Source organism: Synechococcus sp. RC10B2 (assembly GCF_047502635.1).
Map to the genome: position 1 here is coordinate 1 of NZ_JANSHO010000061.1, position 57671 is coordinate 57671.

Genomic DNA, 57671 nt, shown 5'->3' on the forward strand with positions numbered 1-57671 from the left:
TGGTTGGAACAAAGAATGCGGTTTAGGGAAGGTCAATAACCAAAACTTTGTTTTCGTCCCAACAGGTCGGTTCAAGGAGCGTATTGCGCAATTATGTCGGCATTATGGCATGGAGTTTATTGAGGTAGAGGAGGCGTACAGCTCGCAGGCAAGCTTCCTAGATGGAGATGAGCTACCTAATTATGGTGAAAAACCCGACGGGTGGAGACCCTCTGGGCTGAGGCGAATGCTGCCGCCAACCTGCTTAAGAAAGTCAGCAGAACCTTGGGGCTTTGCCTTCAGGAACTGTCTAGAGGCGCTTTGACAACGCCTTTGCGACGACCGTGTAAGAATCCCCCGCCTTCAGGCCGGGGAGGATGTCAATTGGTTAAGTCGTCAACCCAGGGATCCCATTGCCCCAAGGTGGTTGGCCAGCGCCCCCAGGCTGGCATAGACACCCTGGAGAGAGGCAAGGGCTTGATCCCAAAGGGTGTGGGTCAGCGACCACCTGTCCAACCCCATGGCACCGCACAACAGCAGCAAGTAGAGGTTGGCAAAGGTGAAGAGGGAGGCTGCCCGCTCCCGGCTGTGCGGCTCCTGGAGCAACTGCACCGCCTTCCAAATTAGAAGGGATCCCAGCAGGGTCGCCGCGCTCAAGTAAAAGGATCCCAGCACGTGCAAAGGGTAAACCAGCAGTAGACTGACCGGCACCAGCAACAGGGCGTAGAGAAGAATCTGGGCGGCAGTCGGCCTTTCTCCGGCCACCACCGGCAGCATCGGCACCCCGGCGCGGGCATAGTCTTCTCGCTTTAAAATCGCTAGGGCCCAGAAGTGGGGCGGGGTCCACAAAAAGATGAGGGCAAACATCACCCAAGCAGCCCAGCTCAGCTCGCCCGTAGCCGCTGCCCAGCCCACTAAAGGGGGGATCGCCCCCGCTGCTCCGCCGATGACGATGTTCTGGGGGCTGGAACGCTTCAGCCAGTGGGTATAGACCCCTACATACACCAGGATCCCCGCCATGGCCAAGCTGGCAGCCAGCAAATTGGTAAAACAGGCCAGCAAGCCAAAGGACATCACAGCCAGGATCCCGGCAAACCTCAGGGCATGGCGTGCCCGAATGCGGCCAGAAGGCAAAGGACGATGGCGGGTTCGCTCCATCATCCGATCAATATCGGCGTCGTACACCATGTTGATGACATTGGCTGCTGCCGCCGCCATCCCCCCCCCCAAGAGGGTGACGCCAAACTTGAAAGGATCCGTATTGCCCGCCATCCACATGGCTCCAGCCGTGGTCATCAGCAAGAGGGCGATGATCTTCGGCTTCACCAACTGGCTATAGCTGCGCAAAACCTGCGCAAGACTTTGGTGATGGCCAAAAGGGATCCCTGTCACCGTGTTCTGACAAGGATCTGGACGGTAGGTTTGAAGGATATCTGCCATGGAACTACTTGCCGTTGATCTCTGCGGCCGCGGCTACCCTCCGAGGGCTCCGGGGAGAGCTTCCTTCCTCCTGGCTTTCAAGGCTGTTGCTCGTACGCCAGGCCAGCACCGTAAAGCCCAGCAAGCACCCCAGCAAAGCTGCCCCAATCATCTGGTGGGCTACCGTCAAGGGCTCCACCTGCAGCCGGTAGCGATAGGTAAGAACGCCAACCCCTACTTGCGCCAGCAAAAGGCCCACCGAACCATGGCCCAGCAGCTTGAGAATCCGCGGGAGCTGCCGGCGTCGCCAACTTGTGGCCACCGCCACCACCAACACCGCCAGTGTGGCCGGAGCCACCCCCAGCAAGTGACCGTTCATCACCCCGCACAGCTCGCCAGCAGCTAAGCACTGGTGCAACGCCCATTGGGAAGCCACCAAAGCTCCGAGAAGGCTCTGGACGTACACCAGCAGCACTGCCCCCAAGCCGAGCCAGGGCAAGTAGCCAACAGAAGCTCTTCCCTCCTCCGAAGGAGCGACGCTTGGCAGGGCCAGCAATCCCAAGGTGAGCAGCGTGGCAAAAAACAGCAGGCCCGTGCCCAGGTGAGCCGTCACAATGTCAAAGCGCAACAGCTCCGTTACCGTCAGCCCGCCCAGGATCCCTTGGGCCACGACCAAGACAAAAGCCCAGCTCAGGCCCCAGGGCAGCCAAGCGGGCAAGGCCTTGCGCTTCAGCCAGGCAAACCCCGTTAGCAGCAGGGTGGCCAAGCCCACCCCAGCAGCCACCAGGCGGTGAAACCACTCCAGAAACACCTGCAGGTTCATCTGCTCAGTGGGGACAAGCTCTCCATAGCAGAGGGGCCAATCTGGACAGGATAAGCCAGCATTCATGACTCGAGTGGCACTGCCCAGTCCCATCAACAGCCAAGTGGCCGCTGCTAAACCCAGCAAGGCTTGCCCCATGCGCAGGGAAAGCTCCCTAGACGGCAAGGGATGAGCGTGAGATTGGGAAATCGAAGAGTCCATCGCCGTTGAAAAAGTTATTGCAAGTCAATCCAAGCTCGGAATAATCTGCATAAAAAATAATCGAGATCGATACTTAAGCTATCCATTTCAGTTAGCGAACTTAATTCAATAGGTCTTTGAGGTCTAACTGGCTCAGCATCTAGCTATAGGCAGACAAGGAGACTGACTCCCCTGTAACGGATCCTAAATGCAGACTTGCGGCTGGCGAAGGCTTTTTAAGAATTTCTTTGTGCTGAGCCACGCCTCCTCTGCATGCATCGTTCATCTTCCAGAAGCTCTGTCGATCCTGCCAATCAAGCCGCTCCCCTCTACCAATTCCCAGCGATGAAGATTCTGAAGAGATCCCTAAGCCTGGGCAATCCTCTCCAGCTCCCGTGACCTAAATGGATATGAAGGATGGGTGTGGCCCGCTTCGGCTCTGTTCGCAGAACAGATTTTGTCTAGGGCGGGCGTGCCTTGCATTTGCAGTGGGGAAGAGCAGTCGTGAGTGCGCTCAGTAACATCATTTTGGTGGGTATTGGGGTTCTGCTGACCCTGGCCAGCCTCTGGTATGGCCAGAATCACCATCTGCTTCCCGAAGCAGCGGCCAACTCGGCTCCTCTGTTCGATAGCCTCTTCAACAGCACGATCACCATCGCCACGGGGATCTTTTTGGTGGTGGAGGGGGTGCTTCTCTACTGTGCCATCCGTTACCGCAAGCGGCGGGGCGACCGTGGGGATGGGGATCCCAACCACGGCAACGTGCTGCTGGAGATCGTCTGGACAGCGGTGCCAGCAGTGATCATCCTCTGGCTGGGCCTGGCCAGCCTCGATGTCTATCAGGCGGTGTATGGGGGCGCCGATGTGGGCGGTCACATCCACACGGCCATGGCGATGGAGCCCTCCCAAGACTCAGCAGCAGGGGATCCGGACTATGCCTACACTCCCGCGCTGCTGCCCGGAAAGGAGATGGGCCAGCCGGAGCTGGTTGTCCAAGTTCAGGGCATGCAATATGCTTGGGTATTCACTTATCCGGAGTCGGGTTTGGTGGCTGGCGAGCTGCACCTTCCTCTTAACAAGCGGGTGCGCCTTAATATGACGGCTCTGGATGTCAACCACGCCTTCTGGGTGCCGCAATTTCGCCTCAAGCAAGATCTCATTCCGGGCCGAGAAACCCACTTGGAGTTTGTGCCCACGCAGTTGGGAACTTACCCCATCGTCTGCGCCGAGTTGTGTGGCCCTTACCATGGGGTGATGGCCGGGCAACTAATTGTGGAGACGCCGGAAGAGTTCGAGCGCTGGCAGCAGGAGCAAGTTTTGGCCGCCGGTGGAGAGGGTGGCGCCCTTGCCCTGGCGGCGGACTCGCCGTCACTGCCTCTCCAGCACGGGCATCGTCTGGAATTTTCTCCGTCGGAGTCTGCCTTTGTCCAAGTTCACCGGCAACGTTTGGGCCTCTCGCCGGCTGAGCTGGCCTCTCTCCAACTCCCCCTTGACGCACATTCTGGTGACGCCAGTAGGAGCTTCTTGCCATGACCCAGCTACAGGACAATCCCACCCTTGCCGCTGCCCCCAAAGCCAGCCTGGATCCTCCCGCCGAGCCTTGGTGGCGCTTTTTTACCTTCTCCACCGATCACAAGGTCATTGGGATCCAGTATTTGGTGACCACCTTTTTCTTCTACTTGGTGGGGGGAGCGCTGGCCACAGCGGTACGGGCGGAGCTGGCTACCCCAGAGGCGGACTTTCTCGGCTTTGAGCGCTACAACGGGGCCTTTACCCTGCACGCCACGATCATGATCTTTTTGTGGATCGTGCCGGCTTTGATGGGGGGCTTTGGCAACTACCTGGTGCCGCTGATGATCGGGGCGCGGGACATGGCCTTTCCCAAGCTGAACGCCGTCGCCTTTTGGCTGGTTCCACCCAGTGGCCTTTTGCTGCTGGCCAGCTTGTTTATCGAGGCCCCCTCAGCTGGCTGGACCTCGTATCCGCCGCTGAGCCTCATCAGTGGCAAGGTGGGAGAAGAGCTCTGGATCTTGAGCATTTTGCTGGCCGGAACCTCTTCGATCCTGGGGGCCGTGAACTTCATCACCACCATCCTCAAGATGCGCCTGCCCGGCATGAAGATGGAGGATATGCCCTTGTTCTGCTGGGCGATGCTGGCCGCTTCCATCATCACGCTCATTGCAACGCCGGTTCTGGCGGGGGCGCTGATCCTGCTCAGCTTTGACCTGTTGGCGGGCACGGCTTTCTTCAACCCCAGCGGCGGCGGGGATCCGGTGGTGTACCAGCACATGTTCTGGTTTTACTCCCACCCGGCGGTGTACATCATGGTTTTGCCGGTGTTCGGCATGATCTCGGAGATCTTGCCGGTGCACGCCCGCAAGCCCATCTTTGCCTACAAAGCCATTGCCTACTCCAGCTTGGCCATCTGTTTTTTGGGCTTGATTGTCTGGGTTCACCACATGTTTACCAGCGGCACTCCCGACTGGATGCGGGTGTTTTTCATGATCGCCACCATGGCCATTGCCGTTCCCACCGGGATCAAGGTGTTTAGCTGGCTGGCGACTCTCTGGGGCGGCAAGATCCACTTCCGCTCGGCCATGTTGTTTGGCATGGGCTTTATCTCCATGTTCGTCATCGGCGGCTTGAGCGGGATCATCCTTGCTTCGGTGCCGTTGGATATCCACGTCCACGACACCTACTTTGTGGTGGCCCACCTACACTACGTGTTGTTTGGCGGCAGCGTCTTTGGCATCTATGCCGGCCTCTACCACTGGTTCCCCAAGATGACCGGGCGGCTGCTGAACGAGTTCTGGGGGCGGGTGCATTTTGTGTTGACCTTTGTCGGCTTCAACATGTGCTTTTTGCCGATGCACAAGCTGGGCCTGATGGGCATGCCCCGCCGCGTGGCCCAGTACGACCCGCAATTTGCCGACCTCAACTGGATTAGCTCCGTGGGGGCTTTTGTTCTAGCCATTTCCACGCTGCCCTTCTTGGTGAACGCCATCTACTCCTGGGTGGCCGGGCCCAAGGCCGGCGACAACCCCTGGCAGGCTCTAACCCTGGAGTGGGCGACTTCTTCCCCGCCGCCTGCCCACAACTTCTACGGGGATCCCATTCTGCTGACCGGCCCCTACGACTACGGCCTGCACAGCAAGGAGACTTTGGATTACTTTGCCGCCCAGTTGCAGAGCTTGCGGGAGCTGGCGTTGGCGGAAGCAGAGCCTACGACTTCTTCTTAGCAGGGGGTCTCCATCTTCTACTCACCGGGCATTCCAGTCTTGATCCCGGCTGGGCTGGCCACACGGTCTCAGGAATTCTAAGGTTCGATTGGTTTATTTTTTGAGTGGAGAAGAATATGCAAGGATCCCTTGCTGCTGATGCCTTGATAGCCGGCCACACTCAGGCCCACACCGCTCACGCTGAGCACCCAGATCATCGCATTTTTGGTCTGCTGATGTTCTTGGTGGCGGAAGGCTGCTTATTCTTGGGCCTGTTCATGGCCTACTTGGCTTACAGCCTCACGGCCCCCGTCTGGCCGCCGGAAGGGACGCCGGAGCGGGAATTGCTCTTGCCTGGGATCAACACGGCGATTTTGCTCGCCAGCAGCTTGGTTATCCACCAGGCCAAGCCCGCCATCCAGGCCAATAACGTCAAGGGGCTACGGCTGTGGTTTGCCCTCACTGCCCTGATGGGTGCGATTTTCTTGGCCGGGCAGCTCTACGAGTACAGCCACCTGGAGTTTGGCCTTACCACCAACTTGTTTGCCAGCACCTTCTATGTCTTGACCGGGTTTCACGGGCTACATGTGGCGGCGGGGCTGCTGTTTATTTTGGCGGTGCTTTGGCGATCCCTGAAGCCGGGTCACTACAGCGCCCAACACTACTTTGGCGTCGAGGCTGCTGAGATCTACTGGCACTTTGTGGATGGGGTTTGGATTGTGCTGTTTATCCTGCTCTACCTACTCTGAGTTCCGAAGAGGGATCCTCCCTGGTGAAGGATCTGATCCCGGTGGGTAGGCTGCCCGTTGCTAGAACTGTCCCTGAACGAAAAGGCTCAGGATTTCTGGAGAATGGCCACAATCTGGATCAGAGCCTCTTGAAACACTTCTCGCTCCGGTTGACCTTGCTTGAGCTGATACTCCAGTTGTAAAAGTTGCTGCATCACCTGCAGCAGCGCCGAGCTTTTTAGGGATCCCACCTCTTTTTGGAGAAAATAAACCCGGTTGGGATTGGCAATCTCTGCTTTTTGGGCGATGACTTTGGGATCCCGTTCTCCCTCCTCCAGCAATAGCTTTACCCACAGCCAGGTGCGAAATTGCCCCACCAACACCGCCAGGATCTTCAGGGCCGGCTCGTTGTGATCCAAAAGATGGGCCAGGATGCGCAGGGCCTGATCCAAGTTGCCCTGGCGCAGGGAGGCGGCCAGTTGAAAGCTGTTGTAGGCGCTGGCGGGCACCAAAGCCTCGATTTGCTCAGGGGAGATGGGATCCCGTTGGTTGACCGTAAACAAAGCCAGCTTTTCCAGTTCCATCGCCAAGCGGCGGGAGTCGTTGCCCACGGCTTCCGCCAACTTCTGGGCTGCCTCTGGGCTGAGCTTGAGATCCCGCTGCCGGGCCTCGCTGTATACCTGCCTCAGGATACCCTCTTCATCCCAGGGGGCCAGTTGGGGAAACTCGCGGGCAAGGGCCACTTGCTTGAGGAGCTTGGTGGATTTGAGCCGTCCATCGGGCTTGTTGCGGGTGGTCAACAACAAATGGGTGGTGGGGGGTAAAGAGGCTAACGTCCGCTCCAGTTCCCTTACCCACTCTTCCGGACAATCCTGGGTGAGCGTCGTCTCTTCCAGCCAAACCAGGCGAGCGTTGGATCCCAGGGGCGGGGTCATGGCCAGGTTAAGTCCGGCCAGTGTGGACTCCGGCGGCAGGCGATCGTAGTTAAAAGCGGCCCAGTCGGGATCCAGCACTTGCTCCCGCAACTGGTGCACCGCCTGCATCAGCCGATAGGTGTCATCTCCCCAGTAAAGGTAGACAGGCATACTCCCCCAAGTCCCCTCAGCTTGGTCTCCAGCTTTTTTCCGTAGTTTCTCTAGGCGTTATTTTGCTTACGTTAATCAGCGGCAGGTTCCGGGTCTTTATCCGGGATCTTCCGGAGAAAGCCTGGCCAAGTTTCAGCTTCTTTTCTCTCTAAAAAAACGCCAGCTTTGCATGATCTAGCTTGGCAAATTCTGTATTCCCACTGAAGAACTATCATCAATCTTCTCCTAAGCTGGGCTTAGAGACGGGGTTGGAGGGAGGGCTGCAAGCGTATGGACACCATTGGCGAACTGGAGTTCAAGGTGCAGGTTTTAGCCCGCTGCCTGGGATCTGCTCTGGGTTTAGGCCGGCTTATTCGTGTGCAAATTCATTATTGTAATCCCCAAGTCTTCAATGCAGGGCAGTTGGGAGCAGGGGTTTCCCCTTTCAACTCTGAAGAGGTTGGGAAATCCCAGCCCCACCCGCTAGCCTCGTTTGCCTAAAGGGCGCTTCGAGGTCGGCGAGGCAGCTAACTCTAGCAATGAGTCTGCGAGTTCTAGAAGGGGGATCCCGCTTGCCTTCCCGCCCTTGCCCCTGTTCGCTGGGGAGATAAACTCGGAAGATAGGCCTGAAGCACAAGTGCCCAGGGCGCTGGAAGGAGCCATGGAACGAGCAACGCGACTGTGGCGCGGCCTGCTGCTGCGGGATTTTCCTATCGAGTCCTGGTGGCAGGGCAGCCTTTTAAGCCGAGTGTCGGGATCCCTGCGGAGTTGGGGCAAAAGCAGCCTACTGGTGCAAACCTCTGACTGGATCGGTTTGGGCCTGGTGCTGCTGTATTGGGTCTTTTCGGCGCAAAGCTCCACCGGCATCCTAGGTCTGATTTTGCTGGCCATGGCGGCGCTTGTGGTCTTGGGCTGGCTGGTGGAAACCCCAACTTGGCTGCCCGTCCATCTGCCCCTAGGCCTGTTTTGGGGAATTGCCACCCTGGCCACGATCCTTTCGCCGGTTCCCTATGCAGCGCGGGAGGGCTGGCTGAAGTTGACGCTCTACCTGGCCGGCTATCTGCTGCTGCAGCGTCTGCTTCGCCAACTGCAGTTTCGGGATTGGATCGTCGGATCCCTGCTTTTGGTCAGCTTGGCGATGGGGGTCTATGGCCTGCGGCAATACTTTTACGGGGCTGCCGAGCTGGCCACCTGGGTGGATCCGGAATCGGGCTTGGCAGGCCTGACGCGGGTGTACAGCTATCTGCGCAACCCCAATTTGTATGGGGGCTACCTGGTTCCGCTCCTCCCCCTGGGGCTGGCTGCCATCTTCCTCTGGCCGGGCTGGGGGATCAAGCTCCTGGTGGGGTTTACAACCGCCGTCAACTTCATCTGCCTGGTGCTGACCTACAGCCGCGGCGCCTGGATTGGCGGCCTAGCAGCGCTGGGAATGATGGCGGTGCTGCTGGCGCAATGGCACACCCCCCACTTGCCGGCCCGTTGGCGGCGTTGGACGCTGCCGGCTCTGTTGGGAGGGGGAGCAGCCGCGCTGTTGCTTGCCATCCTAACAGTACGTCCCCTGCGGCTGCGGGCTCAGAGTCTCTTTTGGGGACGGCTAGATACCAGCAACAATTTTCGCCTCAACGTCTGGGCCGCCGTGCTGGAGATGATCCGCGACTTTCCCATCTTGGGGATCGGCCCCGGCAATGTCGCCTTTAACCGCGTCTATCCCCTCTACCAGCGAGGCAACTTCAGCGCCCTCGGGGCCTATTCCGTGCCGCTGCAACTTACCGTGGAGACTGGCTTTCTTGGATCCCTGGCTTTTGCCTGGTTTTTGCTGGTGCTCTGGGATCACGGCTGGAGAGGCTGGAACACTTTGCTCAGCTCCCGGGATCCCCAGGGCCTGTGGGTAGCAGCCGGCTTAGCGGCTTGCACTGGCATGATGGCCCACGGCCTGGTGGATACCATCTGGTACCGTCCCCAGGTGCAAATGCTGTGGTGGCTGGCGGTGGCTCTTATCACCGCCAGCTCGGCTGCTGGCAGCCCCTAGCCAAGCGACCAAACTCCTGAGGCGCTGCCGGAGACTTCCTCCCCCTAGCCTGCCCCTATTCCGAGCTTTTGCCTTGACGAGAGCAAATCCAAAGTGTTAAACATCCTGCAAGAGATAAAAAATGTATTTGGATTTACAATTTGCAGGTGCTAGCAGTGTTAGAAATTAGCGGAATTGTTGGGGATATGGGAGGCCAATGAAAAAGATCGAGGCTGTAATCCGGCCCTTCAAGCTGGATGAGGTGAAGGTAGCCCTGGTTAATGCCGGAATTGTCGGCATGACCGTAACCGAGGTGCGGGGCTTTGGTCGGCAGAAGGGACAAACCGAGCGCTATCGGGGATCCGAGTACACCGTCGAGTTCCTGCAGAAGCTAAAGGTAGAGATCGTGGTCGAAGACGACCTGGTGGATACGGTGGTCGAGAAGCTGATCGCAGCAGCTCGCACCGGCGAAATCGGGGACGGCAAGATTTTCATCAGCCCCGTCGAGAAAACCATCCGCATCCGCACCGGTGAAATGAACCAAGACGCCCTGTGAAGGAGCTGTTTTTGCAGTCTCTCACCTCAGCCTCATCTTGGCTTGGGAGGTGGCAGGGCGTATCTTTTTGTTGTAATGGCGTTGCCAAAAGTACCGTCTTGCTAGGTGAGTCGAAAAACATGTCTACAATGATGATCCAAAGGCTCAAAGGCCAAGTAGTGCAGCGGCTCTGGCGACCAGCCCAGTGGGGCTTAGCTGCTGCGCTGACGATTTCCCTGGTTTTTCTACTTGGTCAGGAGAGCGCCTTCGCTCAGGATGCCGAAGCTGTCCAGGAAAACGCCAACACCATCTGGACACTGGTGGCGGCAGCCTTAGTGTTCTTCATGCAAGCTGGCTTTGCCATGGTGGAGACGGGCTTTACCCGCTCCAAAAATGCTGCCAACATCATGATGAAAAACCTAATGGACTTCTGCATGGGCTGCTGCGCCTTCTGGGTCATTGGGTTTGGCCTGATGTTTGGCCAGAATGGCGGCTTCTCCGGCAGGAGCTGGTTTGCTTTTAGCTGGCAGCAAGCCCACGAAGCAGGGGACTGGCCTTTTACGTTCTTCGTCTTTCAGATGGTCTTTGCCGCCACCGCTGCCACCATTGTTTCCGGCGCCATGGCGGAGCGCACCAAGTTCTTGGCCTACCTCATCTACTCTGTCGTCATCTCTGGGCTGATCTACCCCATCTCGGGGAGCTGGGCCTGGAATGGCCTGTTCGGCGACTACAACGGCGGCAGCAGCGGCTGGCTGGAAAATCTGGGCTTCATCGACTTTGCCGGGTCAGGGGTGGTGCACCTGGTGGGAGGTGCTTCTGCCTTGGCCGGGGCGATGGTGGTTGGCCCTCGCATTGGCAAGTATGGCCCTGACGGGGAGCCGCGGGCAATTCCTGGGCACAACCTGCCCCTGGGGATGCTGGGAGTGTTTATCCTCGCCTTTGGCTGGATTGGGTTCAACGCTGGCTCGACCACTGCTGCCAGCCCTGATGTTGGCTGGATTGCTATGAACACGCTGCTGGCAGCTTCGGCGGGAGCCATTGGGGCGATGATCACCTGCTGGGCGCATTTTGGCAAGCCGGATATGACCTTTGCGGCCAACGGGGTGCTGGCCGGCTTGGTGGGCATCACCGCCCCGTGCAATACCGTCCATCCTGTAGGGGCTCTGATCATCGGCTCGGTGGCCGGGATCCTGGTGGTGATCTCGGTGGTGATTTTGGATACGGTGCTGAAGGTTGACGACCCGGTGGGGGCCATCTCGGTACACGGTACCTGCGGCATTTGGGGACTCTTGGCAGCCGGGATCCCTTGGTTTGCCCACGCCGATTCAGGGGTGACCTGGGCGCAATTTGGGGTGCAGGTGGTGGGGGCTCTGGCCTATTTCTTCTGGCCCTTTATCACCTGCTTGATCCTGTTTTTGATCCTCAAGGCAACCGTTGGCCTGCGCACCAGTGCCGAAGAGGAGCTGGCCGGCTTGGATGTGGGCGAGCACGGTAACGTGGCCTACCCGGATTTTGTCAGCGCTGCCGCCAATTTGGAGCAACCTTGAGGCAGCCCTGCGGCTCTAGGGAGGATCCACGTTCGAGCGGCAGCGGCAGCAATCGCCCCTGTCAACGATGCGGAGGGCCAGGTTTGGCCCTCCCTAACTGTAAACTGGGATCCGGTTGGATGCGCTTTTGGATCCCATGCACCTGTTGATCCCGGCGGCTGGCAGCGGCAAGCGGATGGGGGCGGCGGTCAACAAGCTGTTGCTGCCCCTTTTGGGCCAGCCTATCTTGACTTGGACGTTGCAGGCGGCGGATCGGGCCCGTTCCATCGAGTGGATCGGCATTCTCTCTCAGCCCGGCGACTGGCCGGCCATAGAGCAGATCCTGGCGTCCATCGAGCTGGCCACGCCGGTGCAGCTTCTGCAAGGGGGGGCGACGCGGCAGGAGTCGGTTTACAGGGGGGTGGAGTATCTCTATGGGCGGGGAACGGTGGAGCGGGTATTGATTCACGATGGGGCCCGCTGCTTGGCCACCCCTGAATTGTTCGATCGCTGCAGCGCTGCCTTGGAGCAGGTGGACGGCTTGATTGCGGCGATCCCCGTCAAGGACACGATCAAGGTCACCGAGACCGGCCCCAAGGGGATCCAAATCCAATCGACACCGGAGCGCAGCCGGCTGTGGGCAGCCCAAACGCCGCAGGGGTTTCGCCTGTCGCTGTTGTGGCAAGCCCATCGGGAGGCGCTGGCCCAGGGGTGGCAGGTAACCGATGACGCAGCCCTATTCGAGAAGCTGGGTTGGCCGGTTTACATCGTGGAAGGGGAGGAGTCTAACCTGAAGTTAACCACCCCCTGGGATCTGGTGCTGGCCGAGCAAATTCTCCAGCAGCGCCTTGAGCTGGCGCGCTAGCTCAACTCACTATGGCGATGGCCCTGACGCAGAGCCGCCTTTTGCCACACCCGACTGCGCCAGCGGCTGAGCAACAGGCCGGCCAAGCCGGCGACATAGATCAGCATGGCCAACCAGCCCCCCACAGCCCCCCATCCCAACCCCGGCAGGAAGGGGATCCAACTGTGGGAAAAGATCAGCATCTGCGCCAAAGGCAAGAAAAAGAGCCAGCTCATCCCGAGCATGATCGCCATGGGGGCCCGCACGTCTCCCGCGCCGCGCAGGGATCCCGCGGCAGAGAAGTTGATGCCATCGAAGAGAAACGAAACCGCGATGATCTGCAAAAGCCTCCCCCCCAACTCCACAATCGCCGCGGCGTTGGCATCTGTCCCGGCCACGAACAGGCCGAGCAAGGCTTCTCTAAAAAGCGCCAGCCCGCCGCCGATCACGGCCATGTAGCCGACCGTCCAGGCTATCACCGCATTCCCCAAGCGCATCGCCCAAGCCGGCTGCCCGGCGCCAACGGCCTGGCCCACCAGGACGGTTGCCGCCTGTTCCAAGCCGAGGGCCGGCAAATAGGCAAAGCGAGACAACATCAGACACAGGTGGGCCGTTGCCCCCTCCACAGCCCCCAACTGGCCCAGCAGCAACTGAAACACCGTGAAAGAGCTCATGTCCGCCAAAGCGTAGATCCCCATCGGCAGGCCCAGCCGCAGCAAGGGCCGCAGGGACTTGTGAGCCAAAAGCCAGGTTTGCCGCGTAGCGTAGTCGCGCTGGATCCAGGCCGAGAGAAACAGCAGCAGGTAAAGGGCCAGCTCCCCGTATTCCGACAGGATCGTGCCCCAGGCGGCTCCGGCAATCCCCCAGCCCAGGCCGAAAATGAACAGGGCATTGAGGATGCCGTTGAACAGCACGCTCCAGCCACTCACAGGGTGATCCAGGTGCAACCAATGCCGTTAAAAAAACCCGCCAAGGCAAAGCTGCCCAAGAGAGCGGATCCCCCCCAAACGCGAACTTGCCAATAATCTGCCGCTTGCTCCGCCACCCCCGCCGGCAGGGGCAGCCCTGAATACAGCAAGCTCCCCAACAGCGACAAGAGGCCACAAAGGGGCAATAGGCCCAACCCCAGCTCAACTCCCGACCAGGCATAGCGAGAGGCCCCCTTCGGATCTCCGCCGGCGTAGGTTTGCGCCACCAAGGTTTGCACTGCTCGCCCCAGACTCATGAAAGGGGTCAAGGCCACTTGGGTGGGCAACCAAGCGGCGTTCATCCCGGCCAAGGCTTGGCTGGAGATCTGGCCGATAAACCAGGTGTCGGTTATGCCCATCAGCGCCTGAATGCCAGCGCTGAGCGCCAAGGGCATCGCCAACCTCAGCACAACCCCATGATCCACCCCTGGGATCCCGCGGGCATCCAGCCGCTGCGCTACAACTCCCATGTCCTCCCTGCTCGCCCGTGGCACGCAAAAGCGCGCAACCCTCTGCCCAGGCAGCCTGTATTCTATTGTACTACACATAATACAGGCCAGGTCAAGGGACAGAGCCTGCAGGGGATCCCATCCTCGGGGGTAGCCCTCTGCTGCTAGGATGGGAAGAAACCTGATGAGCCAACCGACTTCGTCCTACTGGCCGGTGCACATTGTCGGCGCCGGCCCTGGGGATCCCGAGCTGATTACCCTGCGCGGCCAGAGAGTACTCTCAGAAGCAGATGTAGTATTCTATACCGGCTCTTTGGTGCCGGAGGGGCTGCTGGCCCATTGTTGCCCCGACGTGGAGGCCATCGACACGCGCTCCCTCACCTTGGAAACGCTGCTGCCCCAGATGGTGGAGCGGGTTAAGGCGGGGCGGCGGGTGGTGCGGCTGCAGGATGGGGATCCGTCTCTTTACGGCGCTCTGCACGAGTTGCTGATTCGGCTGGCGGAGGCCGGGATCCCCTTTGAGATCGTGCCGGGGGTGAGCGCCTTTCAACTGGCAGCCGCCCGTTTGCAGGTGGAGCTAACGGTGCCGGAGCTGGTGCAGACGGTCATCCTCACCCGCGCCAGCGGTCGGACGCGCGTGCCGGAAGCAGAAGCCCTGGCCAGCCTGGCGGCCCACCGCGCCTCTTTGTGTCTGTATCTGAGCGCCCGCCATGTGGAACAGGCCCAGGCGGATCTAATGACCCACTATCCCGCCGATACCCCTGTGGCCATCTGCTACCGTCTGGGCTGGCCGGACGAGCGGATCTGGCTGGGATCCCTGGCGGAGATGGCGGCCCTCACCCGGCAAGCCGGCCTAGAGCGCACCGTGCTCTACCTCATCAGTCCCGCCCTACGGGGCTTGGCAGGAGCCGGCTCGGCCCGCTCGCGGCTCTACAGCCCTGACCACGCCCACCTCTTCCGTCCCAAACGGCACCGTTAGACTCTACTGCAACTGGCTTTTTTAGGACTTGCCTTGGAGGCCCCCGGCCTGTCGCAGCTACTTTGGGCACCTGGGCGTGTTGCCCTGCTGGTCAGCGAAAAAGGCCGCCAGCCCCCGCCCAAGACCTACCCTGCTGCCGGTGGAGGGAGCAGGTTCCGGCAGAACTGGGCGGGGCAGCCGTCGAAATCCACCCGCTTGATCTGGGAGATGAGGAGGCCCTGCCTTGCCCCGCCGTTGCAGCCCAGAGAACAGGGTTAAGATTAAGTTAGTTAGCTTGGGCCTAGCCAGATTGGCCGGAAGGAGCCGTAGCCCCTGGAGGGTGGGGATAGGGCTCTGGCCCAAGCAGCGACCAAGCGGGAACGACAATGCCTCTCGACAACCTGCGCGGACTTTATCAGCAAGTCATCCTGGAACGCTACAGAAAGCCCCGCAACTTCGGCAGGGTCGATCCGGTTCATCGTCGCCAACGCGGCCATAACCCCTCCTGTGGCGACACCATCGACCTCACCTTGCAATTGGATCCCGGCCAGGAGCGGATTGCCGATATCAAATTTGAGGGAGAGGGCTGCGCCATTGCCCTGGCTTCTGCCGATCTTATGGCCGATGCCGTGCGCGGGCGCACCATCCCCGAAGCGCTGCAGTTGGTCGAGCGCTTCCAGGCCATGATGCGCGGCGGCGAAGAGTTTCCGCGGGAGTACCGCTCCCTCAATGCCATGAAGGGAGTTGCCCAGTTCCCGGTACGCATCAAGTGCGCCAACCTGGCCTGGCATGCCCTCAAACACGCCCTGGAATCGCCCGCACCCAGTGGATCCCCGGACAACCCAGGTTTTGTGAGCAACGAAGACGCCGACTAGGTTCCGACCTCCGGGCGGCAATGGAGGGGATCCCTGTAATCCAGAGAACTCCTGGGATCAGGGATGCCCGGGCTGCCTCTTTGCTCGGCTGGGAGCCAATGACCTCACCAGCAAGCCCTTCAACGCCGCCACCCTGGCCGCCGCAACCGCGGCTCTGCTGAGCTGGGATCCCTGAACTCACCCCACAGCTCCGTGGGATCCCCGCCGCTATCCGCCAAATGGCGTAGAAAAATCCTAGAAATCGCGTACGTGGATTCTCGGTGTTTTCCGTTTTTTTTTTTTACGGATATTTGGGCTATGATGGGGACGTAAACGTTGGAAATGCGGAGGAAATACAGATGCAAGCTGGTGTAGATCTAACGCTAGATTACCGTACTTACCGCTTGGCGGCGTTGCTGAGCGAGCACTTTCCCATGGGGGAGCTACTGGGGGTTTCCCTCAAGTGGCAGGACGATGCTTCTGCTGTAGACAAGCTGCAGACTGAGGTCGCCCGTTCCTGGAGGGAGCAGATCGAGCAGCGCTATCTCGTTCCTCGGCACAAGTAATCGGGAACTCTCGAACGAACCCTCTCAAACGGAAACGACCATGAATGCCTCTTTGAATTCTCTCCCTGTTGCTCCGGCCCTTAGTATCGAAGCAATCGTGGAGCAAGTTTTCCGCAGCGGCTTTCTCAGTTTGCAGCAAGAAAACCTCATCAACGAGCTGCTCTTTCAGCGGCGCTACTCTGAGGCCGACTTGGAAATGCTGGATCGCCTGACTTTGGCGTTGCTGAACCAGCAAGTCGAAGCGGACAAACCTTCTGTAGCAAAAGCTGCCTGACCGGCAAAACGCATCAAGTTCCTCCAAAGCAAAAGGGGATCCACAAAGGATCCCCTCACCTGTCGATATTGAGTTAGAACCTTTGGGCTGCAGCGGCTGGGTGTGAGGGCTAGACCGCAACCGTCTTCTTCACCTGAGCCGCCAAAGCGCCAGAAGCATACTTGGCCGCCATCTCGTCCAGGGTAACCACCGGGACTTTGGTGCCGTGGCCGGCACAGCCGAAGGCGATGTAGCGCTCGGCGCACACTTTTTGCATTTCCTTGATAGAAGGCTTGAGGAAAGAGCGGGGATCAAAGTCCTTCGGATTCTCGGCCAGGGCGCGGCGCACCGCAGCCGTGATGGCCAGACGGTTGTCGGTGTCGATGTTAACTTTGCGCACTCCGTTTTTGATGCCCCGCTGAATTTCTTCCAGCGGCACACCGTAGGTTTCGGGAATGGAGCCGCCGTACTGGTTGATGATGTCGATGAGCTCCTTGGGCACCGACGAGGAACCGTGCATCACCAGGTGGGTGTTGGGCAGGCGGCGGTGGATCTCGGCGATGCGCTCCATGTCGAGAATGTCGCCCGTGGGCTTGCGGGAGAACTTGTAGGCGCCGTGGCTGGTGCCGATGGCCACAGCCAGCGCATCCACTTGGGTTTGCTCCACAAAGTCCACGGCTTGATCCGGATCGGTGAGCAGTTGGTCGTGGCTGAGGGCCCCTTCAGCGCCGTGGCCATCTTCTGCTTCCCCGCGGCCTGTCTCCAGGGATCCCAGGCAGCCCAGTTCTCCTTCCACGCTCACGCCGACAGCGTGGGCCACCTTCACCACCTCGGCAGTAACGGCCACGTTGTACTCATAGCTGGCCGGCGTTTTGGCGTCTTCTTTGAGGGAGCCATCCATCATGACGCTGGTGAAGCCGTTGCGGATGGCGGAGTAGCAGGTGGCGGGGCTGTTGCCGTGGTCTTGGTGCATGGCGACGGGAATGTGGGGATAGGTTTCCACTGCCGCCAGGATCAGGTGGCGCAAAAAGTGCTCGCCCGCATACTTGCGCGCCCCTCGAGAGGCTTGCAGGATGACTGGACTGTTGGTTTCATGGGCAGCTTGCATGATTGCTTGAATCTGCTCCATGTTGTTAACGTTGAAAGCCGGAATGCCGTAGTCATGTTCGGCGGCATGATCCAGCAGGATCCGCATGGGAACGAGAGCCATCGGTTACCTCCTGAGGTGCTGACCTGATGCGTGTGAGATTTGCTTACCGTTAATCTTAAGGTATCTTTTACGTTTTGCGGGATGTGACCCCGGAGATTTGGGGATTTCGCCAAAGCCTCCTTGCCACTATTGGCCGCAATGCTCGCGCTGAGGCGCAACGATCCCGCTGCGCTCTCCAGATACACTAGACATGGGTAGAGCGGGGTGCGCTCCGAGGTAAACGTCGCCTTGTCTACGCCCGCCTGTTAACTTCTAGCTTTTTGTGGACATTATTTTCGCCTTTCGTTTTGCATTTTGTCTTGTTTGTCCGGAGGATTGAGAAGGTGCATTGTAATCCGTGGCCAATCCTGGGCGCGAGCTGGGGAAGGACTTTGTCGGGCCGGGGTAGAAGACTGCGTCCCGACGACGCGAAAGGACTCCGTCCCGCTGACGCAATCAGTTTGGCCATAGCCTGCTGGGCAGTGGTGGGCCTTCCATCGGCGGCATGGGGGATCCCTGGGCAATCGCCGGATCAAGCGGCGGCCTGGGTGAGAAATAATCCTGTGCTGCGGCCCCGCCCGGGCGAAACCTTGAACATTCACCGCGTGGAGCCGGATGGATCCCGATTTACCTTTTTGGCCTCGGTGGCCCCGCCGGGCCGGATCATCAACCCGCTGGATCGGGAGACGATTCGCTCGGAGCGCATGACCTTCTTTCGCCCGCAAGGGCTGACGGCAGAGGATCTTTTCCAAGCCATTCGCGAGATCTACGGGCCGGAGATCGCCGCCGATTTGGATCGGGCGGTGGAGGTGATCCGCTACCCGGCCCCTGAAGCCTTGGCCAACAATCCCGGCTACAGTCTTGCCCTGGCCACCCAAGGCGTGGTGCTGCGGGGGGATCAGTTTGTCTATTGGCTGGAGCTAACACAAAACCCGGATGGCCGCGTGCAGCAGGGCCAGGTGTGGGTGTTCCAAGAAGAATGGCTACCCAAGGTGGAAGGGGAGTTGGCCGAACGCTTTCCCCTACAGGTGATGAGCCGCTGAGCTGAGTTTGCAACTTCCCTTGGGCGGGCGGAGGTTCGCGGCTGCTGGGATCCGCCCCTGAATCCAGCACCGGCATCCAAGCTTCTTAGAACTGACAGCCAGGGGTTGGGGGCACGGCTGTGGTTTTGCTGGTTGGCCTCACGTTGTTCGGCAGCGCCTTTTGCCTTTTTTGGGGGCAGTTGTTGGTGGGCAAATTGCTGCTGCCGCTCTGGGGGGGATCCCCCCTGGTTTGGAATACCTGCCTGGTCTTTTTCCAGCTCGCTTTGCTGCTGGGCTACCTGTGGGCAGACCGGCTGGGGCGAGGGCTCGCTCCCGGCTGGGGCGTGCTGCTGCACGGGATCCTCCTGCTGGCGGGGCTGAAGTTTTTGCCCTTTCAGTTTGGGATCCCTGGCCAACTGGAAGGGGTCTTCCCTTCCCTAGCTCTGTTGGCTGACTTGACAGCAAGGGCGGGAGTACCCTTGCTTCTCCTGTCGGGGACGACGCCGTTGCTGCAGCGGGCGCTGGGAGAGGCGAAAAGGGATCCCTACGGGCTCTACGTGGCCAGCAATGCCGGCAGCCTAGCGGGGCTGCTGGGCTATCCGCTGCTCTTGGAGCCGCGGTTGTCTCTGTCGGGGCAAACCCACCTGTGGACGGGATCCTACGCTCTGGTCGCAGCGCTGGTGCTGCTGGGTGGGGTGGGGCTCATGCTGAACGGGCGGGAGGTGACTTTCCCGAGGGGAGATCCCGTGGAGGAGATCCCCCCCGTCTCCTGGCGGGAGCGTTGGCGCTGGGCCGGCTGGGCCTTTTTGCCGGCGGGCCTGTTGGTGGCGGCCACCACCCTCTTGACCACCGACGTGGCGGCGGTGCCCCTGCTGTGGGCCGTTCCCCTGAGCCTTTACCTCATGACCTTCATACTGGCCTTCGGCGGCCTCTACCCCAATGACTTGGCTTTAGGGACAACGGCTCTGCTGGCCTGTGGAGCGCTAGGGGCCCAGGTTCTGGGCTGGGCGAGACCTTGGTTTTGGGTGTTGCCGCTACATCTGGGGGCTTTTGGCCTGGTGAGCTGGGCCTGTCACAGTCAGTTGGCCAGATCCCGTCCACCCGCCCAGCAGTTGACGCAGTTTTACCTGTGGCTGGCTGTGGGAGGCAGCTTGGGAGGGCTGTTCTCCGCTTTGCTGGCGCCGCAGATGTTTGAGACCTTACTGGAGTACCCCCTGCTCTTGGGGGTGTCGCTGGCGGCCTTAGCGGCACGGGGAGGGCGGCTGGGCCTGTCGCTAGGGCTGGGGTTGCTCTTGCCTTTGTTGCTGTTGGGCTTTCGTCCTCAGGCGCTCTTTCGCCTTGGAGCCGCTGGGGGCTTGGCTCTGGGGATGGCCCTTCTGGGGTCTGTAGGAGAAGGCAGCAGAAGGCGCTGGGTGGGAACAGGGATGGGTCTAGTGTTGCTGCTAGGACAAACCTGGCTGCCGCCGGGGCTCCAGGTGGTGGCCGAGGAGCGCAGCGCCTTTGGCCTCCACCGGATTGTGGAATACCACGCTGAGGACGGATCCTTCCGCAGCCTGCTCCACGGCACCACCCTGCACGGCAGCCAAAACCTGGATCCCCAAAAGGCCCTGGAGCCGCTCACCTATTTTTCCCGCGAGGGGCCGGTGGGTCAGGTGTTCCAGCGGTGGCGGGCGCAGCCGCCCTCTTCTCCGGCCCAGGTGGCGGTGCTGGGGCTGGGGATCGGCACCTTGGCCGCCTACGCCGAGCCAGGGGATGAGTGGACGTTTTTCGAGTTGGATCCCACCGTGGCCGACTGGGCGGGCCGCTACTTCCCCTATCTCGATTGGGCCAGCCGGCGGGCGCAGGTGCGGGTGATCTTGGGCGATGCCCGGCTCCGCCTGCAAGGGATCCCCGATGGCAGCTACGACCTGATGGTGATAGATGCCTTCAGCTCCGACGCCGTGCCGGTGCATCTGCTTACCCAGGAGGCCCTGACCCTCTACCTCCGCAAGCTCAAGCCCCAGGGCTGGCTGCTCTTTAACATCACCAACCGCCACCTGGACTTGGCGCCAGTGCTGGCCGCCTTGGCAAGAGCATTGCGGCTTCCCGCCTGGCAGCAAGCCCATGAAGAGCTCACCGCCGCCCAGCGCCGGGCAGGGCTAGCCCCTTCCCACTGGGTGCTGATGGCCAAAAGCCCTGGTGGCCGGCAAGACTGGGATCCCTGGCAGCCCCTTTTGCCCCAAGCTGGGGATCCCCTCTGGCGAGATGATTTTTCCAACCTGCTACATGTAATCCGCTGGCCCCAGCTTCCCCTGCTGGGAGATATCCAGATCCCAGCTCCGAAGCAGAATCCGGCTGTTATCGCTGCGCGACGCTTCGGCAATGCGTCAGCCTTATTCAGCAAGACGGCTAAAGAAATCTTTACAATGCAGATTTAGTATGAGTTATGATTGTTTGAAGCATAACTAATGTCTGCTCAGGAGCCTGGCTTATGTCTCCTTCAACCCTGCAAGCCCCTACTGTCGATTGGCAAGCCGTCATGGCTGAAGCCTCTGGAGCTTGTTTCGTGGCCATCGGCGGCAGCTTGCGGCCCAATTCTTTGACTTATCAGGCGCTAGAGGTGGTGCGGTGCGAGTTTGAGAGGTTGAGGCTTCTCTTGCACATCCTCGACCTGCGGCAAATGAAGTTGCCCTTTGCCGATGGTTCGGAATCCTACCCGGACTATCCCGACGTGGAGGTTTTGCGGGCAACAATGAAGCGGGCCGATGGGATCATCCTGGCTAGCCCTGAGTACCACGGCGGCATCAGCGGCAGCCTGAAGAATGCTCTCGATCTCTTGAGCTTTGAACACTTAGAGGGCAAGGTCTTCGGGCTGATCAGCGTTTTGGGCGGTGAGAGCAACAGCAATACCCTCAACCAGATGCGTTTAATTGTGCGGTGGGTGCATGGCTGGGCGATCCCGGAGCAGATTGCCATTGGTCGGGCTTGGAGCGCCTTCGATGAGCAGGGCAACCTCAAGGACGAAAACCTACGCCAGCGCTTGCAACGCTTTGTGCAGAGCTTGGTCACCAACACCTCCAAACTGCGCGGGTCCCGGCTCCCAGCTCCTTGAAAAGGGCCTAGGTTCCCCAGCAGCCCCATTTTCAAGAGGGGCTTCCCCTTTCCTGGGAGAGGGGCTGACGCCCAAGTAACGGCATGGCTAAGGTGGGCCAAGAGAAAGCTGCGGCCGCTTTCCCTCTGCAGAAACCTGCATAACCCACGTCGGGCCATGGTTCAACCTCCTTCCCCCTATTCTTCCAGTGGAGCTGGGGCCATCTCTCCCCTAGTTGCCCTACAGGCAACCTTGCAACAGATGCGGGAGCAGAGCGATGCCAATGCCCTCATTCAGCTCACGCTGGAGTATGTCAAGGCGGTGTTTGGGGCGCCGCTGATCTGGCTGGCCTTTTATGACTATCAAAATCACCAGTTGCTGGGTCAGGGAGGGTTTAGCCTTGTGGAGGAGCCAACTCTCTTGCGAGGGGTGCATCCCCTGCAGCCGGGGGAGATCTTGGAGCAGGTGGTGATCGAGCAGCGGCCCATCAGCGTGCCCGATCTTTCCCAGGAGCCGCGCATGGGCCTTTGGCAGCGGGAAGCCAGGCGCCTGGGCGGGATCCAAGGCTGCTTCATCTACCCCTTTTCAGCAGCAGGGCGGCGGCGCTGCCTGGGGATCCTGATGCTGGGATCCCAGATGTGGGGGGTTACCACCCGCGAGGAAGAGAAAGCGCTCCTGGGGATTTTGCTGGGCCAGTTGGCCGCCTCTTTGCAGGAGCTGGAAAATGCCTGGAGGCAGCAGAGCGAAAAACGCCTTGAGGATTCGCTCCTGAGGCTGGGAACGGCGATATGCCAGGCGGGATCCCTGCAGGAACGGGTCAGCCTGGTGAGGCAGGAGCTGCAGACTTGCCTGGGCGCCGTCCATATCCAGGTGTACTGGCACGAGCGCAGCCGGGGGCGGTTTGTTCCCCATGGAAGCGCCTCTAGACCCAGCCAGCCACCTACTCCTGCCCCCATGTCCAAAGAGGCCAAAGCAGGAGCAGCGTCGCCAGGAGATGGCGGCCTTTCGCTGCGGGAGTTGGGAGATATGTACTACACCCTCGCCGATGGCCAGGTGGTGGTAGGCGGCACAGGGACGACCCGCTCCGAGATCCCCCTCAAGCTGATGCAGCAGTTGCGGGCCCAGGCGGCCTTGGCCGCCCCCATCTTGCTGGAGAAAGATCTGCTGGGGTTCATTTGGGTGCAATCGGATGTGCCCCGCACCTGGCAAGCTGTGGAGCGCCAGTTGGTGGCCGCCGCCGCCAATGGGCTGGCCTTAGCCGCCCCCCTGGAAAATCTGGATCGCCGCATCCGCCAGTTGGCCGACGAGCAAGAGTTTGTGCAGCAGGTGGGCCGTTCGCTTTACAACCCGGCGGAGCTGCCGCAGGCTCTCCAGCAAGCCGTCGTCGGCCTGGGCCAGCGTCTGCAAGCCAGTGCGGTGGCCGTCCTGACAGTGGATCCCGATAGGCCGAACCCCCGCCTCTTCTCCGAGTACCGCAGCGAGGGCAAGCAGGCTCTGCCGCCGCAGTTCAGCTCCTTAAGCGAGCAAGACTGGCAGGATCTGCTGCGCAGCGAGGTGGTGGCGGCGGAAAACTACGACCAGGATCTGCGCCTGCTCTCCTGGCGGCAAGAACTGGCCCCTTTGGGGGTGCGCTCCCTCATGCTGACTCATACCGGCGCCAGCGGCACTGCCACCCCCGAAGGGCTGATCCTAGTGCTCCACCCGCGGCCAAGGGCTTGGAGCCGAGAAGAACGGCAACTGCTGCGCGGGACTGCCCAACAAGTGGGATTGCTCCTGCGGCAACTTCGGTCTCAGCAACGGCAGGAACGGCAAGAGCACTTGCTCAGCGGCCTGATCGCCACTTGTCTGACTTTGCAAAACCTGGCCACCCCTGAGGCTCTCTACGCCACCATCGCCCAACAGGCGGCCCAACTCCTCCAGATCCCTTTGGCGCTGGTGGTCAGTTGGCAGCCGGGGGAGAGCCGGGCCTGCTTGCAGCCGCCCTTTGCCGCTGCCCCCGAGTTCTGCCCCAGCGGCCCCACTGAGATCAATCGGCAGGATCCCTTGCTGGCCGCTGCGCTGCAGGCGAGGGGTCCCCTCCCGCTTGCCCAAGACCAGATCCCGGCTGCCAGCCGCGCCTGGTTAAACTCGGTGGGCCTGGGATCCTGGCTGCTGGTGCCCTTGGGGGAGACGGATCCCTCGCTGCCGGAGCCCCTGGGGGTTTTGATCCTGGGAGCAGAGGCGGACAGAGTCTGGGAGGCAGAGGAGCAGGCGGCTGTGACGTTGATGGCCCAAACCTGTGGCTGGACGCTGCGGCGCTTGCTTTGGGTGCAAACTTTGCAGGAGCGGCAGGAGGTGCTCAGCGAGTTGAATTGGTACAAGCACCGCCGCCTGCTGGATCTGCAAAATGCCCTGCTGGACGGCCTGCGCCGCCTTGGCCAAGTGCCGGGCATCCGGGGAGATGAGGCCACCCGCTGGCAAAAGGTGGTGGAAATCGGCAGGGAGCTGCGGGATCTGGCCGTCTTCGCCGAGCCGCTGTTGCAGACGGAAACGTGGCAGGTGCAGCCGCAGTTGCTGTCGGTGCCCCTAGCAACCTTGGTGCGCAAAAGCCTGCGCCGAGTGGAGGGCCTGACCCAAAAACGCAAGCTGTGGCCGCGCGCCCACGGCGACCTCAGCCTCGTCGTCCAGGGCGATGTCGGGCGATTGGAGATGATCCTCTGGGAAGTGCTGCTGGCCGCTGCCTTGCGCAGCCCGGAGGGGGGGCGGCTGGATCTGTGGAGCCAAGCCACAGAGGGCTATGCAGAGCTGCTGGTGGTGGATCAGGGCAGCTTCGATCCCCACCTGCTGACGGCCTTGCAATGGGATCCGCAACAGGTCATCTACGCCGATCCCCTCTTCCAATCGCCGCTCTCGGCGAGCCCCGGCCTGGAACTTGGCCTGTGCCAACGGCTACTGCAGCGGATGGGAGGGCAGCTCTCCTTCTATTCCTCTGGGGATGGGCGCTCCGTTGCCCGGCTGCTCCTGCCGCTGGCTGGCAAGGAACTGCGTCCCCCGGCCGTAGCCTCAGGGGGACAAGGCCCTCAGCAGCCAAAACAGGGGCAGCAGGGCCAGCGCCCCGCGATCTAGCTGCCGCAGGTGTAGGCGGTGCCAGCGCAAGGGGTGGTCGGGGCCGGTCAGCCCACGCGCCTGCATGGCCATGGCTGTCTGCTCTGCCCGCAGGAGCAGGTTTTCAAAAAAGCGCTCCACCAGAGCCAGCAGGGTTTGGATCCCGCCCCGGAAGCTGAGGGATCCCCAGCGGACATCGCGGGTGCGCACCGCCCGCACCAGGTTTTGCACCTCCTCCATCACCAGCGGCAGAAAGCGCAGCGCCAAGGTGAGAGTGAGGATCACCTCCGCAACTGGCCATCCCCAGCGTTTTAGAGGCTGCACCAGGTGGCCGATCCCCTCTGTGATCTCTTCTGGGGCTGTGGTCAGCAAAAACAAATTGGTGGCGTAGAGCAGCGTAAAGATGAGGGTGCCCAGCCGCAAAGCCACCGACAGGGAACGGCGGGACACCTGAAAGGTTCGCTCCCCTAGGGAAACCTGCAGCAAGCGGTAGCGGTAGGGAGTCGGCCAGGCACGGGTTTGCTCCCGCCAGGCCCGCTTGGCTGCTGCGCGGGATCCCTCTTCCACCCCCCCGTCATAGCCGGGGATGAGCCCATAGCCCACCACCTGCGCGTCCTGCCGCTGCGGCTGCGGGAAAACCCCCAACCCATCGGGAGCGAAGCTGGTGATCCCAAAAGTGAGCAGGCTGAGGGCTAACACCAGCGAGAGCTGGCCCGACCAGACCCGACGCGGCAGGCGGGCTGCCACCGTCAAGAACAACAGAACCGCCACCACGGCCAGGCGCCAGCCATTGCCAGCCAAAATTGGGCTGAGCAGAAAGCTGAGCAGCCAGGCCAGCTTCACGCGCGGATCGAGGCGGTGCAGCCAGGTGCGCGGCTCTTCCAGGTAGATTCCCAGCGGGGCATTGCGCAGAATATCCACTGCAGGCAAACGGGAGACAGGTTATCCCCCAAAAGGAGAACGGAAGCTGGCAGCAGGAAAGGCTTAGAGTCGCTCCACCAGACGGGTTGAGCCGGATTGGGCAGCGACCCATCCCCCTGGGGCCCCCTCTCGCTCAACGCGCAACCAGACAGGCACCTGTCCTTCGCCAGCCTGCACCTCTACCACCCGCAGCAAAGCTTGGCGCGGGGCGGCCCCGACGATAGCCCCAGTCAGGCTGGGCTGCTGGCGAATGTTAATGCCCTCATTGGCAATCACCCGCACCTGTCGCACACCCCGCCACTCGGCCAGAGGGCCGGTCAATTCAGGCTCAGGCGTGGGTTCTGGCTGGCCCGGAGCGTCGATGGCAACCGGCGGCTGCTCCAGTTGCACCTGGGGCTGCTCCAGCGGCGGCGCTGGCGGCGTGAACAGGCTCCTCAGCATCTGCCAGATCACCAGCAGGGAGAGGATGCCCACGCCGACCACTCCGGCCAAGCCGATGCCGAGGGGAATGGCAGGGCGCTCACCCCGACCACGGCGGGATCCCAGGCGGCTGCGGCGGTAACGCTCCACCTCCTGCGATCCCCACTCGTGGGCGTGTGGGATCCCTTCCTCGAAGGGGGGCTTGGCCGGCCCCTCGCCGCGCCGGTAGGCGGGCAAATCGGACATACGCGGGGGCTCTGGAGGAGGCGCTGTCCCTCCCCGCGGAAAGGGGGCGGGCGGGCGAGGCGATTCTTGTGTTTGCTCAGTTAGGCGTGGGCCACCCACCATAGCAGGCAAATGGGGTGCGGGGTGGAAAGATGGGGGAGATAGCGTCCCCGCCGGCGAGCTCTCGCGACTGGGCATCTCGTCCAGGTAAGCCTGAACCTGGGGGTTGTCGAAGTAAGCTTGCAAGGTTGCTTGGGCAGTTTCCAGGCCGCGAAACTCTGGGAACACCTCCTCTTGAAACCACCTTTCTGTGAAGCGGCACAGACCCGGCAGATGGTCAGGGGAGCCGGCGGAGTGTTCTTCGATAAACTGCAGGGCCTCTGTTTCTTGGCTGGAGCGCAGATGGTCAAGCGCCTCCTCGGTCTGCCCCAGCAACAGGCTGCAGATGGCCTGCTCCAGATGGACATCCTGCCGCTGGGCCAGGCGGGCCAAGTAGCCGCGGGCACGCCGCACCAAGGCCGGACGTTTTTCCAGATAGCCTGCTGCCAGCAACACCTGCACGGCCAAGTAGGCGGCCACCAGCGAGGGACGCTCGGCCTCTCGCTCAAACAGCTCCTGCTGTTCTTGGAGAGTAAGGTGACGGCGCACCCGCTGGATGAAGCGCAAGAAATCTTCTGTGCTGAGGCCAGAGCCATCCTGCCCACTTCCTTCAATGCCACCCCGCTCGTCCAGCATGGCTTTCAGGAGGGCAAGCCCTTGCTGCCGCGCCAGGACAGGATCGGCAAGCGCCTCTTTGCCGATTTGGGCGGGGGCGCTAGTCTCAAGGCTGAGGAGCTGCAAAATGCGGTAGGGACGCAGCTTGCCCAGATCAAAGCGGAGCTCTGCTTGCAGCTGCGGAAAAGCCTGATACTCCTCCAGCTCCGCCAGGCCCGCCTGCAGAGAGCGCGCCGCCTCTTCGTAGGATCCCTGTTGCCAGGCTTCCCGGCCCAGCTCCAACCGGGCGATGGCCCGCGCCAAAATGGCGTCAGAACGGGCAGGGTGGCCCTGCTCCAGCATCTGTTGAGCCAAATCTAAGGCCGCTTGGTACTCTCCGACTTCGCAATACAAACACAGCACTCCTGGCAAGAGGGGCTCTTCCACCGTCAGGGTGGGATCCGCCGGTGTCAGGTGTTCGTCGTAGTTTTGTCGCGCCTCTGGGTTAAGCAACACCGAGGCTGCCTCTTGAATAAGCTGAGCGCGAGCTTCCACGGCCTGCGGCGAAAACCCCAGCAGCCAAGAGCGCTCGCCCGGCTTGGGATCGAGCCGCTCTCGGTAGGCCTGCTCGATCTGATGCTCGTCCGCCCGTGGTGACAGCATCAAAACCCGGTAGTAGTCGAGGGGCACCCGCACCGTCATGGCTTTTGTCCGCTTTCCTGCTCGCGTCAAGGCGTCTTTGGACACCTGACCCCTATCGACTTAACTGTAGTCCTTTTCCTCGGCAAAAGGGATCCCCTCTTGCCTAGAGCCTACCAGTCCCAGCTCCCCGGCTCCCCCTTGAAGGGGCCTACGACCTTGGAGGTAATCCAGCCGCCGTAGAAATCTCCCGGCTGGGGCCGGACTCGTTCTCCATCCACCCGGCACTCCTGCACGCGGCCCGCATAAAAAGCGAGGTGGTCGCGGATGGGCCAAAACTCCGGGCTGGGATCCGGATAGCTCCAGGCGGCATCCACGGCCACCTGGGATCCAACTTGCACCGTCCAGTAGCGGGCAGATCCTTTGAACTCGCAGAAGGAGGTGCGGGCGCTGGGGCGGAGATACTCCAGCCGCACATCGGCGGGGGGGATGTAGTAGGTGGGCGGGTGGCTGGTTTCCAGGATGCGGTAGCAGCGGCAGCTGTGGGCGATGAGCTCGCCATTAAAGAAAACTTCCACCCGCTCGGCGGTTGGCTCCAGGCGGGGCGGGCGCGGGTAGTCCCAGACGGATTCTTGTCCGGGCCGGGGCGGGATGGGCCGGGGGCGCATGGGCAGTCTCCAAAACAGGACGGATGCACCTAGAGCAGGCGGGTGGCCTCTACCAGTTTGGCGTACTGCACCAGCAGCAGAGACTGGTGCTCCGGCAACACCTGAATCACCCCTTGCTGTTGCAGGCGGCCCAGCACCGCCGCCGCTACCTCCCGGCTGACCTGGCTGATATCGGCCAAATCCTGGAGGGGAGGGTAAACAATGCGCACGCCCTGCTCGGTTTTCTCGCCAAAGGCCTCTGCCAGTTGTACCAGCGCATGCACCACCCGCAGCGGGGGGCTTTGTCGATCCAGATCGGCCTGCAAATTGGCCAGGCGCAGGCGGCGGGAGAGGCTGCAAGCCAGGCGATAACACAGGTGCGGCTCCTGCAGCATCAGCGCCTTGAAGGTGGCCGCCGGGATCCCGGCCGCCCGCAGCGGGGTCAGGGCCAGCACATCCCGCGAGCGGGGGGCTTCGTCCAGCACCGCCATTTCCCCCACCCAAGCGCCCGGCCCGAGCAAAGCCAGGGTTTGGGCGCTGTCTTGTGTCCCTTCTGCTGTGCGAATCCCCACAGACCGCCGCACCTTGGCCCAGCCAGAGAGGATCAAATAAACGACGTTGCCCCAGGCATCCTGCATCAAGAGCGCCTGTCCTGCCGCAATATCCCGCAGCTTCACCTGGGATCCCAACCATTGCAGAGAGGCTGCTGAGAGTTGGGCCAGCGTCGGCACCGCCTTGAGCTCGGAGAGGAGGGCAGCAGAGACATCAGAATTCATGCCGGTTGACCCTAGCGCAAGCCCACTGTAGCCCAGTCGCCGGCTCAAGGGCTATCCTGCAGAGTGTTCGCCCTAGGTCGGGTCCCCTGCCCCAAAATCCGAGAGCTTGTAGCCGCTGCGGCCTCTGGAACCTTTGCAGCTGCCTTGAGTTTGGGGAGTGGGGGCCGAGCGGGAGGAACTCAAACTGCGCCATTATCGTCTAGCTAACAGAGGTTCTGCTTGGGAGGGGATCCCTCCGTCGTTGTCCTTCGATAATCTATGGGTACCTATGGATGCTGCCCTCAGCGACATCAGTGGCCAGCGCTGGTCGGTCTGGGTGAAGGACGTGCCTGTGCGGCCCGAAAAGCTCGCTGACGTGGATCTGGTGCTGCTCTGCCAGCAGGGATCCCGGCCCCACCGCGAGGCCTTCGCTGAGCTGATACGCCGTCACCAGGCCTATGTGGACAAGGTGCTCTACCACCTGGCCCCCGACTGGCCTGACCGGCACGACCTGGCCCAGGAAGTCTGGATCCGGGCCTACCGCCACCTAAAGCGGCTGCAGGAGCCGGCGAAGTTTCGCAGTTGGTTGGGGCGGATTGCCACCAACCTGTTCTATGACGAGCTGCGCAAGCGCAAACGGCAGCAGCAGCCCCTTTCTTTGGATGCCCCGATTTCGATGCGGGACAGTGAGGTGGAATGGGAGCTGCCCAGCGAGAGCCCTAGCCCCCATGAGCACCTCACCACCTGCGAGTTTTACGAGCAATTGCACCAAGCCGTCCGCGACCTGCCTCAGGTTTTTCGCCAGACAATCCTGCTGCGGGAAATTCAGGGGATGGCCTACGAGGAAATTGCCGAGATCACAGGAGTGTCTTTGGGCACCGTTAAGTCTCGCATTGCCCGCGCCCGCGCCCGCTTACAATCCACCCTAAAACCCTACCTCGATGGTGAATGACCATGGTTCGCGGCAACCTTAACCCCGACCGCGAGGACTCCCAGCCAGAACTGCCGCTGGTGGAGGAGCGCTTTGAACAGTTGAGCGCCTACCTGGATGGGGAATTGTCGCCCCAAGAGGCGCGGCAGGTGGAAGACTGGCTGGCCAGCGATCCCCAAGCGCGGCAACTGTACAGCCAACTGGCAGCCTTGCAGGCCGGCTTGGCCAACCTCAAGGCCCCAACTTTGGATCCTGGCCAAACAGAGCTGCTGATCAGCCGCGTGTTCGAGGAGCTGGACCGCAGGCCGGCGCTCGATCTGAGCTGGCGGCGGTGCAGGGGCACCCCTTGGGGACGGGTGGCAGCGGCTGGGGTGGCCTTGGCGGGAGCCGGCTGGGCGGGCTGGCGTTGGTCGCATCCCCAGCCGTTGGTGTCGCTAGAGGAGCCGCCGGTGCGGGTGGCCATCGTGCCTGCCTCTGCCCGGGTTGCCCAGCGCTATCTGTTCGAGCCGGGGCAAAAACAAGATGCCTACTCAATTTTGTTTGAGACAACGCCGAACCTCGGCGACGAGGTGAGCTGGGAATGATTCTGAGCAGGCTTGAGAAAGATTGAGGAGTGGAGGGTGGAAAAAGCAGTTCGCGGAGCTTGCGGTTTGGCAGTTTGCCTTTGGCTAGTTAGTCTGGGATCCTTGTCGGCCCAGGCTGACCCCAGTGGCAGCCATTTCGCAGCGCCGCAGGACTCACGTCCTTATCCCCATGCCCTGGAGCCCACCAACCTGCCCTCACCCAGATCCCGTCTCACCCAACCGCTGGCCGGCTCTCAGGCTTCCACCCCCGCCCAAAACCAACCGGCCTCTCCCGAGATAGAGCTATCGCCTTTTCCCGATTTCCCCCTCCTTAAGGAGTTGGATCCGCCCCTCCCCACCTTGGCCGACCTGGGCATCCATTGGGATCGCCTGGCTCTGCTGCCCGACCTCGAGCTGGCCGAGGAAATGGATAGGGAGTTCAGCCGCCGCTTGGCCCGCCTGAACCGGCAGATTGCCAACCAACAAGAGCGCCTCTACCGCCTGTTGCAAACCTGGGACTCTGACGAGGCCGATATCCGTCAAATTCAGGCCCAACTGAGCCAGTTGCGCACAGAACGGGATCGCCTGGCGCTGGAACACCTGTTGCTGCTGCGGCAGTTGCAAGAGAACTTCGCCCTGCCTCTACCGGCCCGCTCTGCCGCCAGCTCTCCCTGAGGTGGGCCCAAGTTATGATCGGCAGAGGGCAACCACTGACGGAGCTGAGCGATGGCCCAAGTGCCCAGCAACCCAGAGATCGAGCAGTTGGCCGCTGCCATTGGCGAGGAAGTTTACATCGATGTAGCCCGCTGGCACCTCTACCTGCGGGATGCCCATCTGCACACCCTCTTGGCAGAACAACTGGCCCCCCAGGTGAGGGCAGGCAAGGTGGATGAGGACGCGGTCACGGAGATCTTGCAACGGATCCCGGTAAAAGTGGGGGGTGGGCGCAAAGAATTGCCCCTGGCGGATCTGTTGCCGATGCAAAGCCTGCTGAACTTGTTGGATGTGCTGGAGGAGTTCAGCCGCAAATGGGCTCAGTAGAGGGGGAGAAAGCATTGCAGCATCAGCTCAATCGGCTCAAGCAGTCTAGGCGGTCGCTGCCTCCAGCCGGCACCTGGCTCAGGGCCGCTGGTTTTGCCTTGCTGCTGGGGCTGTTGTCGGCCTGTCAGGGAACCGAGTGGGGAGAGCGGCTGCAAAGAGCGGTGCGACCGGTGGGCCTGCCTCCCCCTCTCTCCGCCGACCGACCGGAGACGCCCACGCCTCTGCCGGGATCCCGCTCCCCCTCTGCTCCTGCCACCCCCCCTGCTTCCTTCACGCCCCCGCCCAGCCAGGTCAGCAGCCGTTTCACGGATCTGGAGCCCGGATCCCTGGTGGCCCGTGCTGTCTCTGATCTGGATCGGCTGGGTGTCTTTGCCGATATTGTTGGCAGTGAGTTTCAGCCGCAGCGTAGCGTTCGTCGCGGCGAATTTGCCCGCTGGTTGGTGCTGGCCAACAACGCCATTCACGCCGACCAGCCCAGCCGCCAAATCCGTTTGGGATCCGCTGGCGAGCGCCCCTTGTTTTTGGATGTGCCGGAGGAGGATCCCAACTTTCGCTACATCCAGGCCCTGGGAGCTGCCGGCCTGGTGGTCGGCGATGCCAACCGCGAGTTCCGCCCCAACAGCCTGCTGTCGCGGGCAGAGCTGATCCGCATGAAGGCACCTCTGGATTTGCCGCCCGGCCAGATCAAGGGATCCCGAGCAGAGCTGGAGGAGCGTTGGGGCTTTACCGATGCGGCCCAGATCCCCGACGAGGCCGTTGCCCCCCTGGTGGCGGATCGCAGCCTGGAGAATGCCTCCACGGTGTTGCGCACCTTCGGCCCCATCCGCACGTTTAACCCCTTTGAGCCGGTCAGCCGCGGGGAAGCGGCGATTGCCCTTTCGGCCTTTGGGGAGCGAACGGCTCAGGAAGCTGCCTTGCCAACCCCAACTCCCGCAGCCGAGCCCCCCGACCCTGAGCCTTCTCCTCCTGTTGCCGAGCCAGACCAGACCCCTTCCCCTCCTCCCACCCCTGAGGGCGACCCCTCTCCCAGCGCCACTGGCAACTCTAAACCTCCAGCCGTCACCCCAGGGGCAGGGGAAATTGTGACGCCGCGCGAGCCTCAGCCCTAAATTGAGGGCGATCCCAGCGTGGAAGCGGAGAGGGCCGCAGCGCTTAACCCCCTCTCCTGCTTCGCCCCCCTGAGGCTGGATTGCAAAAGGACCAACCCCCTGGCTGCTCTTGTTGTTGGCGGCGGAAAAATGCTAACTCTCTTGCTGCTCCACAGGGCAAGCTCCTCCCCGCCTATAAAATGGGAGAAGCCAACTTGGAAAATCGACAGGGATCCCGTCTGTGTCTGCGACTGTTCCCGAAATTCGCTCGGAAGACCTGCTGCGCTACACCGTAATCGGGTCGCGGCGGCCCAGCGTCTACTTTTGGGCGGTGGCGCTGACAGGGGGTGGGCTGGGCTTTACCCTGGCGGGTCTTTCCAGCTATTTCCACCGCAACTTGCTCCCCTTTTCCGATCCCGCCAGCCTGGTGTTCATTCCCCAGGGCATTGCCATGCTCTTCTACGGCGTGCTCGGATCCCTGGCGGGGCTGTATCAATGGCTGAGCCTGTACTGGAACCTGGGGGGCGGCTACAACGAGTTCGACCGCCGCACCCAGAAGATAACCCTGGTGCGGCAGGGCTTTCCGGGCAAAAACCGCGAGGTGCGCCTAGAATACGACTTTGCCGAGGTGCAAAGCCTGCGGGTGGAGCTGCGAGAGGGCTTCAACCCTCGCCGCGCCATCTACTTGCGCATAAAAGGACGCGGCGACATCCCCCTCACCGGCGTCGGCCAGCCCCCTCCCCTGGCCGAGATTGAAAACCAAGCCGCCGAGATTGCCCGCTTTCTCAATGTCAGCCTAGAAGGTATTTGAGATTCTGTTTGGTTGTGGACGGCTGCTGGTCAGGGATCCCAGGAATTGAGATAGCCCAGAAACCGTCTCAACAACATCGGGTCAATTGTCCCAGTAAATTTCCCCTTCCGAAGGGAGAAGGGCTGGGGGTAAGGGAGCCGTGCCTTGCGGCGCCCTTGAGGAAGGTCTAGGAACCGCGGCTAGGCAAAGCTGCAGATCCTGCAACGGCCAGAGAAGGGCTGGCCGACCCTGGAGCAAAAGCCTGGGCTGTCGGGAACCCCAAAAACGGGCTTTGCTCCACCGCCTGAGTGGAGAGGGTAAATAGAGGATTGGAGAGGATGCCAGCGAAGATGGTGGCCACCAGCGTCACCACCATGCCCACCCGCAAAGCCGGCATGCCCTCGGCCTGCCAGTCGGTTGGGGGGTAGTTTTGCACCGAAAGCGACATCTCCTGCGGCTCTTTTACCACCATGGTTTTCACCACCCGCACGTAGTAGTAGATGGAGATGACGCTAGTCACCAGGCCCACCAGCACCAGCGTGTATTCTCCTGCCTGCCAGCCGGCCCAGAAGAGATAGAGCTTGCCGAAAAAGCCGGCCAGCGGCGGCAACCCGCCCAGGGAGAGCAGACAAATGCTCAGGCAAAGGGTGAGAAAGGGATCCTTCTGATAGAGGCCGCTGTACTCGTTGATTTCGTCGGTGCCAGTCTTGAGGCTGAAGAGGGTGACACACAGAAAAGCCCCTAGGTTCATGGCCAAATAGACCATCAGGTAAAAAATCAAGCTGGCATAGCCCGCTTCGGTGCCCGCCACCAAACCGATCAAGACAAAGCCCGCCTGCCCAATAGAAGAATAGGCCAGCAGCCGTTTGAGGCGGGTTTGGGCAATGGCCACCACATTCCCCAGCACCATGGTCAAAATGGCCAGCACCGAGAGCACCGCCCGCCACTCTTCTGTCATCGCCGGAAAGACGGTGGCCAGAAAGCGCACCGCCAAGGCAAAGCCTGCTGCTTTGGATCCCACTGACAAAAAGGCCACCACCGGCGTCGGGGATCCCTCATAGACATCAGGAGTCCACTGGTGGAAAGGCACCGCCGCCAGCTTAAAGCCAATGCCGCCCAGGCAGAACACCAAAGCGAGGATCCCCACCAGCCCGGCATTGGCCAGGTAGGGCGCAATAGCCGCCAACTGGGTCTGCCCCCCCGACAGGCCATAAAGCAGCGACATGCCGTAGAGGAAGATAGCGGTGCTGCTGGCCCCCGTCAACAGATACTTCAGGGCCGCCTCGGAAGAACGCGGATCCCGCTTGGTGTAGCCGGCCATCAGGTAGCTGGCGATGCCCAGCGTTTCCAAGGAGACGAACACCATGATGAGATCCGTCGCCCCGGCGAGGAACATGCCCCCCAAGGTGGCCGTGAGGAGCAGCACATAGAACTCGCCCGTGGGCGCGCCTGCCTGGAGGAAGTAGCGCTCCGCCATCATCACCGTCAGGGCTGCCGTCGCCACCACCAGGCCGCGGAAGAGAATGCTCACCGGATCCGCCGCAAAGCTGCCCAAGAAGCTCTCCAACTGGGGCTGCTGCCATTGCAACACCAAGGTCACCAAGGCCCCAAGCAAACCAAAGAGGGAGAGGGCCGGAAGACTTTTGCGCGCCGCCGACCCACCCACCAAATCCACCACCAGGACGAGCAACAGCGTGAGGGTAACCACCACCTCCGGCCAAATGGCGCCGGCATGCAGGTTTCCGGTTGGGGCGAAGACATCCATAGGGGAAGACTATGAAGAGAGATTAACGGGATCCAAAGCCAGCATACCGCGATTTCCGGCCTCCCTAGCTTGCTTCTGGCATTTCTTCTCCCAATTGTCTCCATCGACACTTCCTGGTTTCAAGAAAGCTTGGCGCTGGAGGTGAGCACCAATCGTAGGCGAGCGTGGATGAGGCTTAAGTCGGCCAAGCCCAGGTCGATCTCGCCGTCGATGACGATCCCGGTATTGATCAGCCGATCCAACAGTTCCAGCAGGGATCCCTCGCCGTGGGGTTGGCCGGGGTAGTAGTCCCCCTGGCGGGGCAAGAGAGAGCCCAGATCCCCCAGATCTAGGTTGAGCTCTGCCGGGTCGATCTCCAGCAGGGCGCAGAGTTGCCGAATTTGCTGCCGCAGGGCCTGGAGGCTGCTGCCGGCCCGCTCGATTTGCTCGGCAGAAAGGCGGTTGGCCTCCATCTGTCGCACCACTTGCGCTTCCATCAACTGCCGCAGCAGCTCCACCAAGGTCAGCACCAGGGAGGCAAGGCCAGCTTCCGGGCGTTTCCGGTCAGGGCTAGCTTGAACCCGACTCAAGTCTTGCGGGCTGGCTGGGCTGATGGCAAGACCAGAGGCAGGAGGAGGCGGGATCAACCACTGCTCAAAAGGCTGGGAGAGCTGTTCCAGGCTAAGCAAATGGAGGTGGGGATCCCGCGCCGCCTCTTGCCGCTCTTCGGGCAGGTTGTAGCCCCAGGCAGCCAAAAACAAGAGCACCTGCTCCAGGTCCGGCACCCTTTGCACCTGGCGCAGCGTCTGCAGGCGATCCTCGACAAACCAGAGTTCCTCAGGCGCTACCTGGGTCGCTGCTAGCAGCCGCCGGAGGGTGGTGGCCTTGGGGGCGCGCACCTCCTTGCCCAGGATACGGTGGCGCGGCAGTTGGATCCCTTCGCGGAGCAAAAGCTGCTGGATAAACCGCCCCTCCTTGGTGCTGAGAATGGCCAGGCGGGGCTCGCCAGCAGCCTGGATCTGGCGCATCCAAGCCGCCACTCCCGGATAAAAGCGGTGCAGCCCCAGCCAGCCCTGCAGATCTTCTTCGATCCAGCGATCCCGCACCTCATCCAGCCTTTGGGCTAAAGCCTGCTCGGAGATCCCCGCTCCCTGCAACAACCGCTGCCGCCAGCCGGGCCAGTCTTGGCGCAAAGCGTCTTCGGGGATCCCTTGCTGCAGCCCCCACAGCAGCAGGGGCATCTCCCAGCCGGTCTCGATCAGCGGGCGCAGGCGGTCGAAGGCAGGGCGCAACGACTCCAACTGGGCAGGAGCAAGGCCCCACACCTGGGCGCAGACCCGACAGGAAGAGGCAAAATACTCCGCCCGCCCGTCGCAGAGCACACCATCAAAATCCAGAGCCAAAATGCGGGGGGACATTCGCCGGGGCCTAGCGAACTCCATACCTGAGTCCCCCATAGAGCAAGTTGCAAAAATGGGGCCAGAGGCCAAGTTAATTTAACCAAACTGTTTTGCCGGATTGGCCCAACCTAGTTCGATTCCGAGATGCGAACAGACTTGATCTCCACCGGCTTGAGGGGACGATCCTGCGGGCCGGTGGGTGCAGTAGCAATTTTATCCAACACGTCCTCCCCCTCGATTAGTTGCCCAAAGATGGTGTAGTTGGGCGGCAGGGGATAGTCGGCATGCATGATAAAAAACTGGCTGCCGTTGGTGTTGGGGCCGGCATTGGCCATGGCCAAGGTTCCTCGCGTGTAGGGGCGCTGCACCGGCTCATCGGGAAAGCGGTACCCCGGCCCGCCTCGCCCCGTGCCGGTGGGATCCCCGCCCTGAATCATGAAGCCCCGAATGACACGGTGAAAGATGACGCCATCGTAGAAGTGATCCCGGGCCAAAAAGACAAAATTGTTGACGGCAAGGGGAGCTTCCTGCGGGAACAGCTCCAAAACCATCGTGCCGGCGGTGGTCTCCAGCGTGGCCGTGTAGGACTTGGCCGGGTCGATCACCATGGGGGGAGGACTGTTGTAGGTTTTCACGGTTTTGCCCAACTGTTGTGCCAGGAGCAAATCGTAAGAAGAATGCGGGCGGGCCAGAGCCGAAACAACGCCGGATCCCACCCAAAGCAGCACTGCCAGCAAAGCCAGCTTGAACAGGTGGGTGATGCCAGAGGGCACGCGCACGTTTCTTGCCAGAAAGCTCCGCCCCTATCCTACCAGGATCCGTCCGGCCTTACTCATCCCCCGACCGGAATGGGGGTTTGGCCCGCCGCACCAGCCAGTAGCTAACGGAGAGGGCTAGCGTTGCCGCTGCCAGCCCAATGAGATCTAGACCCCCCAGCTTCTCAAAATCAAAAATAATGATCTTGCGCGCCACCGCGATCAAAGAGGTAACAATCACCAGCTCCACCTGCACCACCTGCTTTTGCAAGTAGGCGGTAATGTTCTCCAGAATCTCCAGCGCGATCAGGATATTCAAAAAAAGGCCGAAAATCTCGATCAAAGTAGTGGAGAAAAACCCGGTTGGCTCCCGCAGCAGATCGGCCACCAGGAAGCGGGCCAAATCCACCACGGCCACCACAATCAGGCCGATCATCAAGATGGAAAGCAGCTTCGAGATCAGGCTTTCGATGCGGGTGATGGCCCGCAAAAAGGGATCCTCCTCTTCGGTTTCGTGAGGATTGTGCAACAGCCACTTGAGAAACCGCATCGACAACCCTTCCCCCCTGCGTCCGGGATCCCATTATCTGCCCTAACCGTTAGCTGGAAGAGATCCCTTGGGGCGACGGTTGCGACACCGCTCAGAACAGTATTTCACCTCTGACCAACAGTCGGCCCACTTCTTGCGCCAGGTGAAGGGCCTGCCGCAGGTGAGACAGATTTTGCTGGGCAAATCCGACTTTTTTCGGTGGCGGGGCATAGCGCGCTAGAAACGACAACTCTTGAATTAACCCCAATGCCCTAGCCTGTGTTCTGCAACTGCAGGGCTTGCGGCCGGGAACGGCTGCGCAAAGCAGCCTCGATCAGCCCCAAAAAGAGGGGATGGGGACGGTTGGGGCGGGAGCGAAACTCGGGATGGAATTGGGTGGCGATGAAAAAGGGGTGGCTGGGCAGCTCGATAATTTCCACCAGGCGGTTATCGGGCGAGACACCACTAATCACGTAGCCGGACTCGAGGAATAGGCTGCGGTAGGCGTTGTTGAACTCATAGCGATGGCGGTGGCGCTCATAAACAATTGTCTCACCGTAGAGCTTGGCCGCCAGGGTGTCGGGCAGAATGCGGCAGGGGTAGAGGCCCAGGCGTAGGGTTCCCCCCAAATGTTCCACATCTTTTTGCTCTGGCAACAGGCTGATGACGGGGTGGGGGGTGTCGGGATCGAACTCATAGCTGTTGGCCCGCTCCAGGCCGGCAATGTTGCATCCCCAGTCGATCACCGCACACTGCATGCCCAGGCACAGCCCCAGAAAGGGAATGCCCCGCTCGCGCACGTAGCGAATGGTGGCCACCTTGCCCTCGATGCCGCGGCTGCCAAACCCACCCGGCACCACCACGCCGTCTACATCGGCCAGCAGGGCTTCTGGCCCCCGCTCCTCGACTTCCTCAGAAGAGATCCAGCGCAAAGTAACGCCGGCATTGAGAGCCAGGCCCGCATGGCGCAGGGCTTCCGCTACCGAGAGGTAGGCGTCGGTAAGGCGCACGTATTTGCCGACAATGGCGATCTCCACTTGCTCTTGAGGGTGGTGCAGCCGCTGCACCAGGAGCTCCCACTCGCGCAGATCCGGCTGCTGCGGCTCCAGGTTGAGGATCTGCAAAACCCGCTGCGCCAACCCTTCCTGCTCCAGCACCAAGGGCACATCGTAGATGCTGGGGGCATCCTGGGCCTGGATAACACATTCCACCGGCACGTCGCAAAACTCGGAGATCTTCTCCTTGATGCTGCGGGGCAAGGGCTGCTCGCAGCGGCACACCAACACATCTGGCTGAATCCCAATCGAGCGCAGCTCCTTGACTGAGTGCTGAGTGGGCTTGGTTTTCATTTCCCCCGCCGCCTTGATGAGAGGCACCAGGGTAACATGCACATAGGCCACATTGGCCCGGCCCACATCTTTGCGAAATTGGCGGATGGCCTCCAAAAAGGGCAGAGACTCGATATCCCCCACCGTGCCCCCCACCTCCACCAGCACCACGTCGGGGTTGGTCTCGCGGGCCACCCGCCGGATGCGCTCTTTGATCTCCTGGGTAACATGGGGGATCACCTGCACCGTGCTGCCTTGGTAATCCCCCCGCCGCTCTTTGTAGATCACCGCCTGGTAGATGGCGCCGGTGGTGACGTTGTTGAGCTTGGACATGTTGGTGTCGGTGAAGCGCTCGTAGTGGCCCAAGTCCAAGTCGGTCTCGGCGCCATCGTCGGTGACGAACACTTCCCCATGCTGGTAGGGGCTCATGGTGCCGGGATCCACATTGATGTAGGGATCCAGCTTCAAAATCGACACGGTGTAGTTGCGGGACTTGAGCAGACGCCCCAAGCTGGCTGCCACGATCCCCTTGCCAATGCTGGAGACGACTCCGCCGGTGATGAAGACAAACTTGGCCATACCCCCGATCCCTTGCCCTCTTCTGATTATGCCAGGGATCCCAGGGCTTCCTTAGGGCCGAGAGCGGATGGGGCCGTTGTAGAGGATGGTGGTCTGGAAGGTGCGCCGATCCACCCGCACCTGGGTTTCGATGCTGGGCTGGACGAAGCCGGGCTCGCCGCCGCGGAAGGTGAAGATCCAGGCATCTTCCAACTCTTCAAAGGGCGCGTCGATGGCCGCCCCGTGCATGGAAGCCTCGGCGCGGTAGCGCTGCAAGCCCCCGTTGGCAATTTCAGCCGCTTGGCGGGCCAAGTTCTTGGCCCGGTTGAGATCGCGGAAGTAGCGGCTGATTTCCTCAAAAGTCCCCGTCGGCAGCGGCCTTGGCCGGGGGGGTGTGGGCGGCACAGGCCGCGGATCTGGCACAATCGGCAGAGTGGGAATATCCTGGCTAGGGGGCAGCGGCTCGACTGGAATCGGGGTTCTGGCAGGTTCTGGAAAAAGGGGGGTGACCACCTGCGCCTGGGCAGAAGGCAGGAATCCCCAGATTACAACGCCGCCCAGGCAGAGACGGAAAATGGACTTCATAGAGCCATGCCGATGTGAATTTTTCAATCCCCACTCTACTGAGCCTCTAGTTAGGAAAGTAGAGGCAAAAGCCCGGACTCTTTTTCCACCAGCAGCTAGGCACGTGGGTTGTCTGCGCAACCGGCTTTGTCCTCCCCTGGCGCCTGTTAGCATCCTGAAACGGGATCCTTTGCAGAAGTTGCCATGGAGTTTGTTACACTTGCCAAGACGGGGCTCCGGCTGAGCCGCGTGGGGTTGGGCACCTGGAGCATGACCGGGGATTGGTGGGGGCCGGCGGATCCCCAGGAGGCCTATGCCACCCTCCGCAAGGCCATTGACCTAGGGATTACCCTCTTTGACACGGCTCCGGCCTACGGCCGCGGCCTTTCGGAAGAGCTTTTGGGACGGGCCATCCGGGATGCCGGCTGCCGGGATCGAGTGGCGATCGCCACCAAGGCCGGCCTGCAGTGGATAAACGGCAAGGTGGTGCGCAACTGCAGCCTAAGTTGGCTAGCTCAGGATCTGGAAAACTCCCTTCGCCGCCTGCAAACCGACGTGATCGACATCTACCAGGTGCATTGGCCGGATCCCTTGGAGCCCCTGGAGGAGACGGCTGCCTTTTTCGGCCGCTTGCTGCAGCAGGGCAAGATCCGCGCCATTGGGGTGAGCAACTTTTCTCCTCCGCAGATGGAGCGTTTCCGTCAGGTGGCTCCCCTGCATACCGTCCAGCCGCCCTATAACCTGTTTGAGCGCCAGATCGAGGCGGATGTCCTGCCCTACTGTCGTGCCAACGGTATTGCCACGCTGATCTACAGCCCCCTCTGTCGAGGGCTGTTGGGGGGACGGCTGACGCCGCAAACCCAGTTTCCGCCTGGAGATCTGCGCGGCGGCATCGATCCCAAGTTTGCGGAGCCTCGCTACTCCCACTACTTGCAAGCAGCGGAAGAGCTGAGCCGGCTGGCGCGAGAGCGCTACGGCAAAACCCTGCCCCAGTTGGCGGTGCGCTGGCTCTTGGATCAGCCGGGAGTAAGTGCAATCCTGTGGGGAGCGCGCAAGCGCCAGCAGTTGGAGGACCTAGCCGGCGTGTGGGGCTGGTCGCTGGAGGCGGAGGCAATGCAGGCCATCGACGCGATCCTGCAAAGGCATGTCCCCGAACCCATCCCCCCCAGCTTCATGGCCCCCCCTGCCCGTGCTGCCTAGAGCAAGGAGTGGGGGGTAAGGCTGTCCAATGGCGCTGCAAGGGGTGATCCTAAGCTGGAGCGGTGTGGTGGCCGACGACGAGGGGCTGCACCTCCACGCCATCAACCAAGTGCTGCTGGAGGAGAACCTGCGTCCCTGGGATCTGGGATCCCGGGAGCAAAAGGAGCTCTACCGGCTGCACTATCTGGGCCGACCGGATTGGGAGCGCCTGCCGGCGCTTTGGCAAGCCCAGGGACGGGTGCTCAGCCCCAAGCAACGAGAAGAGTTGTTGCGCCGCAAGGCCCTTTACTATCAACAGGCTCTGCAGGAGCAGAAGGGATCCCTTCTTGTCCCCGGTTTGGCAGAGGCCCTAGAGAAGCTGGAGCGGCTGCAGCTCAAGGTGGGCCTAGTGAGCGGCCACGCCGCTGCTGAGGTGGAGGCTTTTTTGGAGCGCTTCCCCTGTCCAGCTCTGGCGCGGCTGACTCATGACTTTCGCTACCGCGTAACCGGCGAGGCAGGGGATCCTCAGTTGCACCGTCTGCTCCTAGAGCGGATGGGGCTCTCCCCTCAGGAGTGCCTGAGTTTTGAAGCCACCTACGCCGGCATTCAAGCGGCTCGCTCGCAAGGGATCCCGGTCTTGGCCCTAGCCACCTTCTTCCCGCTGCACATGTTGCAGCGGCGGGCCAACTGGGCGGTGGATGGTTACCCCCAAGTGGAATGGGAGCGCCTCCAAACTTGGTTTGCCACTGGCCAAGACCGTCCTGCCGACCCTCCTGGCAAACCCTTAGCCAAAGGGCAGGGTTCTCCCTAGGGCAGGATCAGCATGCCGTCCCCAAAGGAGTAGAACCGATAACCCTCCCGGATGGCCTCTTGGTAGAGATCCAGCAAACGCTCTCGCCCGATCAAGGCTGCCACCAGCATCATCAGGCTGGAGCGGGGCAGATGAAAGTTGGTGATCAGCCCCTGCACCACCCGCCAGGAGTAGCCGGGGTAGATAAAGAGGTCGCTTTTTCCCTGCCAGGGTTGCAGGGTGCCGGAGAGGGCTGCCGTCTCTAGGGCCCGCACCACCGTTGTTCCCACCGCAATCACCCGCCTTCCCTGGGCTTGGGTTTCGCGAATAGTGTCCACCGTTTCTGCCGGCACCTTGAGCCACTCGCTGTGCAAGCGGTGGTCGGTTACTCGCTCTGCCTCTACCGGGCGGAAGGTACCCAGGCCGATGTTGAGGGTGATGTAGGCAGTTTGGATCCCCTTTTGGGCCAGCCGCTCCAAGAGCTGGGGGGTAAAATGCAGCCCGGCGGTGGGGGCGGCCACCGAGCCCGGGTGTCTGGCCCAGACCGTTTGATAGTCTTCAGGTCGGACTCCCGCGCTTGTCGGATCAAGGGCGTGGGCAGCTTTCAGATAGGGAGGGAGCGGGATCCGCCCCACCCGCCCCAGGATCTGCTCAAAGGTATCCGCCCCTTCCCAGGTCAACTGCACCACCCGGCCACCCGTCTCCGCGTCCACGGCCAGCACTGTGGCCCCCAGTTCAGCCGGGGATCCCTGGCGATCCCAAAACCGGATTTGATCCCCCACCTTGACCCGTTTGCCTGGCCTAACCAAGACCCGCCAGATTTGCTCCTGCTTGGAGGTGTTGGCCGGGATGGGCTCCAGCAGCAAAACCTCCACCCGTGCCCCGGAAGCGTCCTTTCCCGGCAAAACCTTAGCCCCCCATAGCCGGGCTGGGATTACCTTGGTGTCGTTGAGAACCAGCAGATCCCCGGCCTGCAGGTAGTCGGGGAGGTCGCAGAAGCGGCGGTGCTCGTGCCTATCTGGGTACACCACCAGCATTCGCGCCTGATCCCGTGGCTCCACAGGGGCTTGCGCGATCCGCTCAGGGGGCAGGGAGTAGTCGTAGCTAGCCGTTAGGAGATCCGGGTTGAGCTCTCCAACGCTCCCTGGAAGAAGCTGGCCGGGTTCGGCTTGGCCAGCAGAAGCAGCCAGTAGGAAAGAATGGCTCATGGACAAACACAGCAGCACGCCTCCAGCATAGCCGACGGATGCCGGTTGCCAGAGGCTTTGTCCGGGAGGGATTGGGGGGAGGGTGTGCCACCTAGACCTTGGCCACCACCACCCGCTGGGGTTGATCCTGGTACTTGCCCTGGCGGTCGGCGTAGGTGGTCTGGCAGGGATCCCCTTCCAAGAAGAGGAGCTGCACCACCCCTTCATTGGCATACACGCGGCAGTCGGCGCTGGAAGCGTTGGAGAACTCCAAGGTGAGATAGCCCCGCCACCCCGCCTCGGCTGGGGTGAGGTTGGCGATCAGCCCTACCCGCGCGTAGGAGGACTTGCCAATGCAGATGACGGTGATGTTATCCGGGACTTGCAGCCGTTCTAGGGAGACGCCCAGGCCGTAGGAGTGGGCGGGGATGATGAAGTAGTCCCCCATCTCGTCGTGGTGCAGCTCCACAGGTTCCAGGTTTTTGGGGTTAAACCGCTTGGGATCCACCACCGTGCCGGGCACGTGGCGGAAGATCTTGAACTCCACCGGTGACAGGCGAATGTCGTAGCCGTAGGACGAGAGCCCGTAGCTCAAGACGGGCCGCATCTGGCCGTTCCACTCCACGCGGCGCACCAGCTCAGGACAAAACGGCTCGATCATCCCCCGTTGCGCTTGCTCGTAGATCCAGCGGTCGTTTTTTAACATGGCTGCAACAGGCTGCCCGACAGGCCAGAGAGTTTGGAGAAGAGAGCGCAGTCGCTGCTGGCAAGGCTACGAGCTGCTGACCCGCTAGGGATCCATTCTCGGCGGGGGGCCGCCCTCTGGGGAAGGAGGAACGAGGACTGGATCCCGCCGTGGACGTAGCTGGGTGATCAGATCGGCGCGCTCCAGGAGAGAATCCGGCATCTCCGGCCCGGTGATCACCATGTCCATCCAGACTGGGCGCTGATCGATCAAATCCAGCACCTGCGCCTCCGGGATCAGGCCCAGCTTGATGGCCAGGCCCAACTCGTCTAGCACCACCAAGCCATAACGGCCACTCCTGACCGCCTCCTGAGTAAATTGCCACAGCTCATCCAGAGCCACCCGCTCCTCCGGCTCCAGGTGAGGCGTATCGATGCAGCGGTGCAGACGACAGCGGGCCCACTCCAGCGAGCTGCCCAGCAAAAGACGATTTTCCGGCCCCTGGTTGATCCCGCCCTTGAGAAATTGCACGATCAACACCCGCGTCCCCTGGCCGGCCAAGCGCAGTGCCTGAGCCATCACAGGAGTGAACATGCCCCGGCTGGGATGGGTGTAGAGCTGCAGGGATCCCTGGGGGATCAGCTGGGCAGAAAAGGCTCCGTCCCGCTGGAAAAAGCGGTCGCCGGCAGCAGGGTTGGCCTGGGCTGCAGGCTGTTTGATGCGGGCAACAGGAACGGCATCCTTGGGGGAGGGCATAGGATTGGGTGAGGCAGTGCGAACCACGGTTTTATCTCGTGAGGGGGCTAGGGGACAAGGCCCTTGGTCTGGGCGGCTTTGCCGAGGAACAAAAGCCCTATCCGTCACCGTTGCGGAGACGCGAAGGAGAGCCACAAGCAACTACCGCCTGCCAAGGCAAACGGCAACTGATGGGACGCAAGGCTTACAAGTGGTGGAAAACATTGACTACGGATTCCATGAAACACCACCTGTGCCTATTCGTCAACGAGTCAGTTCTGTTTCCCGTCGACACACAAATCGCCCCGAATACGGTGTTAGAAAGTATAATCCTTGCCCATCCTAGCTTTTTGCCAGGCGGAGGCGATGGGCGAGAAGAAAAGCTTTTGGATGAGATCTTAATAAAACTTCCGCCGAGGTGTAAAAGCTTAAGCGTCTAGCCATCTTGCTTAATCACGAAAATGTGCCCCAAAAAGATGCAAGCAAAAGATCACTTTTTCTAGATAAGATTAACTCTCAATACATGAGAAGGCCAATGACGGCGGCTTGCTCAACTCAATAGAAAAGAGACTTGAGGCGTCCCAGGAGCCTTGCTCGGCATAGACTATAGACTAATCCGCTTGATTGGAAGTCGAAGAACTTGTGTGCATTCCAAAGTAGTTCATTTGAGAAAGGTTGCGACCACAGAGCCAGAAGGTCTACTTTCTTAGGTCGATAAACGCAGATTGTTTACTGCCGTCATAAAGATGGTCTTTTGATAAGGTCTATCAGGATCGGCGGTTAATTGGAAAATAATGTAAAACTTATTGCAAGACCAATTTTGGTTGTTTGATAGTTTTTCTGTTGAATTAAACTTCAGTATTTCTATATAGATTGCGTCGCTGTTTCCTGATCAAATGAATGGGAATTTCTATTGGGTTTTTGCCAACTTTATGAGGGTTCTGTAGGCAAGCAGGATCGCTGCAGACAAGGAACGGATCCGTAGCGGCTCCCGTCAGGGTTGCCGGAAAAAGCTGGGGTTGGATCCCATTTGAAGCCGGTCACTCCGCGCTCCAGATCCTTGGGTACCGATGTTGCCGGGATCCTATGGCGCAAGGGGGGCAAGGCTCTTTCTTCTCTGAGAAGCCTCCTTTAGTCTCAGAAAAGTAAGTAGAACCTTGGGGCTCTGCCTCAAGGGGCTGTCTAGGGGTGGCTTGACAACGCCTCTACGAGTTCGTTTGTGGACTGCGCCTTCAGGCAGAGGGAGTGTCAAGCTGATTAAAAAGTAGCCAGAAAGCAGATGGGGATCCGACGCTCGAGCCGTACATCAAAAGAACCGTATCCTGCTGCCGGAAGAGTTGTCTTGGTTTGCCGCTAGCGACTTAGGTTGGAGAAAAAACCCAAGCCATTGTGAACCCCGGGTAGGCGCCGCCGAGATCTCGTTGTATTGGGATCAGTCTCGCCGTCGGCTAGTCCGATCTCTGGCTCCAGATTGACGGCTTCTTCCCCCAGCACCAGTGTGGAAGAGCGGCCTCCATCTAGGTTCAAAGCGTGGCGACAGCCCAACTGCCGCAACAACTGCGCCATCTCCAACAGGGTGAGCCCTTGGTTTTCCTGGGCATTGCCGGCGGCCACCAGGAGCAGATCCCTGTTGTCCGGTTGCCCCTGCCGCAGACAGATGGCGCTGCGGGCAGCCTGTTGCCGGCGGAAGAGAGGCTGAAACCCCTCCAATTCGGCATCCAGGACCACCTGGCCGTCCAAGAGCAAGAGCGGCCCTGCCCCCAGAATGTGGGGGTAGGCTTCCAGCTCCAGCGGATCCACCGTCCAGTCCAGCCGGAGGCGATCTCCTGGGATCAGCTTGCCGGCTTCTAGAGCGCCCTCTAGCCCTCGTGCTGCCAGTATGTAGCCTTTGGGAGGGATCGGCACCGTCACTTTGCCGGCCACGCCTGCCGACAGGATCTGCTGCAGCCGGTCTTCTTGCACAATGAGGAGAACTTCGTCGTCCGTCTGGGTGGTGTAGGTGGATCCCCAATCAGGGGTGTACTGGGCGATCCCGGGCAGGATGTAGCCGCTGTTGATGCCGACCAAGGGGATCCGATCCCCCAAGTCGTTGCGCAGCTCTATTTGCATCCGCAGGCGGGCAAAGCGCACCGGCTCCAAGCCAGGGGGAGAATTGGCGGCGTCAAACCAGGCAATCGCCCCTCGGCCCAAGATGGGGCTGGAGATCCAGCGGCCTTCCAGGCGAATGGCCCCCAGCGGCTGGCGGGTATTGCGGTTAAAGAAGCCGCCGTTGATAGCAGCCACCGCTCCCCGTTCGCGGCTAAAAGCGGGCAGCTCCCCCAGGCCCACTAGACTGGCAGGGTCGGCCCAAATGGGGCGCAACTGGCCGGCGGCTAGGGAAACTGCCACGACGGAAACCAGGATCCGTCGATCCTCCAGCCAAACCATCCTTTGGTACAAAGGGATCCCCTCTACTACCCGCACAGGCTGCCCGTTGAGGAGCGTCTGGGCAGGGACAGGTAGGTTGCTGAGCAAGAGGAGAGCTGCCCCCGCCCAGGCCACAGCTTTGGACCAAGAGACCCACCTTGCCGGCACCACCCAAGGCGCCAAGTTGGGAAACTGCATCTGGCAGGAAGAGGGCAAGTTTTTGGCTTTGAGCAAGCTTGGCAGCTCCTATCCGCCGGCGGCAAAAGTGGCCATCAAAATCAAAGACAGCAGAATGCCCGGAAAAAGCAGCAGCACCAAGGTCAAAAACTCAGAAAGGGTCATGGGCTGAAGACGAGAAGAAGAGGCAGAGGCTACAGCTCCTAACCTAGCGATTCCGGCATCCCTTCCCATCCTCCCTTTGGGATCCCTTAACAGTTCTGAGGCTTTTCCCACCCCCTTCTGCCAGCGATATCCTGGCAAAGGGGAAGTCATCTTCGAGAGCTCTGATGGGCATCCAAGGCAGACGCATAGCCGTCGAACCCGACCACCTCCGACCCTGGTTAAAAGAGGCAGTCCTGGCGGGGGGTGGCGAACTGGTGCCGCTGGCGGAAGCGGAGGCTCTGGTGTGGGCCGATGCCTTTGACGTGCCCAAGCTCAAGCAGTGTCTTGCCGAAGGAAAGGGGATCCGCTGGGTGCAGTTGCCCTGGGCGGGCGTGGAGCCTTTTGCCCAGGCAGGGATCCTGGATCCCGCCTATGTGTGGACCTGCGGCAAGGGGGTCTATGCCCAAGCGGTGGCCGAGCATGCCCTGGCCCTCACCTTGGCCGGCCTGCGGGATCTCAAGCACCGCGCTCTGGCCCAGACTTGGCAGCCGGGATCCGGCACCAGCCTCTGGGGCAGCCGCGTGGTCATCTTCGGGGCGGGGGGCATTGCCCAGGCCCTGATCCGCTTGTTGCAGCCCTTCCAGTGTTCCGTTGAGGTGGTGCGGCGCAGGGCGGATCCCTTGCCGGGAGCCAGCCGGGTGGTGACGTTGGCGGAGCGGCAGGCAGTGCTGGCAGGAGCGGATGTGGTGATCCTGGCCTTGGCCCTCACCCCCGAGACAGAGGGGATCATCGCCTGGCCAGAGCTGGAGCAGATGGGATCCGGCTGTTGGTTGGTCAATGTGGCGCGCGGCAAACATATCGTCACCCCTGACCTGGTGGCCGCCTTGCAGGAGGGGATCATCCGGGGTGCCGCCCTGGATGTTACGGATCCAGAACCGCTGCCCGATGGACATCCCCTCTGGCGCTTGCCCAATTGCCTAATTACCCCCCACACGGCCATCACCGACGCCATGATTGTCCCTGCCCTCTCCGAGCGGGTGCGGGAAAATGTGAGCCGCTTTCGGCTGGGAGAACCCTTGCTGGGGGTGGTGGATCCGGTTCTAGGTTACTGAGCCCTCACCCTCTCCCGAGGGAAGCAGGGATCTAGGACTCGATGGGAATAGGATCCTGGGGAGGAGCCATCTCCTGGACGCGGGCGGCGATGGCCTCGGCCATCTCCTGGGTGCCCACAGGCTCCCCTTGCGCCAGGTCATAGGTGACGTATTTGCCTTCGGCAATGACCGACTGCACTGCCGCTTCTACCCTCGCGGCGGCTTCCCGCTCGCCCAGGTAGCGCAACATCATGGCCCCGGAGAGGATGAGGGCAGAGGGGTTGACCTTATTTTGGCCGGCATACTTGGGCGCTGAGCCGTGGATAGCCTCAAAAACCGCAATGCCATCGCCGATGTTGGCCCCTGGCGCCACCCCCAGCCCGCCGATCATCCCGGCGCACAGGTCGGAGATAATATCCCCATAAAGATTGGTGAGCACCAGCACATCGTAGAGCTGGGGCTTTTGCATCAGTTGCAGGCACATGTTGTCGACAATGAGATCTTCAAACTCGATGTCGGGGTACTCCTGGGCCACCTCCCGTGCCACCTGCAAAAACAGGCCGTCGGTAAACTTCATGATGTTGGCTTTGTGAACGGCCGTTACCTTTTTGCGGCCATTCTGGCGGGCGTATTCGAAGGCAAACTTGACAATGCGACGGCTGCCAAACTCCGAAATGGGTTTGATGCCAATGGCAGATCCCTCGCGGATGAACTTGCCAGAAAGACGCATCATCTCTTCGCGAGCGTGGGCTGCTTCGGGGGTGCCTCGCTCGAACTCGATCCCGGCGTAGAGATCCTCGGTGTTTTCCCGCACCACCACCAGGTCAATGTCTTGAAAGGGGCTTTTGATGCCGGGGAGGGACTTGGCCGGGCGCAGGTTGGCGTAGAGATCCAGCTCTTTGCGGATGGCTACATTGACTGAGCGAAAGCCCGTGCCTACAGGGGTGCCGATGGGCCCTTTGATGGCCACTCTGGTTTCCCGGATGGACTCCAACACCTGCGGTGGCAAAGGCGTGCCGTATTTCTCAATCACCTCTACCCCTGCTTCTACTCGGATCCACTCCAAGTCCACCCCGGTGGCCTCCAGGACTGTGGTCATTGCCCTGGTTACTTCCGGGCCAATGCCATCGCCGGGGATCAACGTTACACGATAGGCCACAAATCCTTCTCCTCCCAGGATTGACGCTGGCAGCTTGACGGGATCCCGCCTAGCGCCGGCCTTTGAGCCCGTGGGGGATCCCTGAGCTTAAACGAAGCTTAAACGACTATAAAACAGGTTGGGGCCATCCAACGCCAAGCTGCGGCAAAACTGCCGCCCCTAGAGGATCCGCAGCGGATCCACATCGAGGCTGACGCGAATCCCCTGGGGAATATGTCCAAGGGCGCGGCGCAGGTGGGTATCGATCTGGGCGCGATCCCAGGGCTGATCGGGAAGCTGTTTGAGGAGGATCTGCCAGCGGTAGCGGCCGGCAACCCGCTCCACTCGGGCCGGTCCTGGCCCCAACACCTCCGCCGGGATCCCTTGCAGGCCCTCAGCTAGGCGGCTGCAGTAGCGCTCTAACGCCTCCAGGCGGCTGCTGCTCAGGCGAATTAAAATCAACGCCCGGTAGGGAGGGTAGCCCCCCTCTTGGCGTTGGCGCAGCTCGGCCTGGACAAAGCCCTCGTAGTTGTGGGCCAGCACCGCTTGCAAGATGGGGTGCTCTGGCAAATAGGTCTGGATAATGGCCTGGCCTGGCAAGGATCCGCGGCCTGCCCGGCCCGCCACCTGGGTCAGCAGTTGAAAGGTGCGCTCGCCAGCGCGGTAGTCAGGCTGGTGCAGCAGCCCGTCGGCGGCTACCACCCCCACCAGCGTCACCTGGGGGATGTCCAGCCCTTTGGTGAGCATCTGGGTGCCCACCAGCACCTGGGCCTTGCCGCTGCGAAACTGCTCCAGCAAATCCCGGTGGGATCCCTTACGGCGGGTGGCGTCGCTGTCGTAGCGCAAAATCGCCACCTGCGGCCAGTGCTGCTGCAGCACCTCCACCACCTTCTGGGTGCCGGTGCCGAAGTGCTTGAGGTAGGGCGAGCCGCAGGCAGGACAGTGCTGGGGGTGGGGTTGGCGGGCGCCGCAGTAGTGGCAGCGCAGCTCCTGCCCGCCCTCCAGGTGAAAGGTAAGGGAGACGTCGCAGTGGGCGCAGGTGAGGACAAAGCCGCAACTGCGGCACAAGACAAAGGTACTGTGCCCCCGCCGGGGGACAAAGAGGATGGCCTGTTCCCCCCTCTTCAAAGTCTCGTGCAAAGCTTGATGCAGGCGGCGGCTGAGAATGCTGCGGTTGCCCGCCTGCAGCTCCTGGCGCATGTCCACCAGCTCCAGCCGGGGCAGGGTGGCCGGGATCCCCGCCTGGGGGATGCGCTGCGGCAAAGGGAGACGAACCCAGCGCTGCGGATCCTGCAGGTGGACCGCATAGGTTTCCACTGCCGGTGTGGCGCTGCCCAGAACTAGGGGACAGTTGGCTAGCTCAGCCCGCCACTCCGCCACCTGACGGGCGTGGTAGCAGGGCTGGGGCTGATCCTGCTTGAAGCTGTCGTCGTGCTCCTCGTCCAGAACGATGAGGCCCAGGTTGGCCAAGGGGGCAAACACCGCCGAGCGGGTGCCGATCACCACCTGGGGGACAGCAACCAACATCTGCCGCCAGAGGTCGTAGCGCTCGCCGGCTGAGAGGCCGCTGTGGTAGGTCCACACGCGGGATCCCAGCCGCGCCCGAAAGCGATCCGTCAGTTGCGGGGTAAGGCCGATCTCCGGCACCAGCACCAAGGCTGACCGCCCCTGCTGCAGCACCTGGGCAATGACTTGCAGGTACACCTCTGTCTTGCCGGAGCCGGTGACCCCATGCAGCAGAAAGCGTTGGTTTCGCCCCAGGGCTTGCTGGATGGCCGCCACTGCCTCGGCCTGGGCTGGCGTCAGAGGCTTGGGCAAATCTTTCTCCACAGGCCGCTCGGCCTCTCCCAGCCGCAGCAAGGGTCGCTCGTAGAGGTGCACCCGGCCTTTGCGGGCTAGGCTCTGCAGCACTGACCGGCTCACCCCCGCCAGGCGCTCCCACTCGACCAGCAGCAGCTCCCCCCCCTTTTGCTTGAGGATCTGCAGCGCTTTCTGCTGGGGCAAGCTCAGCCCCTCCAGCGAGTCCTCCACCAAGGTGGCCGCCTGTTGGGTTTTCACCCTGCCCCCCTGCTGCTCCTGCCAGAAGCTTTCCACCCAACCCCGCCGCTGCAGCTCCCGCAGAGCGACCTCGGCGCCAGGCACCTGCTGCTGGAGGTAACGCCAAGACAGCTCCCCTCCCTTCTCCCGCAGCAGCCGCAGCAAAGCCTGGGCAGCCGGCGAACATTCCCCTGGCGGGGATCCAACCAGGCGGATCCGCCGCTGGGAGCGGCTCAGCAAGCCCGGCGGCAAAACGGTGCGCACCACCTGGGCTAGGGGGGTGAGGTAGTAGTTGGCTACCCGCTGCAGCAGAGGCCAGAAATCCTTGGGCAGGATCCCTTTGGCCACCACCGCTTCAATCTCTCGCACCGACTGGGGATCTACTCCTGTCGGCAACTCCGAGCGCCAGCCCAGAGCCACCGCCCCCGCCACCTGTTGGCCAAAGGGAACGCTGAGGAGATCGCCCGCTTCTGGCTCCCATCCCTCTGGCACGCGGTAGGTGAAGCAGCCCCCCAAGTGGGGATGATCCACCCACACCTCCAGCCAGCGGGGAGGAGCAGGCTGCGCCACCGGATCCCTCACGGTCGGGGCAAGAACCGCGGCAGATCCACTGCCCGCTTATCAGGGCGAGCCAGCAAAGGCCGGGACTGTTCGCGTAAGCGGGACGGAGTCCATAGGGCAGACTTGGGCTTGGCGGCCTGGAGCGAAGCGAGAGACTCAGACCGTGTTGGCGTGTCGGCAGCATTGGGAGCCGCTGCACCAGCGCGAGGCGGGATGTCTATTCCCTTGCGCTCCAAAGCCGTCTTCAGGCTGAGCAGGTGCATCTGCTGCTGCTCGTACTTCTCTCTCAGGGAGCGGTTTTCTTCGGCGAGGGCGGCGCGTTCCGCCTGCAGGGCCCTCACCTGCCCCTCCAAGGCCTCTGTTTGCTCCTGCAGATGGGTGACGGCGATCTGGGCAGAGCGCAATTGCGATTGCCAGGTGGGTTGGTCGGCAAGCTGGGCCAGAGCTGCTTGGAGCCGCTGCTCCAGATCGCCGAGGCGCTGCTGGGCCTGGGCGTACCGTTCCTCCAGACGGCGGTGCTCCTGCTGCCAATGGGCAATTTCCGCCTGCGCTTGGGCGAGGGCAGCTTGCAGCGCTTCGACCTGGGCTTGCCACTGCTGTTGCTGCTCCCGGGAGTCCTGACGCCATTGCTCTTGCTGAGCTTGCAAAGCGGCCAGTTGCGCCTGGGCATCGGCCAGCGCCGCTTCCAATTCCTGCCGTTGTTCCTGCCAGCGCTGCTCCGCTTCCGCCTCTGTCTCGGCATAGCCCGCCAGACGCGCCTCGAGATGTTCCCGCTGTTCTTGCCAGGCTGCCCGTTGGTCGTTGTACAGAGCCCGCAGGCTGTTCAGCTCCGCCTGAGTTTCTGCAATTTGGGTGCGGGCCAACGAAAGCTCTGCCTTGAAACGCTGCAACATCTCCACCCGTTTTTCCGCCAGGTCTTGAGCTTCCACCAGAGAAGCCTGTAGCTCCTGCTGACGGTGTTCCCACTGACGGCGCTCCTGAGCATGGGCCAGCCGTAGCTGCTCGATCTGCTCCTGTAGGGCTTCGATATCTTGGCGCTGCCGCTCGTTGAGGCGTTGCCGCGCCGCCAGCTGAGCTTCCTGCTCCGAGAGCTGAACTTTTTGCTCTGCCAAAGTCTGTTGCAACTGGCGCAGGGCATGTTCCCGCTCCTGCAGCGCCTTTTCTTGCTCGGCCACCTTCTGGCGCAGGGCTCGGCATTCGGCTTCCCAAGCAGCGTCTGCAGGCGTTTGGGCTTTCAATTGCAAGAGCTCTATCTGCTGTTGCTGCTTGCGAGACTGCAGTTCCCTCTCGGCCAGTTGACTGTGCAGCGCCTCTACTTCAGCTTGTAGCTTTTCCTGAAGGGCACGCCGCTCCTGCAGCTCCGCTTCGGCTTCGAGTAGCCGAGCCTCCAACTGCTGCCGCTGCCTCAGGGCCGAATGCCGCTCTGGATTGGGATCCGATTCCGTTCGCGTAAGCGGGACGGAGTCCTTGGCCGACTGGCCGGCTTGAGCTTCGGGAAAGGTGGGATCCGAGTCGCCTGAGGAGGGAGCACGCATAGGTTAAAGCGAAGATGGATGAAGAAGGGGAGGTACAGGATAAAGTTCCCTGCAGTATAGAGAAGTTTTCCGGTGGGTTCAAGCCAGGGGAGGGATCTTGTAAGGTTTCTTTCCGATTCCGAGGCCTGTTGGCCGCCCTTCTTGTCTTGGGGGCTCCTCATCAGGGAGTTGAGCTGGCAGCGGAACCTCTGTTTGGCCGTTTTTTCGCCAGAAGACGTCTCCCTTCCCCCCAGAGGTCAGCTGCGGCCTGGGGTTGCCTTGAGAGCTTGCTACGATTGCCCCCCTTGCTTCACCCGCAGTACACACTATCGCTGCCCGGGATCCCTCCAGCCTGCCACCACCAATAGTTTGCACCATTTTTTATTTAGTTGCACCCTATAATTCGGCGGCGTTTTAGAGCATCTTTGTCCAATGGCAGGGGCCCTTCGCCCAGGGATCGGCGCAGATCTGCAAGGGATTGAGGCAGCGTCAGCTAGAAGCCGCAGGAGCCCCGCTCCGTACCCCCTTCCCCCCGTATACGGGGAAAGGGGGGCGACCATGGCCGGGTTGCCTCACGGCGGCTCAGATACCTCCCGCAAGGCGGGGATCCCATGGCCGAAGCCGTCTCCTCCGGTCGGAGGGAAGGAGTGACCATTTGCTGGGCCTCGGATGCTATCAGGCCAATGGAGCTTAGCGGACTCGAACCGCTGACCCCTTCAATGCCATTGAAGTGCTCTACCAACTGAGCTAAAGCCCCAAGATGCAGCCTTCCGGCAAGAGCCTGGGCAATTGATTTATGCCCGCTCCAGACTACAATTTTAGCCTGTAGAAGCTGCTTTGGCGGTGAAAAGTACGGGAATCTATCCTAAATAGACGGGAGATCCTTGTCAAGAGTTGGGTTGGAGCGTCCACTTGCAAAAGTGGAGATTGGATCCACCTGGCTCCTGCCCTCTGTTGCAGGAGCTTGCCGGGTGATAGAACGGAGTCAGCGACATTGGGGGGCTTGTGACACAGGGATCTCAGCTTAACCGCCTTTTGGCCGCTTCCTTGCTGGTGGTCTGCCTGATTGCGGCTGTTATTGGCGGCACACGACCTGCCGCAGAGTCGGTTCGGGGTGGCGTCGGGCTAGAGGCCCCTCGAGGGGCGAATCGCATTGAGGTGGTTACCATCGAGGGAACGATAGGAGGGCCACGGGGCTCGACTTTGGTAGGTTTGCCCACCTCTCCCTTAGATCAGTTGCGGGAAGCTGTCGAGGATCGCGCCGTCAAGGCTGTATTGCTGCGCATCAACAGCCCGGGCGGGGCTGTGGGATCCAGCCAGGAGCTCTACCGCGCCGTCACGGCTCTGCGGGAAGCCGGCAAGCCGGTGATTGCCGTCATGGAAGACGTTGCCGCCAGCGGCGGCTACTATGTAGCCAGTGCTGCCGACAAGATCTACGCCAACCCGGGCACCCTGACCGGCAGCATAGGGGTGATCATCAGCGGCCTCAACTTTGGCAAACTGCTCGACAACTACGGCATAGAGCCGCAGACCTTCAAAACCGGCGAGTACAAAGACATTCTTTCCCCTTTCCGGGCTGCCACCCCCCAAGAGCAACGTCTGCTGCAAGAGTTGGTGGAGGATACCCTCGACCAGTTCGTTCGCGATGTGGCCCGCGGACGCCAGCGCTTGCCGGACAAAGGGGCAGAAAAGGTGCTGGATGCGGAGATGATCGCCCGACGGCAAAGCTTGGATGAGGCGCGGGTGCGCCAGTTGGCCGATGGGCGCATCTTCACCGGGGCGCAGGCTGTGGAGTTGGGCCTGGTAGATGCCCTGGGAGGATATGCCGAAGCCGTGGAAGATCTGCGGCGCATGACCGGGGATCCCTCTTTGTCGCCAGCAACGGCGAGAGATCCCTTCCAACGCGCCCTGCAGCGACTATTGAGCCAAGGACTGCCTCCGCAAGGGCAAAATCTCTGGCCCGCTCGACTGTTGGGGAGCCACGAGGTGGCCGGGATCCCGGAAGTGCCGCTGCTGTGGATGGCGCCCGGGTGGACTTTGCGCTAAACCTGACAGTGATCATAGGCTTGGTGTGAGGGGTGAAGCTGTGGATCACACGCCGGACGACGCTTCTGCGCTGGCGACGGCAGGGCATAGCCCCCTGGCCACGGCGTCCGCCTCGTGGACCCAGAGCCAGGGATCCCAGGGAGCGGATCCCGTCGGCGAGACGGGGTTCTGGCCGGATTTCAACCCAGAGCTGGAGCTGCTGACCAGCCGGGCATGGGTGGAAATTGACGCAGCCCAATTGCGAGAAAATCTGCGTCTGTTGCAGGCGCGCCTGTCGCCAGACACTGAGATCTGGGCAGTGGTCAAGGCCAATGCCTACGGCCATGGAGCTCGCTTGGTGGCTCCCATAGCCCTCGCTGCCGGTGCCAAGGGGTTGTGTGTGGCCACCCTGGCAGAAGGGATCGAGCTGCGGCAGGCCGGCCTCCAGGCCCCGATTTTGGTGTTGGGGGCTTTGAATACCTGGGCCGAGCTGCAGCAGGCCATGGCTGCGCGGCTGGAGGTCAGCCTCACCCGGGCCGAGCAGATCCCCGTGATGCGCCAGGTGGCCCGTTGGGCCGGGCGGCCTGTTCCTGTCCACGTCAACGTCGATACGGGCATGACCCGCCTGGGGATTCCCTGGCAAGAGGCCGCCGCCGTGTGGGGGCAGATCTGCCGGATCCCCGAGCTGGAAGGCTGTAGCCTGTTTTCCCACTTCGCAACGGCAGATGAGCCCGATTCTCCGGTGATGGCCCAGCAAGAGGCCCGCTTCGCCCAGGTGGTGGAGCAGATCCGCCAGGCCGGGGATCCCCTGCCCCCCCTGCATCTGGATAACTCCGCCGGCGCCCTAACCCATCTCCACTATCCCCGCGTGCGGTTGGGGCTGGCCCTCTACGGCTTGTCTCCTGCCCCGCACCTGCAGGTGCCGGGGTTGCGGCCGATCCTGCGCCTCAAAGCGCGGTTGACCCACATCCAAACCGTACCCGCCCACACCGGCGTCAGCTATGGCCATCGCTACGTCACTTCTCGCCCCAGTCGCATTGCCACACTGGCCATCGGCTATGCCGACGGGATCCCACGGCGGCTTTCCGGCTGGCTGCGGGGGTGGGTGCGCGGCAGCCTGATCCAGCAGGTGGGCACGATCACGATGGATCAGTGCATGTGGGATGTCACCGAGAGGCCGGATATTCAGGTGGGTGATGTGGTGGAGCTGCTGGGCCCCCATCTGGCGAGTGCGGGTTTCTCAATCCAGGATTGGGCGGATCAGTTGGGCACCATTTCCTATGAACTGCTGTGCGGACTTTCTGCCCGCCTGCCGAGAGTGCTGGTCAACGTGCTCGGGGAAGCTAGCTGACGTTGACGCTATGGCACGTTTTTGTTGGGCGGTTTATGGTAGCAGCAAATGCAGGCGAGGTTTTAAGCGTGGGTTCGGATCCCTACCTCCCCCCTCAATTCTGGTAGAGGGGCTAGCAAGTGAGAACTGACTCCCGCCAGCAGAGGAGTTGGGGTGAAATTGTAGCTGGCCGCGTCGGCGCCTGGGGGTTTGCGGTCACTTCTCTTCCTGTTGAGCTAGAAACCGCAGGAGCCCCCTATATCCCCCCGCCCCCCTGCCCCCCGTATACAGGGGGTTGGGGGGCGGTCGGAGTCGGGTAGTTTACGTAGGGTAGCTTTTCCTGA

Annotated in this window: 50 protein-coding genes, 1 tRNA gene and 1 pseudogene; 27 read left to right on the plus strand and 25 right to left on the minus strand. The window is 61.5% G+C overall.

Features of this window, described 5'->3' with window-relative positions; all coding sequences use genetic code 11:
• Positions 1-304: pseudogene (locus NW855_RS08625) on the plus strand (hypothetical protein); the annotation flags it as partial.
• 71 nt (positions 305-375) lie between these two features.
• Here NW855_RS08625 and NW855_RS08630 read toward each other — a convergent pair.
• Both NW855_RS08630 and NW855_RS08635 read right to left on the minus strand, forming a co-directional pair.
• Positions 376-1371, minus strand: a complete 996-nt coding sequence (locus tag NW855_RS08630; protein ID WP_099813179.1) for a heme o synthase — start codon at positions 1369-1371, stop codon at positions 376-378.
• A gap of 52 nt (positions 1372-1423) precedes the next feature.
• The gene (locus tag NW855_RS08635) at positions 1424-2422 is read right to left on the minus strand and encodes a COX15/CtaA family protein (protein WP_049749751.1); all 999 of its coding nucleotides are present in this window, start codon (positions 2420-2422) and stop codon (positions 1424-1426) included.
• Positions 2423-2905: 483 nt separating this feature from the next.
• Here NW855_RS08635 and NW855_RS08640 point away from each other — a divergent pair, with 483 nt between their 5' ends.
• From NW855_RS08640 to NW855_RS08650, 3 genes are all read left to right on the plus strand, one after another.
• Positions 2906-3934 carry a cytochrome c oxidase subunit II gene (locus tag NW855_RS08640; RefSeq protein WP_011430358.1) on the plus strand — a complete coding sequence of 343 codons (1029 nt, stop codon included), beginning with the start codon at positions 2906-2908 and terminating at the stop codon, positions 3932-3934.
• On the plus strand, positions 3931-5640 hold the full coding sequence (gene ctaD / locus NW855_RS08645; protein ID WP_414388584.1) for a cytochrome c oxidase subunit I: 1710 nt from the start codon (positions 3931-3933) through the stop codon (positions 5638-5640). The genes NW855_RS08640 and ctaD overlap by 4 nt, the downstream gene beginning before the upstream one ends.
• 116 nt (positions 5641-5756) lie before the next feature.
• Positions 5757-6368 (plus strand): heme-copper oxidase subunit III, encoded by a 612-nt coding sequence (locus NW855_RS08650; protein WP_011430356.1) that lies wholly within the window; start codon positions 5757-5759, stop codon positions 6366-6368.
• A gap of 86 nt (positions 6369-6454) precedes the next feature.
• Here NW855_RS08650 and holA read toward each other — a convergent pair whose 3' ends face one another.
• Positions 6455-7432 carry a DNA polymerase III subunit delta gene (holA, locus tag NW855_RS08655; protein WP_011430355.1) on the minus strand — a complete coding sequence of 326 codons (978 nt, stop codon included), beginning with the start codon at positions 7430-7432 and terminating at the stop codon, positions 6455-6457.
• 640 nt (positions 7433-8072) lie between these two features.
• Between holA and NW855_RS08660 the strand changes: the two genes are divergently transcribed.
• The 4 genes from NW855_RS08660 to ispD all read left to right on the plus strand — a co-directional run bounded on the left by NW855_RS08660 (position 8073) and on the right by ispD (position 12345).
• On the plus strand, positions 8073-9440 hold the full coding sequence (locus NW855_RS08660) for an IctB family putative bicarbonate transporter (protein ID WP_414508658.1): 1368 nt from the start codon (positions 8073-8075) through the stop codon (positions 9438-9440).
• A gap of 196 nt (positions 9441-9636) precedes the next feature.
• Positions 9637-9975, plus strand: coding sequence for a P-II family nitrogen regulator (locus NW855_RS08665; protein WP_414401695.1), 339 nt, complete (start codon positions 9637-9639; stop codon positions 9973-9975).
• 119 nt (positions 9976-10094) lie between these two features.
• Complete coding sequence (locus tag NW855_RS08670) at positions 10095-11501, plus strand: ammonium transporter (protein ID WP_414402567.1); 1407 nt, start codon at positions 10095-10097, stop codon at positions 11499-11501.
• Between the two features lie 136 nt (positions 11502-11637).
• On the plus strand, positions 11638-12345 hold the full coding sequence (ispD, locus tag NW855_RS08675) for a 2-C-methyl-D-erythritol 4-phosphate cytidylyltransferase (RefSeq protein WP_099813180.1): 708 nt from the start codon (positions 11638-11640) through the stop codon (positions 12343-12345).
• Here ispD and NW855_RS08680 read toward each other — a convergent pair.
• Entirely contained in the window at positions 12342-13253 is a 912-nt protein-coding gene (locus NW855_RS08680; RefSeq protein ID WP_041438348.1) for an MATE family efflux transporter, read from the minus strand. The genes ispD and NW855_RS08680 overlap by 4 nt on opposite strands.
• A complete protein-coding gene (locus NW855_RS08685) occupies positions 13250-13762 on the minus strand; it encodes an MATE family efflux transporter (RefSeq protein WP_041438346.1) in 513 nt (170 codons plus the stop codon). The genes NW855_RS08680 and NW855_RS08685 overlap by 4 nt, the downstream gene beginning before the upstream one ends.
• Before the next feature lie 163 nt (positions 13763-13925).
• On the opposite strand from NW855_RS08685, the gene cobM reads away from it, so the two are divergent.
• The 4 genes from cobM (at position 13926) to NW855_RS08705 (ending at position 16393) form a co-directional block, all read left to right on the plus strand.
• Entirely contained in the window at positions 13926-14720 is a 795-nt protein-coding gene (gene cobM, locus NW855_RS08690; protein ID WP_414402568.1) for a precorrin-4 C(11)-methyltransferase, read from the plus strand.
• A 365-nt stretch (positions 14721-15085) separates the two neighbouring features.
• Positions 15086-15574 carry a Fe-S cluster assembly sulfur transfer protein SufU gene (gene sufU / locus NW855_RS08695; RefSeq protein ID WP_011430348.1) on the plus strand — a complete coding sequence of 163 codons (489 nt, stop codon included), beginning with the start codon at positions 15086-15088 and terminating at the stop codon, positions 15572-15574.
• A 338-nt stretch (positions 15575-15912) separates the two neighbouring features.
• Positions 15913-16119, plus strand: coding sequence for a hypothetical protein (locus NW855_RS08700; protein WP_099834884.1), 207 nt, complete (start codon positions 15913-15915; stop codon positions 16117-16119).
• Between the two features lie 40 nt (positions 16120-16159).
• The gene (locus NW855_RS08705) at positions 16160-16393 is read left to right on the plus strand and encodes a hypothetical protein (RefSeq protein WP_011430346.1); all 234 of its coding nucleotides are present in this window, start codon (positions 16160-16162) and stop codon (positions 16391-16393) included.
• A gap of 109 nt (positions 16394-16502) precedes the next feature.
• Here the strand turns inward: NW855_RS08705 and fba are convergent, their stop codons facing one another.
• Positions 16503-17582, minus strand: coding sequence for a class II fructose-bisphosphate aldolase (gene fba, locus NW855_RS08710; protein WP_011430345.1), 1080 nt, complete (start codon positions 17580-17582; stop codon positions 16503-16505).
• A gap of 440 nt (positions 17583-18022) precedes the next feature.
• On the opposite strand from fba, the gene NW855_RS08715 reads away from it, so the two are divergent.
• From NW855_RS08715 to NW855_RS08730, 4 genes are all read left to right on the plus strand, one after another.
• Positions 18023-18604 (plus strand): hypothetical protein, encoded by a 582-nt coding sequence (locus NW855_RS08715; RefSeq protein WP_414508659.1) that lies wholly within the window; start codon positions 18023-18025, stop codon positions 18602-18604.
• Positions 18605-18723: 119 nt separating this feature from the next.
• Positions 18724-21000 (plus strand): fused MFS/spermidine synthase, encoded by a 2277-nt coding sequence (locus NW855_RS08720; RefSeq protein ID WP_011430342.1) that lies wholly within the window; start codon positions 18724-18726, stop codon positions 20998-21000.
• Between the two features lie 53 nt (positions 21001-21053).
• Entirely contained in the window at positions 21054-21674 is a 621-nt protein-coding gene (locus tag NW855_RS08725; RefSeq protein WP_414388598.1) for an NADPH-dependent FMN reductase, read from the plus strand.
• Between the two features lie 156 nt (positions 21675-21830).
• Entirely contained in the window at positions 21831-24758 is a 2928-nt protein-coding gene (locus NW855_RS08730) for a GAF domain-containing protein (protein ID WP_099812101.1), read from the plus strand.
• Here NW855_RS08730 and NW855_RS08735 read toward each other — a convergent pair.
• From NW855_RS08735 to NW855_RS08750, 4 genes are all read right to left on the minus strand, one after another.
• Complete coding sequence (locus NW855_RS08735; protein WP_011430339.1) at positions 24696-25658, minus strand: energy-coupling factor transporter transmembrane component T family protein; 963 nt, start codon at positions 25656-25658, stop codon at positions 24696-24698. The two genes, NW855_RS08730 and NW855_RS08735, sit on opposite strands and share 63 nt — an antisense overlap.
• Before the next feature lie 63 nt (positions 25659-25721).
• Entirely contained in the window at positions 25722-27743 is a 2022-nt protein-coding gene (locus NW855_RS08740; RefSeq protein ID WP_414508660.1) for an SH3 domain-containing protein, read from the minus strand.
• Positions 27744-27808: 65 nt separating this feature from the next.
• Complete coding sequence (locus NW855_RS08745; protein WP_011430337.1) at positions 27809-28303, minus strand: DUF427 domain-containing protein; 495 nt, start codon at positions 28301-28303, stop codon at positions 27809-27811.
• A gap of 29 nt (positions 28304-28332) precedes the next feature.
• On the minus strand, positions 28333-29058 hold the full coding sequence (locus NW855_RS08750; protein WP_099812102.1) for a Crp/Fnr family transcriptional regulator: 726 nt from the start codon (positions 29056-29058) through the stop codon (positions 28333-28335).
• A gap of 268 nt (positions 29059-29326) precedes the next feature.
• On the opposite strand from NW855_RS08750, the gene NW855_RS08755 reads away from it, so the two are divergent.
• The 6 genes from NW855_RS08755 (at position 29327) to NW855_RS08780 (ending at position 33471) form a co-directional block, all read left to right on the plus strand.
• Complete coding sequence (locus tag NW855_RS08755) at positions 29327-29989, plus strand: sigma-70 family RNA polymerase sigma factor (RefSeq protein WP_011430335.1); 663 nt, start codon at positions 29327-29329, stop codon at positions 29987-29989.
• Positions 29986-30552, plus strand: coding sequence for an anti-sigma factor family protein (locus tag NW855_RS08760; protein ID WP_071813516.1), 567 nt, complete (start codon positions 29986-29988; stop codon positions 30550-30552). Before NW855_RS08755 ends, NW855_RS08760 begins: the two co-directional genes overlap by 4 nt.
• Before the next feature lie 66 nt (positions 30553-30618).
• Positions 30619-31206: a hypothetical protein gene (locus NW855_RS08765; protein ID WP_228375200.1), complete on the plus strand. Its 588-nt coding sequence runs from the start codon at positions 30619-30621 to the stop codon at positions 31204-31206.
• A 51-nt stretch (positions 31207-31257) separates the two neighbouring features.
• Entirely contained in the window at positions 31258-31572 is a 315-nt protein-coding gene (locus tag NW855_RS08770) for a DUF3181 family protein (RefSeq protein ID WP_011430332.1), read from the plus strand.
• The gene (locus tag NW855_RS08775) at positions 31560-32681 is read left to right on the plus strand and encodes an S-layer homology domain-containing protein (protein ID WP_099883948.1); all 1122 of its coding nucleotides are present in this window, start codon (positions 31560-31562) and stop codon (positions 32679-32681) included. Before NW855_RS08770 ends, NW855_RS08775 begins: the two co-directional genes overlap by 13 nt.
• Positions 32682-32901: 220 nt before the next feature.
• Positions 32902-33471 carry a photosystem I assembly protein Ycf4 gene (locus tag NW855_RS08780; protein ID WP_099812104.1) on the plus strand — a complete coding sequence of 190 codons (570 nt, stop codon included), beginning with the start codon at positions 32902-32904 and terminating at the stop codon, positions 33469-33471.
• 166 nt (positions 33472-33637) lie between these two features.
• On the opposite strand, the gene NW855_RS08785 is transcribed toward NW855_RS08780, so the two are convergent.
• The 7 genes from NW855_RS08785 to NW855_RS08815 form a co-directional block, all read right to left on the minus strand.
• Positions 33638-35215, minus strand: a complete 1578-nt coding sequence (locus tag NW855_RS08785) for an NAD(P)H-quinone oxidoreductase subunit N (RefSeq protein WP_414508661.1) — start codon at positions 35213-35215, stop codon at positions 33638-33640.
• A 119-nt stretch (positions 35216-35334) separates the two neighbouring features.
• A complete protein-coding gene (gene gvpJ / locus NW855_RS08790) occupies positions 35335-36612 on the minus strand; it encodes a gas vesicle protein GvpJ (RefSeq protein ID WP_414508662.1) in 1278 nt (425 codons plus the stop codon).
• 110 nt (positions 36613-36722) lie between these two features.
• Positions 36723-37202 carry a peptidylprolyl isomerase gene (locus NW855_RS08795; RefSeq protein ID WP_011430327.1) on the minus strand — a complete coding sequence of 160 codons (480 nt, stop codon included), beginning with the start codon at positions 37200-37202 and terminating at the stop codon, positions 36723-36725.
• A gap of 220 nt (positions 37203-37422) precedes the next feature.
• Positions 37423-37899 (minus strand): phosphate-starvation-inducible PsiE family protein, encoded by a 477-nt coding sequence (locus NW855_RS08800; RefSeq protein WP_011430326.1) that lies wholly within the window; start codon positions 37897-37899, stop codon positions 37423-37425.
• Positions 37900-37941: 42 nt separating this feature from the next.
• On the minus strand, positions 37942-38109 hold the full coding sequence (locus NW855_RS08805; RefSeq protein WP_071813515.1) for a DUF2256 domain-containing protein: 168 nt from the start codon (positions 38107-38109) through the stop codon (positions 37942-37944).
• Between the two features lie 41 nt (positions 38110-38150).
• Positions 38151-39785 (minus strand): CTP synthase, encoded by a 1635-nt coding sequence (locus tag NW855_RS08810; RefSeq protein WP_414388609.1) that lies wholly within the window; start codon positions 39783-39785, stop codon positions 38151-38153.
• Positions 39786-39836: 51 nt separating this feature from the next.
• Positions 39837-40349: a hypothetical protein gene (locus NW855_RS08815; RefSeq protein WP_414508663.1), complete on the minus strand. Its 513-nt coding sequence runs from the start codon at positions 40347-40349 to the stop codon at positions 39837-39839.
• Between the two features lie 183 nt (positions 40350-40532).
• Here NW855_RS08815 and NW855_RS08820 point away from each other — a divergent pair, with 183 nt between their 5' ends.
• Both NW855_RS08820 and NW855_RS08825 read left to right on the plus strand, forming a co-directional pair.
• Entirely contained in the window at positions 40533-41528 is a 996-nt protein-coding gene (locus NW855_RS08820; protein ID WP_099834886.1) for an aldo/keto reductase, read from the plus strand.
• Between the two features lie 28 nt (positions 41529-41556).
• Positions 41557-42318, plus strand: coding sequence for an HAD family hydrolase (locus NW855_RS08825; RefSeq protein ID WP_414508664.1), 762 nt, complete (start codon positions 41557-41559; stop codon positions 42316-42318).
• On the opposite strand, the gene queA is transcribed toward NW855_RS08825, so the two are convergent.
• The 4 genes from queA to NW855_RS08845 form a co-directional block, all read right to left on the minus strand.
• Entirely contained in the window at positions 42315-43505 is a 1191-nt protein-coding gene (gene queA, locus NW855_RS08830; RefSeq protein ID WP_414402652.1) for a tRNA preQ1(34) S-adenosylmethionine ribosyltransferase-isomerase QueA, read from the minus strand. The genes NW855_RS08825 and queA overlap by 4 nt on opposite strands.
• A 91-nt stretch (positions 43506-43596) precedes the next feature.
• On the minus strand, positions 43597-44190 hold the full coding sequence (gene dcd, locus NW855_RS08835; protein ID WP_011430319.1) for a dCTP deaminase: 594 nt from the start codon (positions 44188-44190) through the stop codon (positions 43597-43599).
• Between the two features lie 84 nt (positions 44191-44274).
• The gene (locus tag NW855_RS08840; RefSeq protein ID WP_099812110.1) at positions 44275-44925 is read right to left on the minus strand and encodes a cob(I)yrinic acid a,c-diamide adenosyltransferase; all 651 of its coding nucleotides are present in this window, start codon (positions 44923-44925) and stop codon (positions 44275-44277) included.
• A gap of 1332 nt (positions 44926-46257) precedes the next feature.
• The gene (locus NW855_RS08845; RefSeq protein WP_414508665.1) at positions 46258-47544 is read right to left on the minus strand and encodes a phosphodiester glycosidase family protein; all 1287 of its coding nucleotides are present in this window, start codon (positions 47542-47544) and stop codon (positions 46258-46260) included.
• A gap of 272 nt (positions 47545-47816) precedes the next feature.
• Here NW855_RS08845 and NW855_RS08850 point away from each other — a divergent pair, with 272 nt between their 5' ends.
• Complete coding sequence (locus tag NW855_RS08850; RefSeq protein ID WP_011430313.1) at positions 47817-48743, plus strand: D-isomer specific 2-hydroxyacid dehydrogenase family protein; 927 nt, start codon at positions 47817-47819, stop codon at positions 48741-48743.
• Positions 48744-48774: 31 nt separating this feature from the next.
• On the opposite strand, the gene NW855_RS08855 is transcribed toward NW855_RS08850, so the two are convergent.
• The 4 genes from NW855_RS08855 to NW855_RS08870 form a co-directional block, all read right to left on the minus strand.
• Positions 48775-49881, minus strand: coding sequence for an isocitrate/isopropylmalate dehydrogenase family protein (locus tag NW855_RS08855; RefSeq protein WP_099812112.1), 1107 nt, complete (start codon positions 49879-49881; stop codon positions 48775-48777).
• 159 nt (positions 49882-50040) lie between these two features.
• Positions 50041-52434 (minus strand): primosomal protein N', encoded by a 2394-nt coding sequence (gene priA, locus NW855_RS08860; RefSeq protein ID WP_011430311.1) that lies wholly within the window; start codon positions 52432-52434, stop codon positions 50041-50043.
• A 41-nt stretch (positions 52435-52475) separates the two neighbouring features.
• Positions 52476-53993 carry a hypothetical protein gene (locus NW855_RS08865; RefSeq protein WP_011430310.1) on the minus strand — a complete coding sequence of 506 codons (1518 nt, stop codon included), beginning with the start codon at positions 53991-53993 and terminating at the stop codon, positions 52476-52478.
• Between the two features lie 663 nt (positions 53994-54656).
• Positions 54657-54729 (minus strand) — tRNA-Ala (locus NW855_RS08870).
• Between the two features lie 248 nt (positions 54730-54977).
• Between NW855_RS08870 and sppA the strand changes: the two genes are divergently transcribed.
• Positions 54978-56018 (plus strand): signal peptide peptidase SppA, encoded by a 1041-nt coding sequence (gene sppA / locus NW855_RS08875; RefSeq protein ID WP_011430309.1) that lies wholly within the window; start codon positions 54978-54980, stop codon positions 56016-56018.
• A 40-nt stretch (positions 56019-56058) separates the two neighbouring features.
• Positions 56059-57348, plus strand: coding sequence for an alanine racemase (gene alr, locus NW855_RS08880; RefSeq protein ID WP_099812115.1), 1290 nt, complete (start codon positions 56059-56061; stop codon positions 57346-57348).
• Positions 57349-57671: the final 323 nt, after the last annotated feature.

Excerpts from the sequence above, each read along its gene's own strand:
- NW855_RS08820 (WP_099834886.1), top strand. The coding sequence starts at position 40,533 with ATGGAGTTTGTTACACTTGCCAAGACGGGGCTCCGGCTGAGCCGCGTG.
- NW855_RS08865 (WP_011430310.1), bottom strand. The coding sequence starts at position 53,993 with ATGCGTGCTCCCTCCTCAGGCGACTCGGATCCCACCTTTCCCGAAGCT.
- NW855_RS08760 (WP_071813516.1), top strand. The coding sequence starts at position 29,986 with ATGACCATGGTTCGCGGCAACCTTAACCCCGACCGCGAGGACTCCCAG.
- NW855_RS08755 (WP_011430335.1), top strand. The coding sequence starts at position 29,327 with ATGGATGCTGCCCTCAGCGACATCAGTGGCCAGCGCTGGTCGGTCTGG.
- NW855_RS08650 (WP_011430356.1), top strand. The coding sequence starts at position 5,757 with ATGCAAGGATCCCTTGCTGCTGATGCCTTGATAGCCGGCCACACTCAG.
- ctaD (WP_414388584.1), top strand. The coding sequence starts at position 3,931 with ATGACCCAGCTACAGGACAATCCCACCCTTGCCGCTGCCCCCAAAGCC.
- dcd (WP_011430319.1), bottom strand. The coding sequence starts at position 44,190 with ATGTTAAAAAACGACCGCTGGATCTACGAGCAAGCGCAACGGGGGATG.
- ispD (WP_099813180.1), top strand. The coding sequence starts at position 11,638 with ATGCACCTGTTGATCCCGGCGGCTGGCAGCGGCAAGCGGATGGGGGCG.
- NW855_RS08705 (WP_011430346.1), top strand. The coding sequence starts at position 16,160 with ATGAATGCCTCTTTGAATTCTCTCCCTGTTGCTCCGGCCCTTAGTATC.
- NW855_RS08665 (WP_414401695.1), top strand. The coding sequence starts at position 9,637 with ATGAAAAAGATCGAGGCTGTAATCCGGCCCTTCAAGCTGGATGAGGTG.
- fba (WP_011430345.1), bottom strand. The coding sequence starts at position 17,582 with ATGGCTCTCGTTCCCATGCGGATCCTGCTGGATCATGCCGCCGAACAT.
- NW855_RS08660 (WP_414508658.1), top strand. The coding sequence starts at position 8,073 with ATGGAACGAGCAACGCGACTGTGGCGCGGCCTGCTGCTGCGGGATTTT.
- NW855_RS08730 (WP_099812101.1), top strand. The coding sequence starts at position 21,831 with ATGGTTCAACCTCCTTCCCCCTATTCTTCCAGTGGAGCTGGGGCCATC.
- NW855_RS08795 (WP_011430327.1), bottom strand. The coding sequence starts at position 37,202 with ATGGTGATCGACCCGGCCAAGTCCTACACGGCCACGCTGGAGACCACC.
- NW855_RS08725 (WP_414388598.1), top strand. The coding sequence starts at position 21,054 with ATGTCTCCTTCAACCCTGCAAGCCCCTACTGTCGATTGGCAAGCCGTC.
- NW855_RS08840 (WP_099812110.1), bottom strand. The coding sequence starts at position 44,925 with ATGCCCTCCCCCAAGGATGCCGTTCCTGTTGCCCGCATCAAACAGCCT.
- NW855_RS08785 (WP_414508661.1), bottom strand. The coding sequence starts at position 35,215 with ATGGATGTCTTCGCCCCAACCGGAAACCTGCATGCCGGCGCCATTTGG.
- NW855_RS08825 (WP_414508664.1), top strand. The coding sequence starts at position 41,557 with ATGGCGCTGCAAGGGGTGATCCTAAGCTGGAGCGGTGTGGTGGCCGAC.
- NW855_RS08775 (WP_099883948.1), top strand. The coding sequence starts at position 31,560 with ATGGGCTCAGTAGAGGGGGAGAAAGCATTGCAGCATCAGCTCAATCGG.
- NW855_RS08670 (WP_414402567.1), top strand. The coding sequence starts at position 10,095 with ATGTCTACAATGATGATCCAAAGGCTCAAAGGCCAAGTAGTGCAGCGG.
- NW855_RS08700 (WP_099834884.1), top strand. The coding sequence starts at position 15,913 with ATGCAAGCTGGTGTAGATCTAACGCTAGATTACCGTACTTACCGCTTG.
- holA (WP_011430355.1), bottom strand. The coding sequence starts at position 7,432 with ATGCCTGTCTACCTTTACTGGGGAGATGACACCTATCGGCTGATGCAG.
- NW855_RS08800 (WP_011430326.1), bottom strand. The coding sequence starts at position 37,899 with ATGCGGTTTCTCAAGTGGCTGTTGCACAATCCTCACGAAACCGAAGAG.
- NW855_RS08745 (WP_011430337.1), bottom strand. The coding sequence starts at position 28,303 with ATGCGCCCCCGGCCCATCCCGCCCCGGCCCGGACAAGAATCCGTCTGG.
- cobM (WP_414402568.1), top strand. The coding sequence starts at position 13,926 with ATGAGCCAACCGACTTCGTCCTACTGGCCGGTGCACATTGTCGGCGCC.
- NW855_RS08810 (WP_414388609.1), bottom strand. The coding sequence starts at position 39,785 with ATGGCCAAGTTTGTCTTCATCACCGGCGGAGTCGTCTCCAGCATTGGC.
- NW855_RS08850 (WP_011430313.1), top strand. The coding sequence starts at position 47,817 with ATGGGCATCCAAGGCAGACGCATAGCCGTCGAACCCGACCACCTCCGA.
- queA (WP_414402652.1), bottom strand. The coding sequence starts at position 43,505 with ATGAGCCATTCTTTCCTACTGGCTGCTTCTGCTGGCCAAGCCGAACCC.
- NW855_RS08805 (WP_071813515.1), bottom strand. The coding sequence starts at position 38,109 with ATGCCCCGCCACCGAAAAAAGTCGGATTTGCCCAGCAAAATCTGTCTC.
- NW855_RS08685 (WP_041438346.1), bottom strand. The coding sequence starts at position 13,762 with ATGGGAGTTGTAGCGCAGCGGCTGGATGCCCGCGGGATCCCAGGGGTG.
- NW855_RS08815 (WP_414508663.1), bottom strand. The coding sequence starts at position 40,349 with ATGAAGTCCATTTTCCGTCTCTGCCTGGGCGGCGTTGTAATCTGGGGA.
- NW855_RS08770 (WP_011430332.1), top strand. The coding sequence starts at position 31,258 with ATGGCCCAAGTGCCCAGCAACCCAGAGATCGAGCAGTTGGCCGCTGCC.
- NW855_RS08635 (WP_049749751.1), bottom strand. The coding sequence starts at position 2,422 with ATGGACTCTTCGATTTCCCAATCTCACGCTCATCCCTTGCCGTCTAGG.
- sufU (WP_011430348.1), top strand. The coding sequence starts at position 15,086 with ATGCCTCTCGACAACCTGCGCGGACTTTATCAGCAAGTCATCCTGGAA.
- gvpJ (WP_414508662.1), bottom strand. The coding sequence starts at position 36,612 with ATGTCCCCCCGCATTTTGGCTCTGGATTTTGATGGTGTGCTCTGCGAC.
- NW855_RS08750 (WP_099812102.1), bottom strand. The coding sequence starts at position 29,058 with ATGAATTCTGATGTCTCTGCTGCCCTCCTCTCCGAGCTCAAGGCGGTG.